This window comes from Enterobacter sp. HSTU-ASh6 (assembly GCF_026319105.1).
Lineage (GTDB): Bacteria > Pseudomonadota > Gammaproteobacteria > Enterobacterales > Enterobacteriaceae > Enterobacter > Enterobacter sichuanensis.
In genome coordinates this window covers 1-55,682 of record NZ_WSPD01000023.1, presented here as the reverse complement: position 1 = coordinate 55,682, position 55,682 = coordinate 1, and the positions used below count along the sequence as shown (strand labels likewise).

The following is a 55,682-nucleotide window of genomic DNA, read 5'->3' as shown; positions in this document are numbered from 1 at the left end:
TGCGATGGTGCGGGACAATAAAAAATGGGTGGCAGGTTAGTCGTCAGCCGTTGACTTTAAACACAGCTGCTCACCCCAACCCTCTCCCACGGGGAGAGGGCGCAGACACTAAAAACGGCAACGTGGTTGCCGTTTTGCTTTTATTTATGGCTCAAACGGCCGACGCTGGAACTGGTCGTGCCCGCATTTCGGACACAGCGGCAGCACATCCGGCGTATACACCGCAATATGGTGATGGCATTTCTCGCACACCAGATTTCCCAGCCCAACCACTTCACCACTCTGATACACACCGTGGTGGTTCAAATCCTGAAACACCTCGCGCCACTCCAGCTGCGTTTTATCAGTAATATCGGCCAGTTCCTGCCACAGACTCTCTTTAATCACCCGCATAAAGACGCTGTCGGCGATCTCGTCCTGGCTCTCCTCGTAGCTGCGCGCAAACTCTTCCAGGTCACGGCGCACGGCACGGGTCACCTCTTCCACTTCGGTTCGCGTTAACTCACCCGTTTGCGTCACCCGGGCACGGGCCTGCTCCACCAGCGCGTCAATATCGCGCTCGCCGTTACGCAGCCGTTCCGTCAGTGTCGCCACCAGTTCGCGGTAAAATTGAGCAACCTTGTTCATCATTTTGCCTCCCGGGTAAGTAACTATTTCTAATAATAGACCTTATTTCATCGCCGCTTTGTCAGGTGAAGCACAGACCCGGTAAATTCCTGCAAAGCGCATTTGTGCGAAAGGCTGTTTTGACGCGGGCGTTTGGGCTATGCTATGCGGATCTGAATTACCACATCCATTGGCTACATTTGTAGCTGTATTGAAAACAGGACCACTGGCTGCCATGCAAGAGCAATACCGCCCGGAAGAGATAGAATCAAAAGTCCAGCAACACTGGGACGAGAAGCGCACCTTTGAAGTAACCGAAGACGAGAGCAAAGAGAAGTATTACTGCCTGTCGATGCTTCCCTATCCTTCTGGTCGACTACACATGGGCCACGTGCGTAACTACACCATCGGTGATGTGATTGCACGCTATCAGCGCATGCTGGGCAAGAACGTTCTGCAGCCAATCGGCTGGGATGCGTTCGGCCTGCCTGCGGAAGGCGCAGCGGTAAAAAACAATACGGCGCCAGCCCCGTGGACGTACGACAATATCGCGTACATGAAAAACCAGCTCAAAATGCTGGGCTTTGGTTATGACTGGAGCCGCGAGCTGGCAACCTGTACCCCGGAATACTATCGCTGGGAACAGAAGTTCTTCACCGAGCTGTACAAAAAAGGCCTGGTGTACAAGAAGACGTCTGCCGTTAACTGGTGTCCGAATGACCAGACCGTTCTCGCTAACGAACAGGTTATCGACGGCTGCTGCTGGCGCTGTGACACCAAAGTTGAGCGTAAAGAGATCCCGCAGTGGTTTATCAAAATCACCGCTTACGCTGACGAACTGCTGAACGATCTGGATAATCTGGACCACTGGCCGGATACCGTTAAGACCATGCAGCGCAACTGGATCGGCCGTTCTGAAGGCGTGGAAATTACCTTCAACGTTGAGAACTACGACCAGACCCTGACCGTCTATACCACCCGTCCGGACACCTTCATGGGCGCGACCTACCTGGCCGTGGCCGCAGGTCACCCGCTAGCGCAGAAAGCGGCAGAAAATAATCCGGAACTGGCCACCTTCATCGACGAATGCCGCAACACCAAAGTGGCTGAAGCCGATATGGCAACGATGGAGAAAAAAGGCGTGGATACTGGCTTCAAAGCCATTCATCCACTGACCGGCGAAGCCATTCCTGTCTGGGCCGCCAACTTCGTGCTGATGGAGTACGGCACGGGTGCCGTAATGGCTGTTCCGGGTCACGACCAGCGCGACTACGAATTTGCCACCAAATACGGCCTGACCATCAAGCCTGTTATCCTGGCGGCTGACGGTTCTGAACCAGACCTGTCCGAACAAGCGCTGACCGAAAAAGGCACCCTGTTCAACTCAGGCGAGTTCAGCGGCCTGAGCTTCGAAGAGGGCTTTAACGCCATTGCCGACAAGCTGGCTTCTCTGGGCGTAGGTGAGCGTAAGGTGAACTACCGTCTGCGCGACTGGGGCGTCTCCCGTCAGCGTTACTGGGGTGCGCCAATTCCAATGGTGACCCTGGAAGATGGCACCGTGATGCCAACGCCTGACGATCAGCTCCCGGTGATCCTGCCGGAAGACGTGGTCATGGACGGTATCACCAGCCCGATCAAAGCCGATCCCGAGTGGGCAAAAACCACCGTCAACGGCCAGCCTGCGCTGCGTGAAACCGACACCTTCGACACCTTTATGGAATCATCCTGGTATTACGCGCGTTACACCTGCCCGCAGTATCAGGACGGCATGCTGGATTCCAACGCGGCAAACTACTGGCTGCCGGTTGATATTTACATCGGCGGTATTGAACACGCCATCATGCACCTGCTCTACTTCCGCTTCTTCCACAAACTGATGCGCGACGCGGGCATGGTGAACTCTGACGAGCCTGCTAAACAGCTGCTGTGCCAGGGCATGGTGCTGGCAGATGCGTTCTACTACGTGGGTGCAAACGGCGAGCGTAACTGGGTTTCTCCGGTCGATGCGATCGTTGAGCGCGACGAGAAAGGCCGTATCGTGAAGGCGAAAGACGCCGAAGGTCATGAGCTGGTCTATACCGGCATGAGCAAGATGTCCAAGTCTAAAAACAACGGCATCGACCCGCAGGTGATGGTTGAGCGTTACGGTGCGGATACCGTGCGTCTGTTCATGATGTTTGCCTCTCCGGCAGACATGACCCTGGAATGGCAGGAGTCAGGCGTTGAAGGGGCGAACCGCTTCCTGAAGCGCGTCTGGAAACTGGTTTACGAACACACCTCACTGGGCGATGCTCCGGCCCTGAACGCCGCCGCCCTGACGGAAGATCAGCAGGCGCTGCGCCGTGATGTTCATAAAACGATTGCGAAAGTGACCGATGATATTGGTCGTCGTCAGACCTTCAATACCGCAATTGCGGCTATTATGGAACTGATGAACAAACTGGCGAAGGCGCCGCAAGAGGGCGAGCAGGATCGTGCCTTAATGCGTGAAGCACTGCTGGCCGTCGTTCGCATGCTGAACCCGTTCACGCCTCACGTCAGCTTCACCCTGTGGCAGGAGCTGAAAGGCGAAGGCGATATCGACAACGCGCCGTGGCCAGAGGCTGACGAAGCCGCGATGGTGGAAAACACCACGCTGGTTGTGGTCCAGGTAAACGGTAAAGTCCGCGGTAAAATTACCGTGGCGGTCGACGCAACCGAAGAACAGGTTCGCGAGCGTGCGGGCCAGGAACCGCTGGTCGCAAAATATCTTGAGGGCGTTACCGTACGTAAAGTGATCTACGTACCAGGTAAATTGCTGAATCTGGTCGTTGGCTAAGCGCGGGAGGAAACGTGCGACAACTGGCAACAATACTCTTATCTCTGGCGGTGCTTGTCACCGCTGGCTGTGGCTGGCACCTGCGCAATACCACGGCGGTGCCTGCTGAGATGAAAACAATGATTTTCGACTCATCGGATCCTAACGGTCCACTCAGCCGCGCAATTCGTAATCAGTTGCGTCTGAACGGCGTTGAGCTGATCGAAAAAGGCACCCTGCGCCAGGATGTACCGTCTCTGCGTGTGCTGGGGATGACGCTCAGCAAAGATACGGCCTCTATCTTCCAGGACGGCCATACCGCAGAGTATCAAATGGTCATGGCGGTTAATGCGGCAGTTCTGATCCCGGGTAAAGACATCTACCCGATCAGCACGAAAGTGTACCGTTCGTTCTTCGATAACCCGCAGACGGCGCTGGCAAAAGATGCCGAACAGCAGATTATCATCAACGAAATGTACGACAAGGCAGCGGAACAGCTGATCCGTAAACTGCCAGCTATTGCAGCGTCAAAAAAACAAGGATCTGACATTGTTGAAAAACCGGATGCCGACGCGTCTCCTGTTTCTACCTCAATGGGTAACTGATGATCAGGCTGTATCCTGAACAACTCCGCGCGCAGCTCAATGAAGGGCTGCGCGCGGCGTATCTGCTCCTCGGTAACGATCCGCTATTACTACAGGAAAGCCTGGATGCCGTGCGACACGCGGCGGCCGCTCAGGGCTTCGATGAACACCACACCGTCCAGCTGGATAACAATACCGACTGGAATGCCCTCTTCTCACTTTGCCAGGCGATGAGCCTGTTTGCCTCGCGTCAGACGATCCAGATCCTGCTGCCAGAGAATGGTCCGAACGCGGCCATTAATGAACAACTGGCCACGCTGGTCAGTCTGTTACACAGCGATCTGCTGTTGATCGTGCGTGGCAATAAGCTGACGAAAGCGCAGGAAAACGCGGCGTGGTTTACCCAACTCGCGCCCCATGCGGTGCAGGTCACCTGTCAGACGCCTGAGCAGGCGCATCTGCCAAAATGGGTGGCCGCGCGCGCGAAGCAGAACAAGCTTCAGCTGGATGACGCGGCAAATCAACTGCTCTGCTACTGCTACGAAGGCAATCTGCTGGCCCTCGCGCAGGCGCTGGACCGGCTCGCCCTGCTCTGGCCGGATGGCAAGCTGACCCTGCCGCGCGTCGAGCAGGCCGTTAACGACGCGGCGCACTTCACGCCGTTCCACTGGGTTGATGCCTTGCTGTCGGCGAAGAGCAAACGCGCCCTGCATATTCTGCAGCAGCTGCGCCTTGAAGGCAGCGAGCCAGTCATTTTGCTGCGCACGCTCCAGCGCGAACTGCTGTTGCTGATCGCGCTCAAGCGCCAGTCTGCCCATACGCCCTTGCGCGCGCTGTTTGATAAACATCGGGTGTGGCAAAATCGCAGGGCGTTAACCACCGAGGCCGTCAACCGCCTGAGTCATGAACAGCTGCGTCAGGCAGTACAGCTTCTGATGCGCGCTGAGCTCACGTTAAAACAAGATTACGGTCAGTCGGTCTGGGCGGAGCTGGAAAGTCTTTCTCTGCTGCTCTGCCACAAGGCGCTGGCTGACGTTTTTATTGATGGATAGTATGCACTCTCTCCAGGCCCTGTATGGTGGCACCTTCGACCCGGTACATTACGGGCATCTGAAGCCGGTTGAAATTCTGGCGAATCTGATTGGTCTTCAGCGCGTTATCATTATGCCCAATAATGTCCCGCCTCATCGTCCGCAGCCCGAAGCAACCAGCGAGCAGCGAAAAGCGATGCTCGCCCTGGCCATCGCGGATAAACCGCTCTTCAGCCTTGATGAGCGCGAGTTGCGCCGCGACACGCCCTCCTGGACGTCGCAAACGCTGCAGGAGTGGCGCGCAGAACACGGACCAGACCAGCCGCTGGCCTTTATCATCGGTCAGGACTCTCTGCTGAATCTCCCCACCTGGCATCAGTATGAAACCATTCTGGAGAACAGCCATCTGCTCGTCTGCCGTCGTCCGGGCTATCCGCTGACCATGCGCGAAGCACAGTATCAGCAGTGGCTGGAAGATCATCTCACCGACAATATAGAAGATCTTCACACACAGCCGGCCGGGAAGATTTATCTGGCGGAGACGCCGTGGTTCGATATCTCTGCGACCCTCATTCGCGAGCGTTTACAGCACGGTTTAGCCTGTGACGATTTGCTACCGGCCCCGGTGCTGGCGTATATCCATACGCACGGTTTGTATCAGAAAAGCGCAGATGAATAGCCGAAGGGCATAATAAAGTGGCTTATTGTTTTTCCTGCCTTGACAGGGTAAGCCATACTGTTATCCTCCGCTGCCAGACTTTCCCGCCGATCATTGCTTTACAGAAATTGTTTTACAAAAATGGCGATGCAATCTCAGGCGGAGGGTGGGATGATACCCGCCTTCAAAAGCCGGGCAGGAGACATTTGTCCCGTTACAGGCCTGAGTTCAGGTATACTGTCTGGCTAAGAATTCAACGTTATACAATCTCATTCACCCCAGGGGGAAAACTTGCAGGGTAAAGCACTCCAGGATTTTGTTATTGACAAAATTGATGACCTGAAAGGTCAGGACATCATCGCTATCGACGTTAAGGGTAAATCCAGTATTACCGACTGCATGATCATCTGCACCGGTACCTCTACGCGTCATGTTGTTTCAATTGCCGATCACGTGGTGCAGGAATCGCGTGCTGCAGGGCTGTTGCCGCTCGGCGTTGAAGGTGAAGCGACCGCTGACTGGGTGGTTGTCGATCTCGGCGATGTGATTGTCCACGTCATGCAGGAAGAGAGCCGTCGCCTGTATGAGCTGGAAAAACTCTGGGGTTAATGCGTGAAGTTGCAGCTGGTCGCCGTCGGCACCAAAATGCCGGACTGGGTACAAACCGGTTTTACTGAATATCTGCGTCGTTTTCCAAAAGACATGCCGTTCGAACTGGTGGAGATCCCCGCCGGAAAACGCGGCAAGAACGCCGATATCAAACGTATTCTCGATAAAGAGGGTGAACTGATGCTGGCAGCCGCAGGCAAAAACCGCATCGTCACTCTCGATATTCCAGGGAAGCCCTGGGATACGCCGCAGCTGGCGCACGAACTGGAGCGCTGGAAGCAGGATGGTCGTGACGTCAGTCTGTTGATTGGCGGGCCTGAAGGGTTGTCCCCTGCCTGCAAAGCGGCAGCAGAACAAAGTTGGTCTCTCTCCGCGCTGACGCTTCCCCACCCGCTCGTTCGGGTACTGGTGGCAGAAAGCCTGTATCGCGCGTGGAGCATTACTACCAACCACCCCTATCACCGCGAGTAATGACTGACCAGGGTAGATTAAGCAGCGGATGAAACTACAGAATTCTTTTCGCGACTATACGGCTGAGTCCGCGCTGTTTGTGCGCCGGGCGCTGGTCGCCTTTACCGGGATTTTGCTGCTTACCGGCGTGCTGATCGCCAACCTTTATAATCTGCAAATTGTCCGCTTTACCGATTACCAGACGCGTTCAAACGAAAACCGGATCAAGCTGGTGCCCATCGCGCCCAGCCGCGGCATTATTTACGATCGTAACGGCACCCCGCTGGCGTTAAACCGCACCATCTATCAAATCGAGATGATGCCGGAAAAGGTCGATAACGTTCAGGACACGCTGGAAGCATTACGAAGCGTGGTCGATCTTAACGATGACGATATCGCGGCCTTCAAAAAAGAGCGCGCCCGTTCCCACCGTTTCACCTCCATTCCGGTTAAAACCAATCTGACGGAAGTCCAGGTGGCCCGCTTTGCGGTGAATCAGTACCGTTTCCCCGGCGTGGAAGTGAAAGGTTACAAGCGTCGCTACTACCCTTACGGCTCCGCGCTGACGCATGTCATTGGCTACGTCTCCAAGATTAACGATAAAGACGTCGAGCGCCTCGATAAAGACGGCAAGCTGGCTAACTACGCAGCAACGCACGATATCGGCAAGCTGGGCATTGAACGCTACTACGAAGATGTTCTGCATGGGCAGACCGGCTATGAAGAGGTTGAGGTGAACAACCGCGGCCGCGTCATTCGTCAGCTGAAAGAGGTGCCGCCTCAGGCGGGACATGACGTATATCTGACCCTCGACCTTAAACTGCAGCAGTATATTGAAACCTTACTGGCGGGCAGCCGTGCGGCCGTGGTGGTCACCGATCCTCGTACCGGTGGCATCCTGGCGATGGTGTCAATGCCAAGCTATGACCCGAACCTCTTTGTTGACGGCATCTCCAGTAAAGACTATTCCGGCCTGCTGAATGACCCGAACACGCCGCTGGTGAACCGCGCTACGCAAGGGGTTTACCCGCCAGCGTCAACGGTTAAACCTTACGTGGCGGTCTCTGCCCTGAGTGCTGGTGTCATCAACCGTAATACCAGCCTGTTTGACCCCGGCTGGTGGCAACTGCCGGGTTCTGAAAAACGCTATCGCGACTGGAAAAAATGGGGCCACGGCCATCTGAACGTGACGAAATCGCTGGAAGAGTCCGCGGATACCTTCTTCTACCAGGTGGCGTACGATATGGGTATCGACCGTCTGTCAGAGTGGATGAGTAAGTTTGGCTACGGACATTACACCGGTGTTGACCTTGCTGAGGAACGCTCTGGCAACATGCCAACCCGTGAGTGGAAGCTGAAGCGCTTTAAGAAACCGTGGTATCAGGGTGACACCATTCCGGTGGGTATCGGCCAGGGCTACTGGACGGCCACGCCGCTTCAGATGAACAAAGCCATGATGATTCTCATCAATGACGGCGTGGTGAAAGTCCCTCATCTGCTGCAAAGTACCGTTGAAGACGGCAAAAAAGTGCCCTGGAACCAGCCGCACGAAGCGCCTGTGGGTGACATCCATTCCGGCTTCTGGGAAATCGCTAAAGACGGGATGTACGGCGTGGCAAACCGTCCGAACGGTACCGCGCATAAGTATTTCGCCGGTACGCCTTATAAAGTGGCTGCGAAATCCGGTACGGCGCAGGTATTTGGTCTGAAAGCCAACGAAACCTATAACGCCCATCGCATTGCCGAACGTCTGCGTGACCATAAGCTGATGACGGCGTTTGCCCCTTATGATAACCCGCAGGTCGCGGTGGCGATGATTCTGGAAAACGGCGGTGCCGGCCCCGCGGTCGGGACCATCATGCGCCAGATCCTTGACCACATTATGCTGGGTGATAACAACACCGAACTGCCGGCTGAAAACCCGGCCGCCGCTGCGGCGGAGGACCAATAATCATGACGGATAATCCAAATAAAAAATCGCTGTGGGATAAAATCCACATCGACCCAGCCATGCTGCTGATCCTGCTGGCTCTGCTGGTTTACAGTGCCCTGGTTATCTGGAGCGCCAGCGGCCAGGACATCGGCATGATGGAGCGTAAAATTGGCCAGATCGCGATGGGTCTGGTCATTATGGTGGTGATGGCGCAGATCCCGCCGCGCGTCTATGAAGGCTGGGCGCCCTATCTTTACATCTTCTGTATTATTTTGCTGGTTGCGGTAGACGCGTTTGGCGCCATCTCAAAAGGGGCGCAGCGCTGGCTGGATCTGGGCGTTGTCCGCTTCCAACCCTCGGAAATCGCCAAAATCGCCGTCCCCCTGATGGTGGCACGCTTTATCAACCGCGACGTCTGTCCGCCGTCTCTTAAAAATACCGCCATCGCGTTGGTGCTGATTTTCCTGCCAACGCTGCTGGTCGCGGCGCAGCCTGACCTGGGAACCTCAATCCTCATCGCACTCTCCGGCCTGTTTGTTCTTTTCCTGTCGGGCCTGAGCTGGCGTCTGATTGGCATCGCGGTGGTGCTGGTTGCCGCGTTTATTCCGATTCTCTGGTTCTTCCTGATGCATGATTACCAGCGCCAGCGCGTCATGATGCTGCTCGATCCGGAAACCGATCCGCTGGGGGCGGGCTATCATATTATTCAGTCTAAAATTGCGATTGGCTCCGGTGGCCTGCGCGGTAAAGGCTGGCTGCACGGTACACAGTCGCAGCTGGAGTTTTTACCGGAACGCCACACCGACTTTATTTTCGCCGTACTGGCTGAAGAGCTGGGGCTGGTGGGCATCTTAATTTTGCTGGCGCTATACGTCCTGCTTATCATGCGCGGATTGTGGATTGCAGCACGCGCGCAAACCACCTTTGGTCGCGTTATGGCTGGCGGGTTGATGCTGATTTTATTCGTTTATGTCTTCGTAAATATTGGTATGGTGAGTGGTATTCTGCCGGTGGTTGGCGTACCGCTACCGCTGGTGAGTTACGGAGGCTCGGCACTGATTGTGTTGATGGCCGGGTTTGGTATCGTGATGTCGATCCATACCCACAGAAAAATGTTGTCAAAAAGCGTATAAAAATAAGGGGATCGGAATGCGTAAGCAGTGGCTGGGGATCTGCATTGCGGCAAGTTTACTTGCGGCCTGTACAAGTGATGATGGTCAGCAACAGGCAACCGTCGCGCCGCCGCAGCCTGCGGTGTGTAATGGCCCGATCGTTGAAATCAGCGGTGCCGATCCCGTTTATGAACCGCTGAATGCCAGTGCGAATCAGGATTACGAGCGCGACGGCAAAAGCTACAAAATTGTTCAGGATCCTTCCCGCTTCAGCCAGGCTGGCTTTGCCGCCATTTATGATGCCGAACCCGGCAGTAACCTGACGGCGTCCGGGGAGGCCTTCGACCCAATGCAGCTGACTGCAGCACACCCGACGCTGCCGATCCCGAGCTATGCCCGTATCACCAACCTGGCGAACGGCCGTATGATCGTTGTGCGCATCAACGACCGCGGCCCGTACGGCAATGACCGGGTGATCTCCCTGTCTCGCGCGTCCGCCGATCGCCTGAACACGTCGAATAACACCAAAGTCCGTATCGACCCGATTATCGTGGCGCAGGATGGTTCGCTCTCCGGACCGGGTACCGCGTGTACGACAGTGGCGAAACAGACCTATGCCCTTCCCGACCGTCCAAATCTTGACGGCGGAATGGGAAGCGTCTCTTCTCCGGCCGAACCGGCTCAGCCGGGGGGAGAAATCCGTCCAATCAGCAATGACACGCTGCAAAGTGATGATTCAACGGGCGCACCGGTAAAGAGTAGCGGCTTTCTTGGCGCACCAACGACCTTAGCCTCGGGCGTGCTTGAAGGCAGTGAGCCGACACCCGCCCCTGCACCCGTGAGTGCGCCAGCAGCTCAACCGGCGCCCGTAACGGCGCCAGCGGCCACGCAAAGTACGGCGGTGGCAGCTCCGGCAGCGGCCAGCGGCAGCTATGTGGTGCAGGTAGGCGCAGTGAGCGATCAGGCTCGGGCCCAGCAGTATCAACAGCGTCTGAGCCAGCAGTTTGGCGTCCCGGGACGCGTTGAGCAAAACGGTGCGGTCTGGCGTATTCAGATGGGGCCGTTTGCCAGTAAATCGCAGGCTGCGTCCCTGCAGCAGCGTTTGCAAAATGAAGCTCAGCTTCAGTCATTTATCGCTGTTGCAAAGTAATTAATCGGCGGTGTCCGAAATGTCAGTTTGTGTAAAACACATTCACAAACTCATGCTTAAAGTCGGATGCCTGCCTGAATAGCATTTGCTATAGTAAGGCACTTTTTTTAATTCCATCACGGATGTCGTAGTTCTGACCATGAAGACCACTTTTTCTGCTCGTTTTGTGCAGCGCATGGCGCTGACCACGGCCCTTTGCGCTGCTGCACTTTCTGCAGCTCACGCCGATGACCTGAATATCAAGACCATGATCCCTGGCGTTCCGCAAATCGATGCGGAATCCTACATCCTGATCGATTACAACTCTGGCAAAGTGCTGGCAGAACAGAATGCTGATGCACGCCGCGACCCGGCCAGCCTGACCAAAATGATGACCAGCTATGTTATCGGCCAGGCGATGAAAGCCGGGAAATTCAAGGAAACTGACCTGGTCACCATCGGTAACGATGCGTGGGCAACCGGAAACCCGGTGTTCAAAGGGTCGTCTCTGATGTTCCTGAAACCGGGTATGCAGGTTCCCGTTTCTCAGCTCATTCGCGGGATCAACCTGCAGTCAGGTAACGATGCCTGTGTGGCGATGGCCGATTTTGCTGCCGGTAGCCAGGACGCCTTCGTGGGCCTGATGAACAGCTACGTGAACGCGCTGGGTCTGAAAAACAGCCATTTCCAGACCGTACACGGTCTGGACGCCGACGGTCAGTACAGCTCCGCGCGTGATATGGCGCTCATTGGTCAGGCGCTGATCCGCGACGTACCTAACGAATACGCCATCTATAAAGAGAAAGAGTTCACCTTCAACGGTATTCGTCAGACCAACCGTAACGGCCTGCTATGGGATAACAGCCTGAACGTTGATGGCATCAAAACGGGCCATACTGACAAAGCGGGTTACAACCTGGTGGCCTCTGCCACTGAAGGTCAGATGCGCCTGATCTCTGCCGTGATGGGCGGCCGTACCTTTAAAGGTCGTGAAACAGAAAGCAAGAAACTGCTGACCTGGGGCTTCCGTTTCTTCGAAACCGTGAACCCGCTGAAAGCAGGTAAAGAGTTTGCTTCCGAACCCGTCTGGTTCGGCGACAACGACCGAGCCTCTCTTGGCGTGGATAAAGATCTGTACCTGACCATTCCACGCGGTCGTATGAAGGATCTCAAAGCCAGCTACGTCCTGAACAGCACCGAGCTGCATGCGCCACTGCAGAAAAACCAGGTTGTAGGTACCATCAACTTCCAGCTGGATGGCAAGACGATCGATCAGCGTCCGCTGGTTGTCCTGCAAGAAATTCCTGAAGGTAATTTCTTCGGCAAAATCATTGATTACATTAAATTGATGTTCCATCACTGGTTTGGTTAAAAATTGAACACTTGAAAGTGTGATTTTGATCCCCATATACTAAGTATCCTGATAACTCCCACCTGACGTGGGAGTTATTCTTTTTGACGTTACGCCGGAGCTGACATGAAAACCAAACTTAACGAACTGCTTGAATTCCCTACCCCATTTACCTACAAAGTAATGGGTCTGGCGAAGCCTGAGCTGGTTGATCAGGTGGTTGAAGTGGTACAGCGCCATGCGCCGGGTGACTACTCTCCGTCAGTAAAACCAAGCAGCAAGGGCAACTACCACTCGGTTTCTATTACCATCACCGCTACACACATTGAGCAGGTTGAGACGCTGTACGAAGAGCTCGGCAATATCGAAATTGTTCGTATGGTGCTGTAGTCCCTTTGCGGTTACCCGGTTTGCCGGGTAACCCCTCTCCCCGCTGTGATATACTCCCCCGCATCTTTTGTCCCTCGTCTTCGGAGACGCTGTTTTGTATCAGGATAAAATTCTGGTCCGACACCTCGGGCTGCAACCTTATGAGCCTGTCTCCCAGGCTATGCATGACTTCACCGATTCACGCGATGACAGCACCCCGGATGAGATCTGGCTGGTCGAACACCTGCCAGTCTTTACGCAGGGTCAGGCGGGAAAAGCGGAACATTTATTGATGACGGGAGACATCCCGGTGATTCAGAGCGATCGCGGCGGGCAGGTCACTTACCACGGCCCCGGACAGCAGGTAATGTACGTCCTGCTCAATCTGAAGCGCAGGAAACTGGGCGTGCGTGAACTGGTCACTCTACTGGAACAAACTGTCGTCAATACGCTGGCGGAATATGGTATCGATGCGCATCCACGCGCCGATGCACCAGGCGTTTACGTCGGGGAAATGAAGATCTGCTCTCTGGGGCTGCGAATTCGTAAAGGCTGCTCCTTCCACGGCCTGGCATTGAATATTAATATGGATCTCACCCCTTTCCAGCGCATAAACCCCTGCGGCTACGCCGGCATGGAGATGACGCAAATGCGCCAGTGGGTCGATACCGCTACGCCAGACACTATTCGTCCTGTGCTTTTGAAGAATGTGTTAGCACTACTTAACAATCCCCCGCACGAATATATCCCTGCTTAATATATCATACAACATGGCTCGCTAATTTGACGGGCCACTGTTTATTTACCGCTTTTGCGCTTTACAATAAACCACAGATTCTATATTTTCGAAGCGCCCGAATATTGCCGTTACATATTATTTAGCTTCCCTCAAACGTGACAAACAGGGTCTAAGTAACGTGAGTGATAATCACACAACTGTTTGATTTTTGATAAAGAAGTGAAACAAAACCAACACTTTACGAATCTCTACAAGCATAATAAATAAATTCAACTATCATTCATATTGTGAATGTATACGGAGTAAAAGCGTGGAGTATAATAATTTACCAGCCAAACGCCTGAATGACCCTGGTGGCGAAGACAAGCCGCAAATTTTTCGGACTTTACGTAATATTGATCTCAATTTACTGACTATTTTTGAGGCAGTATATGTCCATAAGGGTATCGTTAACGCTGCGAAAATTCTTAATCTCACGCCATCAGCAATAAGCCAGTCCATTCAAAAGCTGCGCGCTATATTTCCCGACCCGTTATTTATCCGTAAGGGCCAGGGGGTAACGCCGACGGCCTACGCCACGCACCTCCATGAGTTCATCAGCCAGGGGCTGGAATCCATTCTGGGCGCGCTGGATTTAACCGGCAGCTACGATAAGCAGCGCACCATTACCATCGGCTGTTCCCCTTCCGTGGGCGTTCTGGTGATGCCTGCAATTTATCAGGCCGTGAAAGAGCATGCCCCGCAGCTTCTGCTGCGCAATGTGCCTCTCAGTGAGCCTGATATTCAGCTTGCCCAGTTCCAGACGGACCTGATTATTGAAAGCGGCAGCTTCAGTGCCAGAGCACTGGGGCAAAATGTGCTCTATGCGGATAATCTGGTTCTGGTGTGTCGCCAGCAGCATCCTGCTCTCAGCGAACCACTGACCCTTGAAAATCTGCGCAACTATGACCACTCGTCTTTCATGACCGAAGGACAGGCGAATCATGCTCTGCGCCAGCGTATTGATGAAATTTTCCCGGAACGCCAGATCAGTTTCAGCAGTTACAATATGTTCACTACCGCATCTCTGATCGGCAGCAGCGATATGCTGTGCATTATGCCGGCACGTCTGTACAACCTGCTGCGCAAATGCTGGCCGCTTGAAAGTATCCCGCTCAGCCAGCTTAATGCGGAATCTGTCGAGATTTCACTGCATTACAACAAACTGAGTTTGCGCGATCCGGTCCTGGAAAACGTTATCCGCATTATCCGTCAGGCCTTCTGACCGCTTCAGACAGCACAAGTCCCTGCTGCAGGCAGGGCAAAAGGCACAAAACAACAACTATTTTACAAATTGGCGACCTGGCAGGCTGCTTTAACGCCCCTTTCAATGATATACTGCCTGTCGTTCGTTCAAAAATAGTTGATAAATACAACATTCCCTTGAATTGAAACGCTTTCCTTCGATATTCGCAACTGGAACACGCACGCTATGAGTAAACCCATTGTGATGGAACGCGGTGTAAAATACCGCGATGCCGATAAAATGGCCCTTATCCCGGTTAAAAACGTGGCTACAGAGCGCGAGGCGCTGTTAAGAAAACCGGAATGGATGAAAATCAAACTTCCGGCCGACTCTTCGCGTATCCAGGGGATCAAAGCGGCGATGCGCAAAAATGGCCTTCACTCCGTTTGTGAAGAAGCCTCTTGCCCGAACCTTGCTGAATGTTTCAATCACGGTACCGCGACGTTTATGATTCTGGGTGCTATCTGTACCCGCCGCTGCCCGTTCTGCGACGTAGCCCATGGCCGTCCAGTTGCACCTGATGCTAACGAACCCCAAAAACTGGCGCAGACCATCGCTGACATGGCGCTGCGTTATGTGGTCATCACTTCCGTAGACCGTGACGATCTGCGCGATGGTGGTGCACAGCACTTCGCTGATTGTATTACGGCCATTCGCGAGAAAAGCCCGAACATCAAAATTGAGACGCTGGTGCCTGACTTCCGCGGCCGTATGGACCGTGCGCTGGATATTCTGACCGCCACGCCGCCAGACGTGTTTAACCACAACCTGGAGAACGTGCCGCGTCTTTACCGCCAGGTTCGTCCGGGTGCGGATTATAACTGGTCCCTGAAGCTGCTGGAGCGTTTTAAAGAAGCACATCCGCACATTCCGACCAAATCAGGTCTGATGGTAGGGCTGGGTGAAACCAATGAGGAAATCATCGAGGTCATGCGCGATCTTCGCCGCCACGGTGTAACCATGCTCACCCTGGGCCAGTATCTGCAGCCAAGCCGTCACCACCTGCCGGTACAGCGCTACGTCAGCCCGGACGAGTTTGATGAGATGAAAGCCGAAGCGATGGCGATGGGCTTTACCCACGCGGCGTGCGGCCCGTTTGTTCGCTCTTCATACCATGCGGACATGCAGGCGAAAGGCGAAGAAGTAAAATAATGCTGTAATATTCATTTACAGTAATACAAAAAAACCGGCCTCATGAGCCGGTTTTTTTTCGCATGCCCTCAGGCATGGCTGTCACTCTTTGTGAGAAAGCTTGTCTGCCGGGATGTCGTCCTCGGCGCTTTTCTTCGCAGCCGCGTCATCGTCGTTCATCGCTTTCTTAAAGCCTTTGATGGCAGCCCCCAGGTCACCACCCAGCGTGCGTAACTTCTTGGTACCAAACAGCAGGACGACCAGTGCGGCAACCACCAGCAGTTTGGTAATACTAATCTCACCCATAGATACCTTCTTTACTTAAAACAGGCTGCATACAGCGCCAAAACCTGAATCTATTAACGGTCATTTAGCGCGTGCACACAATAGCAATCTGTAACAAGGTGAATCAAGCGTTGTTGAAAAAAACATCACAATAATTGCGGTGGCGCAAACCGACGATTGCGAAGAACAGGTAATTGCTGACGTGCAAGCGCGATTCTGTCTACGTTTATCTCCGCCACCAGCAACTCGGGGGTTTCAGCGGCGGCGGCGATCGTCACCCCAAGCGGATCCACCACCCTGCTTTGCCCGATATTTTTCGTGCCGCATTCGCCTGCTGCAACCACATAGCAGGTCGTATCCAGCGCGCGCGCCGCAAGCAGCGTCGTCCAGTGATGCTCCTTCAACGGTCCTTTGACCCACGCGGCAGGCAATACCAGAACGTCCGCGCCCTGTAACGCCAGATGGAGCGCCAGCTCCGGAAAACGCAGGTCGTAGCAGGTCATCAACCCAATTTTTACTCCGTCAATCTCCAGCAGCGGGGGAATACGGTCTCCCGGGTCAACCCGCCGGGACTCCTGAACGCTGAAGGCATCATAGAGATGCAGCTTGGCGTAATGTGCGACAATCTTCCCGTCACGAATCGCCACCAGCGTATTGACCGCACGATCCTGTGTTGAGGGAACATGCACGGTCAGAATGGTGGTCATCTCGTTACCAGCACTCTGCGCCAGTAAATGCTGTAAAAAACCGCCGTTCAGCGGCTGGGCCGACTTCACCGACAGATCCGGGTCATTATCATCACGGGCCAGCAAGGCCTCCGGGAGCACCAGCAGCGACGCGCCTTTTTGCTGTGCCTGCGCCATCAGATTGACGCAAGCGATCGCGTTCTCGTGCCAGCGAGGCGTGACCGCAAACTGTCCTACCGCAACATACATATTTGTCCCCTCATCATAAACGGCGTTAAACTCGCTTCTCTTACACATCAAATAGCAGGTATTAAGCGTGTTACAACTACTTTTAGCCGTTTTTATTGGTGGGGGAACGGGTAGCGTTGCGCGATGGTTTCTGAGTATGCGGTTTAACCCGCTGCATCAGGCGATTCCGATGGGGACGCTCGCCGCGAACCTGATTGGCGCCTTTATCATAGGCATGGGACTGGCCTGGTTTAACCGCATGACGCACATCGACCCAATGTGGAAGGTATTGATTACGACAGGTTTCTGCGGCGGCTTAACCACCTTCTCCACCTTCTCTGCAGAAGTGGTGTTTCTCTTTCAGGAAGGTCGTATCGGCTGGGCGCTGGTGAACATCGCCATTAACATGCTGGGCTCCTTTGCGATGACGGGGATCGCATTTTGGCTATTTTCCACCGCAAGTCAGCACTAACAGCCGGCGCGTTAATGTTGGCTTAATTTTTCTCTGTCACTCTGAGTGCAATACTGAACGAGGGTGACAGAATGAAACAGAGTCTGATGAGCGCAGGAATGGTGTTGTTGAGCGTGCTGATCGTGGCCAGCTTCCTGAAAATGTATCTGCTTGGCTGATTCAAAACGAAAAAAACCCGCTCAGTGAGCGGGTTTTGAAATTCTTGCTGACGCGTCTGAATTACAGAGCGATTACGTTAGCAGCAGAAGGGCCTTTGGCACCGTTAGTGATTTCGAACTCTACACGCTGACCTTCAGCCAGAGTTTTGAAACCATTAGACTGGATTGCAGAGAAGTGTACGAACACGTCTTTGCTGCCATCTTCAGGAGTAATGAAACCGAATCCTTTGGACTCATTAAACCACTTAACGTTACCTTTAATCTTAGACATCAAAATTACCTTTACATTAAAAAACGACACAAATGCTGTGTCGGTTACCAGTACATCAATTGTGGGACCTTTTGTCCAGCGGATCTTTGATAAAAAGTGACTAAAGTCGCGTTAATTTTCACTGGCAGATTTTTATCGTTTATGAATCAACGCCTGCGCGTTTTTTCACCAACATGTAAAGTTTTTTCAGTTAAAACTGAAAACGCATCCAGGCGAAGTAAACGTTACCGTTGTTGTACGTACCGGGAATGTAGGTCATCTGGAACGTTGCCGGCCCATAGCCAATAGAGGCCAGCGGCAGCAGCACCGGGATCGGAATGTAGTTCCAGTTGTCACGCGCAGTGACCCCGGCGGTATAGCCCAAACCGACGTGGAAGTTCTCGTCTGCTAACGGGCGCCAGGTTTTCTCCCAGCCATAACCGCCAATCGGTTCCCATTTATTAAACGAGTCCTTAAAGGCCATCAGATAGATGCCGTGCCAGTTGCCCTTTTCATCCCAGCGCGACTGACCAAACCCCGCCCCCCAGGGACGCTCGTTGTATTTATCGGTTTTCTCTTTGTCATAAGCAAAGCGCGCATGCCACGTTATTGCCGGAACATAGAGATCATAATGTTCTGGTGCCGACCATGTCTGGGAAACATTATCCGTAAAGGTTGAGAACCAGCCTTTATCCGTCGCGTTGTCCGCTGCCTGTGCAACAGAAGAAAACGTTAACTGCCCAAAAATAAACAACAAAATAGAGAAAAAAGTATTACGTACGATCACAATGCAATTACCATTCTTAGTATTCGAGGCAAAGTTTACCATAAAATAGTTGAACCAGAACTTAACGGCATCGCTGTTATTCCTAATTATCCGGCCTTTTTTCGGGAATATTCTTAATTAAACCTGTCGGGAACGTTCGAATAAGCCCATATTACGTAGGCTTTTTACCTCTTTAACTTTTTAATCAACAACATACTAAACTACACAGGTTATTAACATTTTGTTATCATTATAAAGACATCCTGCGCGATGTCTGACGGTCAAGCCTCTCATGACATAAATGTATGGGCCATGGCAAAAATGCGGTTGTTCCGTTCTCTAGTCGTCTGTTTATTGATTTTAATCAGCAAGAACGGGCCATTTATTCGGCACATTTTCATCCTTCTTATTTTATTGATTTTTTTGTGCTCCAGTGCAGCAAAGATACAGGGGAAATCATGCTTACGTTTATCGAACTCCTTATTGGGGTCGTCGTCATTGTCGGTGTCGCACGCTACATCATTAAAGGCTACTCGGCCACGGGCGTATTATTCGTTGGCGGTTTAACACTGCTGATTATCAGCGCCATAATGGGGCATCAGGTATTACCAGCCAGCGCAACCAGTACTGGTTACACCGCCACTGATATTGTTGAATACATTAAGATATTACTCATGAGCCGCGGCGGCGACCTGGGTATGATGATCATGATGCTGTGCGGTTTTGCCGCCTACATGACCCATATCGGTGCCAACGACATGGTCGTGAAGCTTGCCTCAAAACCTCTGCAGTACATCAACTCGCCCTATCTGCTGATGGTCGCCGCCTATTTCCTCGCCTGCCTGATGTCGCTGGCCGTGTCGTCGGCTACCGGACTTGGCGTACTGCTCATGGCCACACTGTTCCCGGTCATGGTCAACGTTGGTATCAGCCGTGGCGCGGCAGCGGCAATTTGCGCGTCACCGGCAGCGATAATTCTCTCCCCGACTTCAGGTGATGTAGTACTGGCAGCAAAGGCAGCGGAAATGTCACTCATCGACTTCGCCTTTAAAACCACATTGCCGATCTCTATTGTCGCCATTGTGGGAATGGGGATCGCGCATTTCTTCTGGCAGCGCTATCTGGATAAGAAAGAGAACATCAGCTACGAAATGATGGATGTGAGTGAAATCACCACCACCGCACCCGCGTTTTATGCCATTCTGCCCTTCACCCCAATTATCGGGGTACTGATTTTTGACGGCAAATGGGGTCCGCAACTGCACATCATCACCATTCTGGTGATCTGTATGCTGCTGGCCGCCATGCTGGAATTTGTGCGTGGTTTTAACACGCAAAACGTCTTCTCCGGTCTGGAAGTGGCGTATCGCGGTATGGCAGATGCTTTTGCCGGGGTGGTGATGCTGCTGGTTGCGGCAGGCGTCTTTGCCCAGGGCCTGAGCACAATTGGCTTTATCCAGAGCCTGATCTCCATTGCCACCTCGTTCGGCTCGGCCAGTATTATCCTGATGCTGGTTCTGGTGGTGCTCACCATGCTGGCGGCCATGACCACCGGCTCCGGTAACGCGCCCTTCTACGCTTTTGTGGAGATGATCCCCAAACTGGCTCACTCCTCCGGTATTAACCCGGCGTACCTCTCCATTCCCATGCTGCAGGCGTCAAACCTGGGCCGTACTATCTCCCCGGTGTCGGGCGTGGTCGTCGCCGTTGCCGGGATGGCAAAAATCTCGCCATTCGAAGTGGTCAAACGCACCTCAGTGCCGGTGATTGTTGGGCTGATTATCGTGATTATCGCCACCGAAGTGCTGGTTCCCGGCGCGGCCTAAGCTAAATTACGGCTATCCAGAAAGCGCCTGCGGGCGCTTTTTGTGCTTTAATAACTCCCAGAAATTTATTGTGCTCATTCGATCAGGAAATCATATGTTCAGGAAGGATATCGTTATCCCGTCTGGCGCATTCGCGCTTGCTCTTTGTGTTTTCTCCACACAGGCCGAACCGCTCAAGGCAACGCAGTATGGCGATTTCGATCGTTATGTGCTGGCGCTGTCCTGGCAAACCGGGTTTTGTCAGAGCATGGTCGAGCGCAACCGTAATGAACCAGACGAGTGTCGCCTGCAAAAAGAGACCGACAATAAAGTCGATTTTCTGACCGTTCACGGACTCTGGCCAGGCCTGCCGAAATCGATTGCCGCCCGCGGCGTGGATGAACGTCGATGGATGCGCTTTGGCTGCGCCACGCGCCCGATCCCGAACCTGCCGGAAGCGAAGGCCAGCCGCAAATGTGCCGCCGCCGAAACCGGACTGTCGCTGTCCGGGGCCGCAAAGCTAAACAGCGTGATGCCGGGCGCGGGCGGTAATTCCTGCCTGGAGCGTTACGAGTATGCCAAACATGGCGTCTGCTTTGGTTTTGATCCCGATGCCTATTTCGGCACGATGGTGCGGATGAATCAGGAAGTAAAAAGCAGCACTGTCGGTCAATTCCTCGCCGATAACTACGGGAAAACCTTCAACCGTAGCGACTTTGACCGCGCCGTTGCCAAAAGCTGGGGCAAGGAAAACGTCAAAGCGTTCAAGCTCACCTGCAATGGCAATCCGGCGTATCTGACCGAAATGCAGATTTCACTCAAGGCTGACACCATTAATAACCCGCTGTCTGCGACGTCATTTGCCCCGCAGCCACATCCGGGTAACTGCGGTAAACAATTCGTGGTAGATAAGGCCGGTTACTGACCCGCACCCGGGCGAACCATATCAAACCGGTTTTCATCACTGATCCCATAGTACGCCGTCGGCCCACCCGCACGCAGGATGGGCTGCGCTTTCGCCGTCTGGTAGATCCCCTCTTCCAGCAACGATTCGGCAATATGGATACCGACCACTTCCCCCAGCACCAGCCAGGTATCAACCGGCGTACCGTCGGCGCCGGTCAGCTGAATGCACTGCGACAGGCGGCACTCAAAATTCACCGGGCTCTCCGCCACGCGCGGCGCCTTAACAAGCAGGCTCGCCGCCGGCGTCAATCCGGAAAAGGTAAACTCATCCCGATCGTGCGGAAGCATCGCGGACGTTTGGTTCATCGCTTCAGCCAGATCGCGCGTGGCCAGGTTCCAGACAAACTCCCCCGTTTCGGTAATATTACGCACGCTGTCCTTCCAGCCGTTGCTGGAAAAACCAATGATAGGCGGACGATAGTTAAAGCAGTTAAAGAAGCTGTACGGTGCGAGGTTCAACTGACCGGCCTTATCAGATGAGGAGATCCAGCCAATAGGACGTGGGCCAATAATGGCATTCAGCGGGTCATGCGGCAGGCCGTGCCCCTGGGACGGTTGATAGAAGTACATAGTGCTCTCTCGTTGGCGGGCATGGCGCTTCGCACCAGACCCTGGTTCAGAACGCTCAGCGTAACGCAATCCAGCGGAAAGGAAGACTGAATAAATTTCAACGAAAATTCATATGGACCATGAATGTGACCTTCATCACTTCAAACTTACGCGCTCAGCCAGTATCATCGGGAGAGTTAAACCCTCGCTGCCAGACGGCGAGGGTTTTCTTTTGGATCAGTTTCTGCGTAACACGCAGCATTAACGACATGGAGTAAAAATGTCCAGACCAACCATTATCATTAACGAGCTCGACGCAGAACGTATCGACAGACTGCTGGAAAAAGCAGAATTTGCCTCACTGCCGGTGGCAGACGCTCTGAATGAGGAGCTCGACCGGGCACAAATGTGCACGCCTGAGTCGATGCCCCATGACGTGGTCACCATGAACAGCCAGGTAAAATTCCGCAACCTCACCACTGGTGAAGAGCTAACCCGCACGCTGGTTTACCCGGCGCAAATGACGGACAGCAGCACTCAGCTTTCTGTCCTCGCACCGGTAGGGGCCGCGCTGCTGGGGCTGCGCACGGGGGATACCATCCACTGGGAATTACCGGGCGGCGCCTCAACCCATCTGGAAGTCCTGGCGTTACTCTACCAGCCAGAAGCGGCGGGCGATTACCTGCGTTAACCCCCTTCTGAACAAGCGCGCCCCGCGTTGCACAGAGGATGCAGTCGCATCCTCTTTCCGCCAATTCACCCTAATTTCCTATATCGCGCAAAATGGCCTTAATCCACGCTTAATCTGTTTTGGTGCCGCGGGGACGGTCATGAGTGAGATAGGGGTTATCACGCTTATTTTTCTCATTTTTGTGGCGATTATCGTCACGGCGGTGCTTTATCTGGAGCGCCACTGGTAGATGAGTCACCTCACACCACCCCACCCGGAAAGGCATTTACCAGCCCTTTAACCTGCTGTTCCGCCGCCTCGGGCGTTTCGGCGCCAGGAACCAGGATCACCTTCCGGCACTCCTCCTCCCGTTTTTCGAAAATCTTATAGGCGCGTTCCGCATCCGCAAGGGGGAGATAATGGGTGACGATCTCTTCCGGCGTAAGCAGCCCTTTTTCGATCAGCGGTAACAGTTCGCCCAGCCAGGCGTGAACGTGCGTCTGGCCCATCTTAAACGTCAGCCCCTTATCGAAGGCATCGCCAAACAGGAAGCCATGAATAAACCCAGCGTACACGCCGGGTACGCTGACCACCCCGCCACGGCGAACGGCCGCAATACACTGACGCAACGCTTTCCCGCTGCTGCCTTCAATTTTAAGATTGCTGAGGATCGTTTCCGTGGTGCTGCCTTTCGCTTCGAATCCTACCGCATCAATCACGGCATCAACCCCACGCTGGCCGGCGGTCTGCTCGATGATTTTTTCCGCGGCGTCATTATCTTCATCAAAGTTGATGGGGATGGCACCGTAACGCGCCTCGGCAAATCGCAACCGATACGGGTGGTGATCGATAACAAAGATCTGCTCGGCCCCTAACAGCCGCGCGCAGGCAATGGTCAGTAGCCCCACCGGCCCTGCACCGTAAACCGCCACGCTTGAGCCTTTTTCAATCTGCGCATTTTTTGCCGCCTGCCAGGCCGTGGGCAAAATATCCGACAGGAACAGCGCCTTATCATCAGAAAGAAGTTGCGGGACTTTAAACGGCCCGACGTTACCTTTCGGCACGCGCACATATTCCGCCTGTCCCCCCGGCACGCCGCCGTAGAGATGGCTATAGCCAAACAGCGCTGCCGGCGCGGGGATTTGCTTTTTGTTCAGAGCCGCACCCTGTCCGGCATTGGTATTCTCACAGGCCGCGTACTGCTGCAAACGACAAAAGAAACAGTCTCCGCAGGCGATGACAAAAGGGATCACCACGCGATCGCCCTTTTGCAGCTGCTTCACCTCTGAGCCGCACTCAACAATTTCGCCCATGAATTCGTGACCAAAAATATCGCCGTGCTGCACCTTCGGGATCTTGCCACGATAGAGATGCAAATCGGAGCCGCAGATCGCCGTGGCCGTAACGCGCAGGATGATATCGTCGGGCTGTTCAATGATGGGGTCAGGGACATTCTCGACGCGAACATGGTGCGGACCGTGATACGTAAGTGCTTTCATGCGACCTCCGAAAGGTTCCAGGTAAGTGTATAAGGGTAGCTACCCCTGAAGGTCTGCCCGGGAATAGAGGCCTTTTGAGATTTTTCCTGGCGAGATAAGAAAACTGACGAGGCGCTTACAGAAACCATGACTATTTTGTGGTTGAATGAGTTCAGCGTTTATAAACAAGGAGAAACGGGTATGTATCAGAGAATCATTATGCCGGTTGATGTTTTTGAGATGGAGCTGAGCGACAAGGCCGTACGCCATGCCGAGTTCCTGGCACAGCAGGACGGTGTCATCCATCTGTTGCATGTGCTGCCAGGCTCCGCCAGCCTGAGCCTTCACCGCTTCGCCGCCGATGTGCGTCGCTTCGAGGAGCACTTGCAGCACGAGGCGGAAACGCGCCTGCAAACCATGGTGGGCCATTTCAGCATCGACCCTTCACGCATCAAAACGCACGTCAGGTTTGGCAGCGTGCGTGATGCGGTAAACGAACTGGCAAACGAACTGAAAGCTGACGTGGTGGTCATCGGTTCGCGTAACCCGTCCATCACCACGCATCTGCTCGGGTCGAACGCCTCCAGCGTGATCCGCCATACGCACATTCCGGTGATGGTCGTCAGATAAAAAAAGAGGCCACCTTCCGGTGGCCTCTTGCTATTGCAGGTGTCGTCTTACTTTTTTATGCGGTTTTGGTACGAATGAGATAGTCGAATGAACTCAGGGACGCCTTCGCACCTTCGCCCGTGGCGATGATGATCTGTTTGTAAGGCACGGTGGTACAGTCGCCGGCCGCAAATACGCCCTTCACGCTGGTCTCACACTTCGCATCAATAATGATTTCGCCCATACGGTTGCGCTCAATCGCCCCTTCCAGCCAGGTGGTGTTTGGCAGCAGGCCAATCTGCACGAAGATCCCCGAAAGCGCTACGCTGTGGACATCGCCACTCACGCGGTCGCGGTATTCCAGACCGGTCACCTTGCTGCCGTCACCCTTCACTTCCGTGGTCTGCGCGTTCAGGATGATGTCGACGTTTTTCAGGCTGCGTACTTTGTCCTGCAGAACCTGGTCGGCTTTCATCTCCGGGGCAAACTCCAGCAGGGTAACGTGTTCCACAATACCCGCCAGGTCGATAGCCGCTTCCACGCCGGAGTTACCGCCGCCGATCACCGCCACGCGTTTCCCTTTGAACAGCGGACCATCGCAGTGCGGGCAGTAGGTCACGCCCTTAGTGCGATACTGATCTTCGCCCGGGACGTTCATGTTGCGCCATTTCGCGCCGGTAGCAATGATAATGCTGCGCGCTTTCAGCACCGCGCCGGAGGCGGTTTCAATCTGATGCAAGCCACCTTCAACCGCGGCCGGAACCAGCTTGCTGGCGCTCTGGCTGTCGATCACATCCACTGCGTAATCACTGACGTGCGCTTTCAGTGCCCCGGCCAGTTTCTGACCTTCGGTTTTCGGTACTGAGATATAGTTTTCAATATCCACGGTATCCAGTACCTGACCACCAAAACGTTCGCCCATCAGGCCGGTACGGATCCCTTTACGTGCGGAGTACACCGCCGCCGCCGCGCCCGCCGGGCCAGAACCGACAATCAGGACATCATACGCATCACGCGTGTTCAGCTCTTCGGCAGCCCGTTTTTCGGCACCCGTATCCACTTTGGCGACAATTTCCGTCAGGGTCATACGCCCCTGGCCAAACTCCTGCCCGTTCAGGAACACTGCCGGAACACCCATCACGTTGCGATCGGTGATTTCGTTCTGGAAGGTACCCCCGTCTATAGCCGTGTGTTTGATGCGCGGGTTCAGAACCGACATCAGGTTCAGCGCCTGCACCACGTCCGGGCAGTTGTGGCAGGAGAGTGAGTAATAGGTCTCAAACTCAAAATCACCGTCGATATCGCGGATCTGCTCCAGCAGCGCCTGTGCTTCTTTCGACGGATGGCCGCCGGTCCACAGCAACGCGAGCACCAGCGAGGTAAATTCATGCCCCAGCGGGGAACCGGCAAAGCGCGGCCCTTGATCAGAGCCTGGGTTGGTTATCAGGAAAGAAGGCTTACGGACTGCCAGGGTATTGTCTTCTTTGAACGTCACCTTTGGCGACAGTTCAGCGATCTCTGCCAGCAGTTCCTTGATCTCTGCCGATTTCGCGCTGTCGTCCAGCGTGGCAATCAGCTCAACAGGTTTGGTCAGTTTCTCAAGGTAGGCCTTGAGCTGGGTTTTCATCGTAGTGTCGAGCATTATTCTTCCCTCTCTTAAAACGTCATCATGCAAGCAGCCTTTCTGCGGGCGGCCTGAATGCAACTTGCATCATGGTGCTGGAATGAAATGGGCGCGGATGCGCCCATTGATTGCCGGGTGGCACTTCGTTTACCCGGCCTACGATACTGCAGGCCTGTGCAAGCGCAGCGCCGCCAGGCTTTACAGACTTAGATCTTGCCGACCAGGTCCAGAGATGGCGCCAGGGTCGCTTCGCCTTCTTTCCATTTCGCCGGGCAGACTTCGCCTGGGTGAGAAGCAACATACTGAGCCGCTTTCACTTTACGCAGCAGGTCAGAAGCATCACGGCCGATACCTTCAGCGGTAACTTCGATAGCCTGGATAATGCCCTGCGGGTCAACAACGAAGGTCGCGCGGTCAGCCAGGCCTTCATCTTCACGCATGTTGTCGAAGTTACGGGTCAGGGCGCCAGTCGGGTCACCGATCATCGCGTATTTGATTTTGGCGATGGTTTCAGAGCTGCTGTGCCATGCTTTGTGGGTGAAGTGGGTGTCGGTAGACACTGAGTAAACGTCTACGCCCAGCTTCTGCAGTTCGTCGTAGTGATCTGCCACGTCACCCAGTTCAGTCGGGCAAACGAAGGTGAAGTCAGCAGGATAGAAGAAGAACACGCTCCAGCGGCCTTCGGTATCTTTTTCAGTGACTTCAATGAACTCACCGTTTTTGAACGCCTGGTTTTTGAAAGGTTTAATTTTGGTATTAATCAAAGACATCTGTACTTCCTCCGTGTTTTCGTTGAGATGTAAGGTAACCAACTTTATCCATCGGGGCTAATGCGTATGCTTTATCAAATCAATCAGCCAAACCTAACAACCCAATCAAGACAACGTTAAGAACTGAATAAACAAAAGCCCGAAAGTAAAAAGGCCGCCCTGGTGGGCGGCCCTGATACCTGAACTTTCCACAGGAACTTTCAGTGCCAGTAACACTGGCGTTGCGTTGCGCTCTACTTACCTTTTTATCAGGATCGTAACAGCCTCCTGATTACAGCACCCGTACTGACCCAGAGCAATGCGCGAAAGGGGTAATCGTATCTATGGCTGTGATAGGTTTTACCAAACGGTCTTTATCACGCACGCCCCTCTTATCCGGCGTGAAAAATAGAAATGAGTGATATTTACTTGTCGATATATAAACGACACTATTTTTATTCAATTTTATCTGCGTTTTTAAAGATAAAAATATCTTCATTATAATTGAAGTCCTATTTCATTAATCTACGTTCGTGATATATTAAGTTCGCATTGAATAACAATTAAGTTAGTTAACTATCACGGATGGTAAATAGTTAACTTAGTTCTATAGTTATCATTGATGTGATAACGCAACGCAGCTCACTCAGGATGAAACATGGCAAACCTTTACGACCTTAAAAAATTCGATCTCAACCTGCTGGTCATTTTCGAATGTATCTACCAGCACCTGAGCATCAGCAAGGCAGCAGAAACGCTGTACATCACTCCGTCAGCCGTCAGTCAATCGCTGCAGCGTCTGCGTAACCAACTCAACGATCCGCTGTTTATCCGTTCGGGGAAAGGAATTACGCCCACCACGGTGGGTGTCAATCTTCACCATCATCTTGAGCAAAACCTCAATCAGCTTGAGCAGACAATCAACATTATGAATGCGTCTGCACTTAAAAAGAATTTTATCGTTTACAGTCCGCAAATCCTGACGACGGAAAACCTGATTACCCCGCTTAAGCTCTTGATGAGACATCATAATTACGAGATAGAGCTTCACGATATGCTGCTGACTGCTGATTCCGCAGAAGACCTGCTGGCGTACCGTAAAGCGGATCTTATTTTTTCTATGGCGCCGGTTAACAACCGTTCCATGGTGTGTGTCCCTTATGCAAGCTATTCAATGGTTATGGTATGCAGTCAGGATCACCCGCGCATGAAAGACGTTGTGACGATGGAGGAACTTCAGGAAGAGAAATTTACGATTTTCCTCAGCGAGGAAGCTGGCGTGAAGAACTACCAGTCACAAGTGGCGAAGGTGCATGCCGAGAAAAACATTGGTTTCCGTTGCGATTCCGTATACACGATCCTCGCCATGATTAGCGCCTCGCATCTCATTGGTTATTTGCCCGAAGTATTATTTGAAAAATACAAAGACGTAATGCGGCTCAAAAGATTGCACGCCCCCATCACGCTTCCCCCTGTGGATGTGTTCATGATTTATAACCGCTCTGCCCTAAACAGCTCGATTTTCTCGACCTTTATTGGACAAGTTGCGGAAATTTAAACACCTCGGGCTGGGGTTCACACAGCCCTTTTCTTTAATAAACAGATAATCATCATTTATAGATAATAAAAACTTTTCTCTTTTTCATTTACCTGTTCCTGTTTTTCACTACTATTATCCTCACACCTTAATTGACACCCATCCGGTATTTATATCCAGGGAGAAGATTGGTTATGTCAATGTATAAGTATCCGCTCAATCAAAATGTCCTGGAGGCTGCGGAGGACCGCATAACATGGACGCTTGAGAATCTACCCAGAGTTTGTGTTTCATTTTCAGGTGGGAAAGATTCCACCATTATGCTGCATTTAACGGCCCGTCAGGCCCGCAAAATGGGGAGAAAAATTCATCTGCTTTTTATCGACTGGGAAGCGCAGTTTACCTATACCATTCAGCATGTAAATAATATGCTCGCGCAATACGCCGACGTGATTGAACAATACTGGTGGGTTGCGCTCCCCCTCACCACGCAAAATGCTCTGACACAATTCGAGCCAGAATGGCAATGCTGGGAGCCAGGGAAACAGTGGGTGCGCCAGCCGCCTGCAGGGGCGATTACCGATCCGGCTTACTTCGATTTCTACCAGCCAGGCATGACGTTTGAAGCCTTTGTCCGCGCCTTTTCCGACTGGTACGCCCAACGACGCCCGGCGGCAATGATGGTCGGTATTCGCGCCGATGAATCCTACAACCGTTTTTTGACCATCGCCAACGCGCGAAAGCAGCGTTTTGCCGATGACAAACCCTGGACCACCGTCGCCCCTGGCGGCCACGCCTGGTATATCTATCCGCTTTATGACTGGAAAACCGCTGATATCTGGACATGGTTTGCCAAAACGGGCGGATGCTATAACCCGCTTTACGACCTGATGTTCCAGGCGGGCGTCCCCCCGCGCTATATGCGCATTTGTGAACCCTTTGGCCCCGAGCAGCGCCAGGGGTTGTGGCTCTATCACGTCGTGGAGCCCGAGCGCTGGGCGGCGATGTGCGAGCGGGTGGCGGGCGTTCACTGCGGTGGCGTCTATGCCGGGCAGGACAATCATTTTTATGGCCACCGCAAAATTCTGAAACCCGACGCGCTCAACTGGCGGGAATACGCCCTGCTGCTGCTCGACAGCATGCCGCAAATGACGGCGGAACATTACCGCAATAAAATCGCGATTTATTTGCACTGGTATCAGAAGAGAGGCATGGCCGATATTCCCGACACGCAGGAAGGCGATATCGGGGCGAAAGATATTCCGTCCTGGCGACGCGTGTGTAAGGTATTACTCAATAATGACTACTGGTGTCGGGCGCTTTCATTCAGTCCTAATAAACCAAAGCATTATCAGCGTTACAGCGAACGGATAAAGTCAAAACGCAAGGAGTGGGGAATATTATGCAGCAACGATTGATTCAGGAAATTAAACGTTATCTTCAGTCTCTTCCCGAAGACCAACGCATTGAAGCCATCAACGCCTTTCGTCAGGCCATTCATGAAAATAGCCCTTTCCGTGAGCAGCCTGTCGACTGCGTGCTGTGGATTAAACAGGACGATATCACCGCGAACGATTACAACCCCAATAACGTCGCGCCGCCGGAAAAACGGCTGCTCTGCAAATCACTGGAGCTGGACGGTTTCACCCAGCCCATTGTGGTAACGGAAAGCGGTACTCAACATTATGAAATCGTCGACGGCTTTCACCGCCACGAAATGGGTTCGAACCGGGCGGTGTTAAAGCGCCAGCTTAAAGGCTACCTGCCCGTCACCTTTCTGCGTAAAGAACGGCAGAAAAAGTTCGACCGGATGGCGGCCACCATTCGCCATAATCGTGCCCGGGGTCGTCACCAGATTAGTGCGATGTCCGACATCGTCCGCGAGCTGGTCCAGCTTGGCTGGGATGACGAGAAAATCAGTCAGGAACTGGGGATGGACAACGACGAGATCCTGCGCCTCAGGCAAATCAACGGCCTGCTGGAACTCTTTGCAGACCGTCGATACTCCGAAGCCTGGACGGTAAAATAATCAGAGCGCGTTTAGACGTTCTGCCGCCGCCAGCAGCGTCGATTCCTGTTTCGCAAAGCAGAGACGGATCAGCTTATGCGGGAAGGGATCGGCGCAAAATACCGATAACGGGATCGCCGCCACGCCCACCTCTTTGGTCAGCCACTGGCAGAAGCTGACGTCATCCAGATCGGAAACCGCGCTGTAGTCAGCCAGCAGGAAGTAAGTCCCTTCCGAAGGCAAAATCTCCAGACGGCTTTTACTGAGCGCTGAGACAAACAGATCCCGACGTTCGAGGTAAAAATGCGGTAATTCGCGATAATGTCCGGACTCAGCGCGCAGCATATCGGCCAGCGCCAGCTGGGCTGGCGTATTCACGGCAAACGTCAGGTACTGGTGCACTTTGCGCAGCTCCGCGCTAATGGCGGCCGGCGCGATGCAGTAGCCCACTTTCCAGCCGGTCATATGATAGGTTTTACCGAATGACGACACGGCGATAGCCCGCTCGCGAAGCTGCGGATGGGCCAGCACGCTGGCGTGCCCTTCCTCTGCAAAGCAGATGTGCTCGTACACTTCATCGCTCAGAACATAAATCTCGCGTTCGGCGATAGCCTGCCACAGTGCGGCGAAATCGGCCTTCTGCCACACGGTCGCCGAGGGATTATGCGGCGTATTCAGGATCACCAGGCGGGTTTTGTCACTCAGCAGCGCAGCGAATGCCTGCCAGTCAGGACGGAAATGCGGTGGCTGTAACGGCACCCGTTTTACCACGCCGCCGGCGAGTTCAACCGCCGGCGCGTAGCTGTCGTAGCTCGGGTCAAAGCAGATCACCTCATCGCCGGTGCGGACCAGCGCCGTGATCGCCGCATACAGCGCTTCGGTAGCCCCTGCCGTCACCGTGATGTCAGTATTTGCATCAGGCTTATGGCCATATAGCTCAGCCGTTTTGTCCGCAATGGCCTCCCGCAGCGCCTGCACGCCGGTCATCGGCGCGTACTGATTCGCCCCCTGTGCGACGTGGTACGCCAGGCGCGCCTGCAAATATGACGGTCCGTCAAAATCCGGGAACCCCTGCGAAAGGTTAATCGCATTGTGCTGCTGCGCCAGGGCGCTCATCTGCGTAAAGATGGTTGTCCCCAGTTGAGGAAGCTTACTCTGCGGAATCAATGCGTTAGTGCTCATTGTGTTGTGCCTGCTTGTAATACTTATGTTGCCGCCACTATAACACGATGTTAGTCTTTGGCAATCAAGACGCTTAGACGTCTATATGCTATTCATATTCCTGTCCGGGAGGATACAAGGCAATGACAGACAACCCGCAACTCACCTCTCTGGTCGACGCCTGCCGCTGGATCGGGGCCAAAGGCTGGGCGCCTGCCACCGGCGGCAATATGTCGGTGCGTCAGGACGAACATCTGTGCTGGCTCAGTGAATCCGGAAAAGACAAAGGCAGCCTCACAACAGAGGATTTTTTGCAGGTGGAGATCGCCACCAACCGCGCGCCATCTGGCCGCAAGCCCTCGGCGGAGACCGGGCTGCACACCCTGATCTATCGTCTGTTCCCGGAAGCCAACGCCGTTCTGCACGTTCACACGGTTAACGCCACGGTGCTGTCGCGTCTGGTGAAAGAAGCTGAGCTCAACATCAGCGGCTTCGAGATGCAAAAATCCCTCACCGGGCAAACCAGCCATCTGGATACGGTGGCCATTCCGGTGTTTGACAACGACCAGGATATCGACGCCCTCGCCTCGCGAATCGCCCATTACGCACAGGAACGCCCGCTTAATTATGGTTTTCTTCTGCGCGGTCATGGCTTAACCTGCTGGGGACGCGATGTGGCCGAGGCCCGCCGTCATCTTGAAGGGTTAGAATTCTTATTTGAATGCGAAATGCGTTTACGACAACTGGAGAAGGTATGATTCGCGCAATTGTGACGGATATTGAAGGCACCACCAGCGATATCCGTTTTGTCCATGATGTTTTGTTCCCCTACGCGCGTGAGCGTCTGGCGACCTTCGTCACCGCTCAGCAGTACGCCGAGCCGGTCAAATCCATTCTGGACAACCTGCGCGAGGAAATTGACGCGCCGCACGCCAGCGTCAGCACGCTTATCGACACCCTGTTTACCTTTATGGATGAAGACCGCAAATCGACGGCGCTGAAGGCACTGCAGGGGATTATCTGGCACGACGGATACGTCAATGGCGACTTTACCGGCCATCTCTACCCGGACGTGCTCCCTGCGCTGGAAAAATGGAAAGCGCAAGGGATTGATCTCTATGTTTATTCCTCTGGCTCCGTCGCAGCGCAAAAACTGTTATTTGGCTACAGCGACGAAGGTGATATTACTCATCTGTTCAGCGGCTATTTTGATACCCATATCGGCGCCAAGCGTGAAGTGCAGTCTTATCAGAACATTGCGGCGCAAACGGGCGTCTCGCCATCGCAGATCCTGTTCCTGTCAGATATTCATCAGGAGCTGGACGCGGCTGAACAGGCAGGTTTTCGCACCCTGCAGCTGATTCGCGGTGATGATGACGGCGCAAGCCACCATCATCAGGTTCACCAGTTTGACGAGATTAACCCGGAGCAGATCCCTTCATGAGCGCATTAACGATTTACTCTGATAAAGACGCCAGTAAGCATCAGTGGCACAGCACCAACGCGGACGAAATTGCCCAACAGCTCAACGCCAAAGGCGTGCGCTTTGAACGCTGGGCGGCCGATCGGGATTTAGGACAGGACCCCACGCCTGAAGCCGTGATCGAAGCTTATCAGCATGCGATCGATAAGCTGGTGGCGGAGAAGGGTTACCAGAGCTGGGATGTGATCAGCCTGCGCGCCGACAACCCGCAGAAAGAGGCGCTGCGCGCGAAGTTCCTGAACGAGCACACCCACGGCGAAGATGAAGTGCGCTTCTTTGTAGAAGGCGCCGGGCTATTCTGCCTGCACATTGGTGATGAGGTGTATCAGGTGCTGTGCGAGAAAAACGACCTGATTTCCGTGCCGGCGGGCACGCCGCACTGGTTTGATATGGGTTCAGAGCCGAACTTTACCGCGATCCGTATTTTCGACAACCCGGAAGGCTGGGTGGCGCAGTTTACCGGTGATGCGATTGCGGATGCGTATCCGCGCCTCGCATAGGTGAAAGCAAAACGGCAGCTATAGCTGCCGTTTTTAGTGTTTGCTCCCTCTCCCTGTGGGTGTGTACAGTCCGGGGTGAGGGCACCAGCGCGCCCTACGCGTTAAGCCCCTTCACATACCCCACCAGTTGATCCAGCACAATCCCCCACCCTTCGTGGAAGCCCATCTGCTCATGCTGCTCGCGGATCGCCTTCGTTGGATGCCGCGCAATCGCCGTGTAGCGGGTCTTGCCTTCCCCGACATCTTCCAGCAACAGGATCGCCGTCATAAACGGCTTTTCGGCCGGTTTCCAGCCTTCGGTATAACCGTCGGTAAAGACCAGCTTTTTGCCAGGATCGATTTCCAGAAAGACGCCGCGGTTATCCATCCGCTGACCGTCCACCTCAAACACGGTGTTGAACCGCCCGCCCACGCGGAGATCGAGATCGCATTCGGTCACCTTATGGGGTGCAGGAATGAAGAAGTTTTTGATGTGCTCGGGCGTAGTCCAGCACAGCCATAGCAGGTCACGCGGTGCATCCACCACGCGCTCCAGTTTTAAATCTGTCTCAGGGTCGAGCGTCACGATGTTGTCCTCTCAGGGGAACCCCTTAAAGGATAGCCGGAGTCAGGCGAATTTCCCGTTTGCCACCGCTTCCGGCGTGACCACGCCCGTATCCAGTACCCAGCCGCTAATCAACGAGGCAGGCGTAACGTCAAAGGCCGGGTTATAGACCCGTGCATTTTCCGGCGCCCACTGCACCGCGCCAAAGCTTCCCGCCACGCCCGTCACTTCGCTGGCGGCACGCTGCTCGATGGGGATCGCGTCCCCGTTCGGGCAGGCCGGGTCGAGCGTGGTCTGCGGCGCGGCAACGTAGAACGGAATACCGTGGAATTTCGCCAGCACCGCCAGAGAGTAGGTGCCAATTTTATTCGCCACATCACCGTTGGCGGCAATGCGGTCGGCCCCTACCCACACGGCGTCGACCTGCCCTTTCGCCATCAGGCTGGCGGCCATGGAATCGGTGATAAGCTGATACGGCACACCCAGCTCGCCAAGCTCCCATGCGGTCAGCCTGCCCCCCTGCAGCAGCGGCCGGGTTTCATCCACCCAGACGTTAGTAACGTTGCCTTCCTGATGCGCACGGGCAATAACGCCGAGCGCGGTCCCCACGCCCGCGGTTGCGAGACCGCCAGTGTTGCAGTGGGTCAGCAGACGGCTACCGGGCTTCACCAGCGCACTGCCCGCACGCGCGATGGCGTCGCAGAGCTGCTTATCCTCATCAATCAGACGCAACGCTTCCGCCGTCAGCGCTGGCACAAAATCTTCCTGCCAGAGCGCCAGCTTCATGCGGTCGAGGTTGTTCATCAGGTTAACCGCCGTCGGCCGGGAGGCGCGCAGCGTTTCCAGCGCCAGCACCAGTTCATCACGGCTTTTGCCGTTTTCGGCCAACAGCGCCAGCAGCAGGCTTGCAGAGAGACCAATCAGCGGCGCACCGCGCACGCGAAGGGCATGAATATGCCCCACCAGCGCCTCTACCGTTGTCGCGTCCAGCCAGCGTTTCTCCTGCGGAAGCGCCTGCTGGTCGAGAATAAAGAGCTGATTATCCGTCACCCGCAGGCTGGTCGTCTGTATTGTCTGCATGTCGTTAATTCCCTGTTGCGTTGTTGTAGCACATTGTGTCAGGATGAAATCCAGATGTATAGACGTCTACATGTCTTTATTCGCAAAATCAGTGAGGAGCAGGCAATGTCGCAATACCGTACCTTTACCGCCCAGGACGCCGTGGAGTATGCCAGGCAGTTTGGCGGCCTTGATAATCCCTCATCGCTGGTAGAGGCGCAGGAAGTGGGCGACGGTAACCTTAATCTGGTTTTCAAAATTTACGATGCCCAGGGCGTGAGCCGTATCATCGTCAAGCAGGCACTCCCTTATGTGCGCTGCGTCGGCGAGTCATGGCCGCTGACGCTGGACCGTGCGCGCCTGGAGGCGCAAACGCTGGTCGAACACTACCGGCACAGCCCGCAGCACACGGTGAAAATCCACCATTACGACCCGGAGCTGGCGGTGATGGTGATGGAAGATCTCTCCAGCCATCGCATCTGGCGCGGCGAGCTGATTAAAAATCATCACTACCCGCAGGCCGCACGTCAGTTGGGGGAATACCTGGCGCACACGCTGTTCCACACCAGCGATTTCTACCTGCACCCGCACGATAAAAAAGCGCAGGTGGCGAAGTTCATTAACCCTGAGATGTGCGAGATCACGGAAGATCTGTTTTTCAACGATCCCTACCAGATCCACGCGCGCAACAGCTACCCGGCCGAGCTGGAAAGCGACGTCGCCGCCCTGCGCGACGACGCCCAGCTGAAAATTGCCGTGGCCTCACTCAAGCATCGCTTCTTCTCGCATGCCGAAGCGCTGCTGCACGGCGATATTCACAGCGGATCGATATTCGTGGCGGAAGACAGCCTGAAGGCCATCGACGCTGAGTTCGGCTACGTAGGCCCGATTGGCTTTGACGTGGGCACCGCTATCGGCAACCTGCTGCTCAATTTCTGCGGCCTGCCGGGGCATCTGGGCATTCGCGATGCCGCCGCCGCGCGCGAACAGCGCCTGACCGATATTCAGGAACTCTGGAACACCTTCGCGGAACGCTTCCAGGCGCTGGCACATGAGAAAACGCGCGATGCCGCGCTGAGCGTACCGGGCTATGCCTCCGCGTTTCTGAAAAAAGTCTGGCACGATGCCATCGGCTTCAGTGGCACCGAGCTGATCCGCCGCAGCGTAGGGCTTTCACACGTGGCGGATATCGACACCATCGCGGATGATGCCATGCGCCACGAATGTCTGCGCCACGCGATTACGCTCGGCAAGGCGCTGATTGTGATTGCCGATCGCATCGACAGCGTGGAAGAGCTGGTGGCACGGGTGCGTCAGTACAGCTGAGACCGTTTGCCCGGTGACGCTGCGCTTACCGGGCAAACTCTCACCCCAGATACTCAATCACCGACAGCCCGCCGTTATAATCCGTGCTGTAGATAATCCCCTGCGCATCCACAAACACATCGCATGACTGGATCACCTGCGGGCGATTCGGCCGCGTGTCCATCATCCTCTCAGGCGCAGCAGGTACCAGCGCACCGGTTTCCACCGGACGATACGGATTGGAAATGTCATACGCGCGTATGCCAGCATTCTGGTAAGTGGCAAAAATCAGCGTTGAGCTGACAAAGCTCCCCGGCCGGTTTTCATGCAGATTATGCGGTCCGAAATGTGCCCCTTTCGTCACGTAGTCTCTCTCATCCGGCTGCGGGAACGTCGAGATACTGACCGGGTTTGCCGGCTCGCGGATATCAAACAGCCAGATCAGCTTCTCGCCGTCTTCCTGATTGTCGAGCACCGCTTCGTCGAGCACCACCAGCAGATCGCGGTCGGGCAGCGGCAGCGCGGTGTGCGTCCCACCGCCAAACGGCGGGCTCCAGTTGCGATGGCTAATTAATGTCGGCTGGGTGCGGTCTTTCACGTCCAGCAGCGTCAGACCGCCGTCGCGCCAGCTGCCGTAGGCGGTATCGCCTGCGACGATCGCATGATGCAGCGCATAGCGTTTGCCTTCCGGCCAGTCAGGCTTTTCCCCTGCCGCCTGATTCATCCCCGGCAGCCACCAGCGCCCTGCCACTTCGGGCTTACGCGGATCGGCCAGATCGATGGTCAGGAAGATGTAGTCGGTAAAACCGTCGATCAGCGCGGACACATAGGCCCAGCGCCCGCCGACGTACCAGATGCGGTGAATGCCGATGCCGCTCAGTGACAGAAAGCCGATCTCACGCGGCTTGTCCGGCGTGGAGATATCAAACACGCGCAGCCCGGCGCTCCAGCCTTTGTCCTGCACGTCGCTGACGGTCTCCCCCACCTGACGGGTGTAGTAAACCTTCTCGTCGGCAAAACGGGCATCGGCAAACAGATCCCGGGCGTTGATCACCAGCAGCAGATCGTCATGCGCCTGGAGGTGCACATTCCAGGTGCCGGGCGGCGCGGGAACATAGCCCGCGGGTTTGGGGTTTTTCGGGTCGCGCACGTCCACTATCGAAAAGCCCTGCGACACCATATGGCCGATCCAGGCGAAACCGCGGTGCACCATCAGCTGCACGCCGTCAGGGCGACCGCCCTGGTCGCTATGGCCAATCAGCCGCATATTGCGGCTGTATTCGGGGGTGGGTAATGATGACATAGTGGATTCCTTTCGCCCGGTGGCGCTGCGCTTACCGGGCCTACGGGTGCAAAATGTAGGCCGGGTAAGGCGCAGCCGCCACCCGGCTTGTTTTATTTATTTTTCGCTTCCAGCGTCGCAAACCACGGGGCGATAAAATCTTCCGTCTGGCCCCAGCCCGGAATGATTTTCCCCAGCGACGCTACGTTCACCGCGCCCGGCTGGGCGGTCAGCAGGGCCTGCGGGATGGCCGCGGCTTTAAAATCGTAGGTGGCCGGTGTCGGTTCACCGGCAATTTTATTGGCCACCAGACGCACGTTGGTGGCCCCAATCAGCTTCGGATCCACCGCCACGCTCACCTTCCACGGGCTGCCCGGCTCGCGCATCAGCTGCAGATCCTGGTTGGAGATGTCGATGCTGTAGAGCTTGATCTCGGTGCGGCCGTTCTCTTTCAGCGCCTTATAGGCGCCCTGGCTGAAGGCGTCCCAGGTGCCCCAGATGGCGTCGATTTTACCTTTCGGGTATTTCGCCAGGATCGCGCCCACCTTGTTGGCGGTGTCACCCTGCACGTCAGACGAGACCGCGCCGATAGACTCCAGCTCTTTGATCTCCGGATACTGCTTTTGCAGCGCTTTATAGGCCGCCTGACGACGCTCCATCGGCGGGAAACCCGCCACCCACAGCTTGACGATATTGGCTTTGCCGTTGAAATCTTTCGCCAGCTGGCCGAAGGAGAGATTGGTCAGGGAGGCATCGTCCTGCTGGGTAACGGTCACGCCCGGGATCTCGCCGTTCACCGCAGTATCAAATACCGCGACTTTGATCCCGGCATCCACCGCTTTCTTCACCAGCGCAGTCGCATACGGATCGCGCCCCTGGGAGAGAATAATCCCGTCATATTTCTGGCTGATGGCCTGGTTAACGAAGTCCTGGAATTTGGCATCGTCCCCGTTGCTTAAAAAGGTGCTGACCTTAAAGCCGAGCTTCTTACCTTCCTGAATCGCCCCGGCAATAAACTGCGTGGTGTTGTCGTCTGAACCGAGGTTACGGATCACCGCGATGCGGATCGGGCCGTCGTGGTTAGCAATGGCTGGTGGAAGCGGTGCCGGCGTGGCCGCAAAGCCAGGCAGAGCAGCGAATAACCCTAATGCCACCAAAGAGCGTGCAATCTTTTTCATTTTTTATCCCGTTGTGTTGTCAGCGTTTTTGTATGTAGGTAATCGCCAGCGCTACCGCGAGCACCAGCCCTTTTATAATGTCCATGGCGTAATACGGCACCGAGAGCATCACCAGCCCGTTTGACAGCACGCCAAGAATGATCGCCCCGACCAGGGTTCCCAGCGCGTTCGGCTTGCCGGAGCCGGCCAGCGAGAAGCCGATCCACGCCGCCGCCACCGCATCCATCAGGTAGCCGCCGCCCGCATTGACCTGCGACGAACCGATGCGCGAGGCCAGCAAAATCCCCCCCAGGCCCGCCAGCAGAGAGGCAATCACGTAGGCCGCGACCTTGTAACGGGTAGTGCGGATGCCGGAAAGGCGAGCCGCTTCCGGGTTACCGCCGATGGCGTACATCCGACGACCGTGGGTGGTCAATGACAGGCCCAGCTGCGCCAGAATGGTCACCGCCAGCATGATGATCACGATGGTTGGCACCTGCCCCAACAGGCTGAACGCCGCCGGAATGGTCCCTTCCGCCATGTCACCGCTCGGCAGCACCATGTTCTCGGTAATCGACCCGCCGTAGCTGTAAGTCATCGCCACGCCCTGGATCACAAACAGGCTGGCAAGCGTCGCGAGCATATCCGGAATACGCAGGATGACGATCAGAAAGGCGTTAAACAGCCCCACCAGCGTGCAGAGCGCGAGGGTAATCAGAATCGACTCGGTGGTGCCGAAGCCGTGCCAGACGAAGAGTGAAATCACCAGCGCGTTCGCCAGCGACGCGGTAGATCCCACGGAGAGATCGAACCCGCCAATGGTCAGCGAAATCGACACGCCAATGGCAATCACCGTCACGATGGCAATCGAACGCAGAATATTGATGATGTTATTCGGGTCGAGGAAGCTGTCCGACGCCAGGCCAAAAACGGCCACCAGCGCGACGACGGTCAGCAACATGCCCCACTTATAGAGAAAATCGAAAATCTGCTGACGGCCAGACGCCGCCGCGTTCACTGAAAGGGCCTTACTCACGACGCCGTTCCTCCGGTTGAATAATAAAGCAGGGTTTCTTCACGGGCCTCGGCCCCGGCGACTTCCGCCACGATACGTCCGTCCCACAGCACACAGATGCGGTCGCACAGCCCCACCAGCTCGGCAAACTCGCCGGAGGCGTAAATGACCCCTTTGCCCTCGCGCGCCAGGCCGTCAATCAGCTGGAACAGGTCGGTTTTGGCCTTCACATCCACGCCTTTGGTCGGCTCGTCGAATATCAGTACGCTGGCGTCATTGCGCAGCCATTTGCCGATGGCAACCTTTTGCTGGTTACCGCCGGACAGACGGCGCAGCACCTGCCCCGGCCCGCGCGCTCGCACGCCGACGCGGGCGATAACCTCTTCCGCCCAGCGCCACGCCTGACGATGGCCGAACAGGCTCCAGCGCGAGAAGCTGTTATCCGCCGTCACCGCCAGATTCATGCTCACCGGCTCGTCGATAAAAATGCCTTCTTTGCGCCGCTCCTCCGGCACCAGCGCCAGGCCGCGCAGCACCGAATCCGCCGGGTCGCGCGGTTTCCAGGGCTGATGATTCAGTTCACCGCGCGCCACGCGGCTTTTGCTGGCACCAAACAACGCTTTGCAGAGTTCGGTTTTACCTGCGCCCGCCAGCCCGGCTATGCCGAGAATTTCGCCTTTGCGCAGGTGCAGGGAGATATCTTTCAGCAGCGCGTCGTCGTGCAGCCCCTCCACGCGTAGCAGCGTTTCGTCGCCGTGCGCAGGGCGAGCGGGCGGGTAGATATCGCTCAGCACGTGGCCAAGCATCTTCTCGACAATCGCCTCGCCGCTGAGATCCGCCATTGGACCGGACTCAATCAGCTTGCCGTCGCGCAGCACCGTCAGGGTGTCGCAAATGGCTTTCAGCTCGTGAATGCGGTGCGAGATAAACACCACGCCGATGCCCTGCTGCTGTAAACGTCTGACCACAGCAAACAGGCGCTCGCTTTCGTGGGCGTCCAGCGGCGCGGTGGGCTCATCGAGAATTAAAAAACGGCAGTGATGGGACAACGCCCGCGCCAGCAAAATCTGCTGTTTTTCGGCAAGCGAACAGCTGTCGATAACGCGGCGTACGTCAAGAGAGACGTCCAGCTGCGCCAGGGCCTGTCTCGCCTGCTGGCGCAGCGTACGCCAGCTGAAGCGATGTCCCGGCTGCGCCAGCGTATCGAGCATGATGTTCTCGGCAATGGTTAATCCCGGGATCAACGCCACATCCACTTCCTGCTGTACCAGATGGATCCCCAGCCGTTTGGCGTCCAGCGGCTCGCGGATCGTCACCGGCTGGTTATTAATGCAGATCTCACCTTCATAACGTTCGTGCGTTCCGCACAGCACCGCCATCAGCGTTGATTTCCCCGCGCCATTGGCGCCGGTCAGGGCATGCACCGATCCGCCGGTTAGGGTGAAATTCACGCGCGACAGGGCCTGAAAGCCGGAAAAGGCCAGGCTGATACCGCGCATCTCAAGGCGACTGGAAACCATCCGCGTAAATCCTTCATTACTCTTCTGATTTAGCGAATTTTTCACAGCTCCGGTTGACTGACAACGACGGAAAAGGCATAAGTTAAAGCGAAATATTATTAGCCATCCGGATGTCCAGACATAACATCGGGTTAGCGCTTGCTAAAAAAGGACACCTTCATGAGCACCACCGATATCCGCGTCGTACCTGGCCCGGCGAACTACTTTTCCCATTCCGGAAGCCTTGCGCGTCTGAATGACTTCTTTACCCCGGAACAGCTTTCCCGCGCGGTGTGGATTTACGGCGAGCGCGCCATCGAAGGCGCGCGCCCTTTCCTGCCGGAGAGTTTTAACGCGCCGGGGGCGAAACACCTGCTGTTTAAAGGCCACTGCAGCGAGCGTGACGTCACCCACCTGGTGCATGAAGCCGGCAGCGAGGCGAGCGTGGTGATTGGCGTTGGCGGCGGTGCGCTGCTCGATACCGCCAAAGCGGTGGCTCGCCGTCTGGGTATCCCGGTAGTGGCAATTCCGACCATCGCCGCCACCTGTGCGGCATGGACGCCACTTTCCGTCTGGTACAACGACGCCGGTCAGGCGCTGCAGTTTGAGATTTTCGACGACGCCAACTTCCTGGTGCTGGTCGAGCCGCAAATCATTCTCAACGCCCCGGCGGAGTACCTGCTGGCGGGAATTGGCGATACGCTGGCGAAGTGGTATGAAGCGGTGGTGCTGGCGCCTCAGCCTGAAAACCTGCCGCTGACCGTGCGTCTGGGTATTAACGGCGCGCTGGCGATCCGCGACGTGCTGCTGGCGCACAGCGAGGAAGCGCTGGCTGACCAGCAGCGCGGCGAACAAACCCAGGCATTCAGGGACGTGGTAGATGCCGTTATTGCCGGTGGCGGGATGGTCGGCGGCCTGGGCGAGCGCTATACCCGCGTGGCGGCGGCGCATGCAGTGCATAATGGCTTAACCGTACTGCCGCAAACGGAAAAATACCTGCACGGTACCAAGGTGGCCTACGGCATCCTGGTGCAAAGCGCTCTGCTCGGCCAGGAGGACGTGCTGGCACAGCTTATCTCGGCGTATCAGCGTTTCAACCTGCCGACCACGCTTCGCGCGCTGGAGGTCGATATCCATAACTACGAGGAACTGGATAAGGTCATTGCTCATACCCTGCGCCCGGTAGAGTCAATTCATTATCTGCCGGTGACGTTAACGCCTGAGGTTCTGCGCGCGGCGTTTGAGAAGGTGGAATACTTCAGCCGTTAATTGCCCCGAGGGACTATACCTAATGATGATTCTCACCATTCTCGCAACGAGGTCATCATGCAGATCGATTTAACAGGTAAGAAGGCGCTGGTTACCGGCGCCAGCCGTGGGTTGGGTCGCGCTATCGCGCTGTCGCTGGCGCGCGCCGGTGCCGACGTGGTTATTACGTATGAAAAATCTGCCGATAAAGCCCAGGCGGTTGCCGATGAAATTAAGGCGCTTGGGCGGCACGGTGAAGCGGTGCAGGCCGACAGCGCCAGTGCGCAGGCCATTCAGGATGCCGTCACCCATGCGGCGCGCGCCCTCGGCGGGCTGGACATTCTGGTCAACAACGCCGGGATTGCGCGCGGCGGCCCGCTGGAGTCCATGACGCTGGCGGACATTGACGCCCTGATCAACGTCAATATTCGTGGAGTGGTCATCGCCATTCAGGAGGCTCTGGTGCATATGTCTGACGGTGGGCGCATCATTAACATCGGCAGCTGTCTGGCTAACCGCGTGGCCATGCCGGGCATTGCCGTTTACTCAATGACGAAGTCAGCCCTCAACTCTCTTACCCGCGGTCTGGCGCGCGATTTAGGCCCGCGCGGCATCACCGTTAACCTGGTCCATCCTGGCCCTACCAACAGTGACATGAACCCGGAGGACGGAGAGCAGGCGGAAGCGCAGCGCCAGATGATTGCCGTCGGTCACTACGGCCAGCCGGAGGACATCGCCGCAGCGGTCACCTTCCTTGCCAGCCCGGCCGCCGGGCAGATCTCCGGCACAGGGCTGGACGTGGACGGCGGTCTGAACGCCTGATCGCACATTCTCTGCAAGCCTCTGTCGCCAGGCAGAGGCGTTTTGAAGCCGCCTCGAGGGAATGTGTTTTGCCTCTTACCGGCGTTTATTCTCCGCTCTACAGTACCCCATAAGAAATTCGGAATTTATCTAATAGTCTTATTATTTCCTTATATTTTGTGTGGGCGTACAGTGGAGGTACGGATGAAGATTGTCTGGTCAAAAACGGCAGAGAAGCAATTTTCTAAAATCGATAATCGGTATCAGAACCGTATTAAATCCAGGCTGGAGAAAATGGATGATAAAACATCCCCTGTCTCGGATATCAAAAAATTATCCTCTCCTGAAAACCACTACAGGCTGCGTTTAGGTGATTACAGAGTCATCTACACCTTTGGGGAGCCGCCAGGCGATACCTGCTACGTAGTGGCGGTTAAACGCCGAACTACCACCACCTACCTTCATGAGGAGCATGCCGAATATGACTATTCAGTACATCAAGGATGAAGAAGGAAAAAACCAGTATGTCGTCATTCCTTACAGTGACTACTTTCGTATGCGCCTGGCCCTGCTGGAGTACGACGACGAGGATGAGAACGATTGGGAAGACATTCCCTATGAATCAGATATCTACGATAACGTAGGCTTACCTGGCGAAGTATGCGACGTGATGCATAAAGAAAACGTCAGCCTGCAGGCCGCATGGCGCATCCTGCGCGGCATGTCCCAGCAGGAGGTGGCAGAGAAACTGGGTATCAGCCAGTCCGCCGTGTCACAGCTGGAAGCGCTGGACTCGCGCCCGCAAAAGCGTACCCGCGAAAAACTCGCGGCACTTTATGGCTGTCAGCAGGAACAGATCAGCCTCTATTTACCGAAAGAGGGTTAACAGCACTTCGCCCCGCCCTTGCCGCCGTAGCGGGCGTCCTGGCGATCGCGGAAAAATGCTTCGTAGGTCATTGGCGTCTGGTCCGGATGGTTGACCCGCATATGCTCGACGTAGTTGTCGTAATCCGGTACGCCGATCATCATTTTGGCGGCCTGGCCCAGGTACTTACCTGCTTTGGAAAGGGTGTCGAACATAATTCTCATCTCACAGGAAAAGTAGGCCGGGTAAGGCGAAGCCGCCACCCGGCACAAAGGTTAATGCGCCCCTTTCGCCTGGGTGACAATCGTTTCCAGGTTTTCAGGCATTGGCTCATACGGTGTCTCTTTCGCCGTCGGCTTGTCTTCTTTCAGCGCCGCCAGCGCGGTCTTCAGAGAATACAACGCCAGCACCACGACCACCACCATAAAGAAGATGGTCAGCCCGGCATCCAGACGGTTGTTAAACACCAGCTGCGACAGCTGTGATTCCGTGTACTGCGCCGGGATCTTACCGCTGTCGATCATCGCCTGGAACTTGTTGGCAATCGCCAGGAAGCCCACTTTATTGTCCGGACTGAAGGCTTTCTGCCAGCCTGCCGTCAGGGTACAAATCAGCAGCCAGGCCGTTGGTACCAGCGCCACCCATGCATAACGCTGACGTTTCATCTTAAACAGCACCACTGCACACAGCATCAGCGCCATGCCTGCCAGCATCTGGTTGGCAATCCCGAACAGCGGCCACAGGGTGTTAATCCCACCCAGCGGGTCGACCACGCCCTGATGCAGGAAGTAGCCCCACGCCAGCACGCACAGGGCCGTCGCCAGCAGGTTCGCCGGTAGCGACTCAGTACGCTTCAGGTTCGGGGAGATCACCCCCAGCAGATCCTGCAGCATAAAGCGCGCCGCACGGGTTCCCGCATCCACCGCCGTCAGGATAAACAGTGCTTCAAACAGAATGGCGAAGTGATACCAGAATGACACGTCCATCAGCCCACCCAGCGCGCCGTGGAGGATATACGCCATACCGACCGCAAGCGTAGGCGCCCCGCCCGCTCGCGAGATAATCGACTGCTCGCCCACTTCACTGGCGATAGTCGTCAACGTATCAGGGGTAATCGCAAAGCCCCAGCCGCTCACCACCTGCGCGGCAGACGCCACGACGTCAGCGGTGCCCGCCGGCGCCAGAACCGCCATCGGGCTGTTCATCGCAAAGTAGACGCCCGGGTCGATAACGCAGGCGGAGACCAGCGCCATAATCGCCACGAAAGATTCCATCAGCATGCCGCCGTAGCCAATCAGGCAGGCCTGATTTTCATTCGCCAGCATCTTCGGCGTGGTGCCGGAAGCAATCAGCGCGTGGAAGCCCGACACCGCACCGCAGGCGATGGTGATAAACAGGAACGGGAACAGGTTGCCGGTCCAGACCGGGCCGGTGCCGTCGATGAATTTGGTCAGCGCAGGCATGGTCAGGGTCGGGCGCATAATCAGAATGCCAATCGCCAGCCCGACGATGGTACCGATTTTCAGGAAGGTGGAGAGGTAATCGCGCGGGGCCAGCAGGAGCCACACCGGCAGCACCGCCGCCACAAAGCCGTAGCCCACCAGCATCCAGGTGAGCTGTACGCCGGTAAAGTCAAAGAACGGTGCCCAGGTCGGGCTTTCCGCGACCCAGCCGCCAGAGATAATGGCGAACACCAGCAGCACCAGACCAATGACCGACACCTCACCAATGCGTCCCGGACGCAGGTAACGAATGTAGATCCCCATAAAAATGGCCAGTGGAATGGTGAACGCGACGGTGTAGGTCCCCCACGGGCTGTGGGTCAGCGCTTTCACCACGATCATCGCCAGCACCGCAAGGATGATCACCATGATCATAAAGGTCGCCACCAGTGCAATCACCCCGGCGGTGGCCCCCATCTCCTCTTTCACCAGCTCGCCCAGTGAACGGCCGTCGCGACGGGTGGAGACGAACAGCACCATAAAGTCCTGCACTGCCCCCGCCAGCACCACGCCGGCGAGGATCCAGATCATCCCCGGCAAATAGCCCATCTGCGCCGCCAGCACCGGCCCCACCAGCGGGCCCGCTCCGGCAATCGCCGCAAAATGGTGACCGAACAGCACTTTCTTGTCCGTCGGAACGTAGTCCAGCCCGTCGTTATGGCGAACGGCGGGGGTCATGCGCGTGGCGTCAACCGCTAAAACGTTCTTCGCGATATAGCGACCATAAAAACGGTACGCGATCAGGTAAATGCAGACGGAGGCAACGACGATCCACAGCGCGTTGATCTGTTCCCCCCGGTTGAGGGCGATATAACCCAGGGCAAAGGCTCCCACAACGGAGAGCCCTGCCCATAAAAGGTGTTTCCCTGAGTTGTTCATAATGGTGATCCGTTGTTGTGAAACAGTGAGATGTTACATTTTGTTTCTAGAACAACAGCGAAAATTTAACAACTTTGAAACGCAATAATGCGTGGTCAAACCAGACATTTACACCACATTGTTAAGCCGATCACTTTCGTACCGTCACCGGTCACACTTTTGCCTTTTTCGTCCCGCCCCGGCCTTACGGGATGATTTGTATCATTTTTTTTGCCCGAAACCCCGCCAGAATGACCCTGCGCAATGGCGTGCATACAAGGAAAAGGATATGAACAGTTCAGTACCTCAGGATAGTAAGGTCGGGCCCGGCGCGTACTTCGCCCTGGCGTTTGCAGCCGTCTTCTTCTCTGGCCTGTTGGGCGGAAAAGAGTGGTACGGCGTGTTTGATTTCACCACCCTGAACGGTGCGTTTGGCAAAGTGGTCAGTAAAGCCAGCCTGGAGGATGGCACTCTGACGACGGCCAGCAGCGCCTTTCGCGGCACAGGCGGCAGCGGTGCGATGGACGGCTTTCTCTTCGCGCTCGGTCTCATTCCGGCCGTGATGTTTGCGCTTGGGATGATCAACGTGCTGGAGCACTACGGCGCCCTGCGTGCCGCCCGCAAGCTCTTAACCCCGCTGCTGCGCCCCCTGCTGGGCATTCCCGGCACCACCGGGCTGGCGCTGATAGGCAGCCTGCAAAGCACCGACGTGGGCGCGTCCCTCACCCGAAACCTGTCTGATGAAGGGCAAATCAGCGAAAAAGAGAAAGATGTCTTCGCCATGTTCCAGTTTTCCGCCGGGGCGATGATCACCAACTTTTTCTCCTCCGGCGCCATCCTCTTTACGCTGGTGGCCGTCGACGGCACGGCTGCCGTTCCCACCTCCATCGGCGCCTGCATCGCTGTGATGTTCATCATGAAAATCGTGGGGGCAAATCTGCTGCGTTTGCTCCTCTCTTTCACCGCTAAAGGAGACGCCGCATGAGTGCTCCACAATCCAACCCGGTTATCACTGATGTCTTCGTCGAGGGGGCACGCAAAGGCTGGAGCATTGCCACCAGCAGCACCCTGCCCAACGTGGTAATGGCGTTTATCATCATCAAAGCGCTGGAGATCACCGGGGCGCTAAAAGGACTGGGGATGCTCTTCGCCCCGCTGATGGGGCTGTTTGGCCTGCCGGGCGAAGCCGCCGCCGTGCTGATTGGCGGCTGGATGTCGATGGGCGGTGGGATAGGCGTCGCCATTGGCCTGTTTGATAAGGGCATTCTCACCGGCGAGCACCTGGCGATTCTGGCGCCTGCCATCTACCTGATGGGCTCGCAGGTGCAGTACCTGGGCCGCATTCTGGGGGTGATCGGCACCCGCGCCAGACGCATTCCGCTGATGATCGCCATCTCGGTAGTCAACGCATTCTTAGCCATGCTGCTGATGCGCATTATTCTCTGAACAGGACGTGAACATGAATCTTGACCATTACATCGAAGAACTGAAAAGCCTGGTGAACGTAGACTGTGGAACCCAGACGATTGCAGGCGTCGCGACCGTGGCAGCCATTATGCAGCAGCTCTGGCAGCGCGAGGGCTGGCATACCGAACAGGTGAACCTGGGCGACAAGGTGGGTCCCGGCGTTTTCGTCAGCAACAAGCCGCAGGCACAACAGTTTGACGTGCTGCTGGTGGGCCATCTGGACACCGTATTTCCCGCTGGCACCGTGGCCGGGCGCCCGCTGAGCGAGGACGATACTCGCCTGTACGGCCCCGGCGTCTCGGATATGAAGAGCGGACTGCTGAATATTTTATGGGCAATGCGCGAACTGGACACCGCTGACAAAGAACGTCTGGCGATAGCCGTGGCGATGAACCCGGACGAAGAGACGGGTTCCGTCTATTCCCACGAATGGATTGGCGCGCTGGCAAAACGCTCCCGCTGCGTGCTCGTCTGCGAAGCCGCCCGCGCCGACGGCTCGCTGGTGAAAGCGCGGAAAGGCATGGCGGGCTATCACCTCACCTTTAGCGGCGTGGCGGCGCATGCGGGTAACGACCCGGAAAAGGGCCGCTCGGCAATCACCGCCCTGGCGAACAGCGTTATCGCCATTAATGCCCTGACGGACTGGGATCGCGGCACCACGCTGAACGTTGGGGTGATACAGGGCGGCAGCGCGGCGAACGTGGTCGCGGACAGCGCTGTAGCCGAACTGGACGTTCGCTTCTGGGAAAACGATGAGTATGACCGGGTAAATCAGGCGCTGGAGACGTTATGTGAAAAAGGCTTTTTAGACGGTGTGACCACCACGCTGACGCGGGTTAACCACAAACCGGCGATGGCAGCAAGCGTTGCCACGCAGGCGCTGATGCATCAGGTTGAAGCGGCGGGGAAAGCGGAAGGTATCGCCATTACCTGGCAGGCAGTTGGCGGCGGCAGCGATGCCAACCACACCGCGGCGCTCGGCATCCCGACGCTTGACGGCTTCGGGCCCGTTGGCGCCGGGTTCCACAGCCCCGCGGAGTGGCTGGATAAAGCGTCCATAGCGCCGAGAATTCGGTTACTTAAGCGCGTCGTTTCAATGCTCTAATTTTGCACGACACTGTCCCCTCTCCCTGTGGGCTGAGGGATCCCCACAAAATAATGCCTGCACAGACAACCCCCTCTCCCTGGAGGGAGAGGGCTGGGGTGAGGGCAACAGGCCGCACAACACTAACCCAGCACCATCGTACTCAACCGGCAGCTACAGCACCGCCGTCCCTGCTCGTCGAAGACCACAATTTCCCAGCTCTGGCTGGAACGCCCCAGATGCAGCGGCTGACACACCCCGCGCACCTTACCGTGCGACACCGCGCGATGATGGGTGGCGTTCAGTTCCGTTCCCACCACGCTCTGCCCGTCCCGGGTCATCAGAAACCCGGCCATCGAGCCGAGCGTTTCCGCCAGCGCCGCCGAGGCTCCGCCGTGCAGCAGACCAAATGGCTGGTGGGTTCTTGCGTCCACCGGCATCTCCGCTTCCAGCGTGTCGTCACCGAGGCGGGTATAGACGATGCCAAGATGCGCCACCAGGGTGTTCATGCTGGTCGCGTTCAGTTCATCGAGGGATAAATGACGTTTCCAGATCATTACGCCCCCAGCGTGGAGCCACCGTCCACCACAATATCCTGCAGGGTGATATGGCTGGCGGCATCAGAGGCGAGGAACAGCACCGTACTCGCAATCTCCTGCGGACGGGCGATTTTGCCGAGCGGAATGCCGAGCTTAAACTGCTCGCCAAAGCCGCGAATGCGCTGCTGCTCTGCATCGTCGCTTTTCCACAGCGTGCGCTGCATATCGGTGTCCGTTGAACCCGGCGACACCAGGTTGCAGCGCACGCCGCTGGCCGCCAGCTCCAGCCCGACGGTCAATGCCAGGCTTTTCAGCGCCGCTTTCGAGGCGCCGTAGGCGCTCATGCCAATGCGCGGGGTATGCGCCGCATCCGAAGCCACCGTCACAATCGCCCCGCCCTGCTGACGGCGAAACTGGCCCATCGTCTGCTGGAACAGGTTAAACGCGCCGCCAACGTTGACTGCGAAGGTCTGCTGCCAGTCCGCCTGCGAGAGCTGGTCGGTTGCCCCCATCCGCAGAATACCGGCTGCGTTAACCAGTACGTCCAGACGTTCAACGGTAGTGAGCAAACGACCGCACACCTCGCTGACCTGCGCATAATTCGCCACGTCCAGCGCTTCGGTCGCAAAAGGATAATCGCCCAGCGGAAATGCCAGGTCGAACCCGGTTACCTGTGCGCCCGCCTCAGCGAACGCCAGCGCCGTCGCATAGCCAATGCCTTTACCCGCCCCCGTCACCCAGACGGTTTTACCGGTGAAGTCAAATCCCATTACTGCACCTCGCGGGAGAGCAGCGCCCACCAGGCGTCGAGAGTAGGATTTTTGGCCAGCATCACGAAATCAATGTCGCCGTGCACTTTACGCCAGCGGGCGGCCAGCGCCATCATGCGCACTGAATCCAGACCGTAGTCGATCAGGTTTTCGTCATCCATCGGCTCGTCGGACTCGTCCAGCAGCGGCAGGATCAGCTCACGCAGCGCGGCTTTTGAGGCCGGAACCGACGGCAGCAGCTCGTCGGTCATTACCACGCGGCCAGAGCGCCCGGCCACGTAGTTCAGCGACATCAGATGCTCATCGCGGGTGAAATCCGCCAGCGCGTCGGCAATAAAGAACGGTTTGATGTCGCGCATAAAGGCATCGGTGGCGGTGGTCATGCAGCCGATGTGGGCGTACACACCGGTAATCAGCAACTGGTTGCGGCCCGTCTCTTTCAGCATCTGCTCCAGCGGCGAGCGGTGAAACGCGCTGTAGCGCCACTTCACCAGCACGGTGTCCGCTTCGTCCGGCGCTAGCTGAGAGACGATACGCTGCTGCTCCGGCGAGCGGGTCAGGCCCGGCCCCCACATGTCGTTGAGCAGCGCGCGGTCTTCATCGCTCTGCTCTTTCGGCTGGGCGGTGTAGTACACCGGAATATGATGCGCTTTGCAGTACGCGCGAAGTTTAGCGATGTTCGCCACCACCTGCTGCATCATCGCGCTGTTTTCGCCCCAGAAGTTAAGGAAGTATTCCTGCATATCGTGGATCAACAGCGCTGCACGCTCAGGCTCAAAGGCCCAGTTCACTTTACTGGTTGGCAGCTCTGCGGCAGTTGGCAGCGCGTAAGCGGTTAATTTTGGGATAGTCATACTCTGTTCCTCAGCCCCGGGCGCGTTCAGCCAGCCACAGGCGCAACTGTTTCTTATCGACTTTGCCGACCGGCGTCAGCGGGAGCGCCTCCACGCTCTCCACGCGGTCCGGCAGCTTGAATTCGGCAACGCCCTGCTCGCGCAGGAAGCGACGCACCTCGACCGCGCGCAGGGGCTGTTTCACCACCAGATACGCACAGCTCTTCTCGCCAAGCAGGCTGTCCTCCATGCTCACCAGCGCGGCGTGGATCACCGCCTCGTGGCGCAGCAACAGGTTCTCGATCTCTTCGGCGGCGATCTTCTCGCCGCCGCGGTTGATCTGATCTTTCTCACGCCCATGCACGGTGATGTAGCCCTGCTCGTCGATGGCGATCAGATCGCCCGAGCAGTAAAAACCCTCAGCGTCGAAGGCGCTGGCGTTGTGTTCCGGGCTGTTAAAATAGCCGCGGAAGGTATAGGGCCCGCGCGTCATCAGACGACCGACTTCCCCGCGCGGAAGCGGGTTGCCGTGCTCGTCCGCTACCCACACTTCATCATCCGGGCACATCGGGCGGCCCTGCGTGTTGATGATGCGCTCCGGCGCGTCGTCGAGGGCGGTGTAGTTCACCAGCCCTTCCGCCATGCCGAACACCTGCTGCAGCTGGCAGCCCATCTCCGCCGGAATACGCGCCGCGAGCGTGGCGGAAAGACGCGCACCGCCCACCTGCAGCAATTTGAGAGACGTCAACTGCGCGTTGCCCACCCCGTCGGCGATGGCCTGTAGCCACAGGCTGACCGCCGGAGGAACCAGCGAGGTGACGGTAATCTGATGCTGTTCAATCAGCGGGAAGCAGAGCGTGGCGCTCGGATCGCTCGCCAGCACCACGCAGCCGCCCGCGGTAAAGACCCCTAACGATCCTGGCGAGCTCATGGCGTAGTTATGCGCCGCAGGCAGCGCGTTGAGGTAGCGAGTGTCGGCGGTAATGCCGCAAATTTCGTTGCTGCGGCGGATGCTGTAGTCGTAATCGTTGTGCGTGCGCGGGATGAGCTTGGGCGTGCCGGTGCTGCCGCCGGAAAGCTGGAAGAAGGCCACTTCATCGGCGGGCGTAGGATTGGCAATAAAATTATCCGCCGGGCGGGAGATCGCCGCCTCCAGCGCATGCTCGCCCCTGTCACCGCGCAGCAGGACGACGCGTACCGAACGGTGCTCATCCACGAAAGCATTGAGGAAATCATCGCCTGCGAACAGCGCATGGTCGCGGTCGGCAATCAGCACGGCGGGTTTGATTTGCACGGCGTAGGCATTCAGCTCGCTGCGCTGGTGGCTAAAGAGCGCGTTAACCGGCGCGACGCCAATTTGCAGCAGCGCGAAGAAAGTAATATAGAACTCGGCCACGTTGCCAAGCTGCACCAGCGCCGTCTCGCCGCGCTGCAACCCGCGCGTCTGAAGCGCTGAGGCCAGGTTGTTCACGGCCTGATTAAACGCGCGGTAGGTCACGCGACGATCGCCGTCGATAATCGCCACCGCATCGCTGTCCGCGCGATCGGTCAGGATGTGGGTTATCGGCAGATCCTGCCAGTAGCCTTTTTCTCGGTAGCGCCGGGCGAACGCCTCAGGCCAGCGGGTAAAGGGAATGGTCATCAGTCTTCCTTAGTGCAAACCAAAAACGTTGAGCATGGTGGAGAGCTTCACACCGGTTTCACGCCACTCGCCCACCGGGGAGGAGGCAGGCACAATGCCCGCACCGGCAAACAGGCGAACGCGATTTTTATGCAGCCGCGCGCAGCGGATGGTCACCACCCACTCGCCGTTGCCTTCACTGTCGCACCAGCCAACGATGCCGCCGAACAGCTCGCGGTCGAACGGCTCCAGCTCGGCAATCAGCGCTTTTGCCGCCTGATGCGGGAAACCGCTCAGGGCTGGCGTCGGGTGCAGCAGGCAGGCCAGGGTCAGGGCGTTCTCGTTTTCGCGCGCCTCGCCTTCCACGGGCGTCGCCAGGTGCCACAGCGTCGGCGTGGTGATCAGCTGCGGAGAGTCAGGCATGCTGAGGTGATGGCTCCGGGGCGCGAGAATGGCTTTCATCGCCTGGGTCACGAGGTCGTGCTCGTGGCGGTCTTTTTCGGAGGCCAGCAGCTTATTGCCCGCTTCACGATCCAGCACATCGTCCGGCTGACGGCGCGCCGAGCCTGCCAGCGGCAGCGAACTAAAGTGCGCGCCCTCTTTGCGCAGCAGCAGCTCCGGGCTTGCCCCGAGCAGCACCCCGCCGTCTTCCAGCGGTACATGGAAGTTAAAGCTCGCCGGGTTCTGGGCGATAAGACGCTCCATCAGGGCGCCGCTGTCCATCGGCTTGTCGGTCGCGATATCAATCAGGCGCGACAGCACCACTTTGTTCACCTGCGGCGTGGCGGTGAGCGACGCGGCGCGGGCGACCATCTCTTCAAACACGGGCTGCGGCGGGATCTCGGTGCGTTGTTCCACCTTCAGCGTCTGCGAGCCGGAAAAATAGCGCGCGGACTGCTGACGAGCAGGACGGGAAAAGGTCTGCCAGTGCTGCGGAATAAACAGCGATGAGGGCTTGCGGGTATCGAACGGGATCGCCCCAACCATCACCGGGTGAGCGATACCGCTGGCTTTGGCATTCCGGAAGGCCTGGGTTAATTTTTGCTGGAAATGACCCGTCGGATCGTCGCCGCCGACGGCGGGCTCATTGAAGCGGGAAAAGCAGCCTGACGTGGTAAAGCTGCGGTAAGGCGACATAAAGAAAAAGCGGTCTGATTGCAGCGTGCTTGCGGTGTGCTGAACTTCCTCAGCCAGGGACGTATCCATATCATCCTCCTCAAAATGATAAAAGAAGCAATAATGATTATCATTTATATTTTCGTCGGCTAACCTAATCCCACATCGCTTCGCTGTCAACCGTTCGGCAAATAACGTGTGCGACAAAAGCTTGCATCCCTGCGCGGCAGCCTTGAAAATGAGAAGCATTATCTTCAACAAAAACAGGATACCAAGCTGTGAAATACCCTGCCGTTTGCCGTACTCCCCTGCTTTTATTGGGACTTTTTGTTTTAGGACTTACCTCAGCCATCGCCGCCGACTGGCCCCGCCAGGTGACCGACAGCCGCGGCGTGCATACCCTGGAGAGCAAGCCGACGCGCATTGTCTCCACCAGCGTGACCTTAACCGGCTCCCTGCTGGCGATTGACGCCCCGGTTGTCGCGAGCGGCGCAACCGCACCGAACAACCGCGTGGCGGACGCGCAGGGTTTCCTGCGCCAGTGGGGTGATATTGCGAAACAGCGTAAGGTCGCGCGGTTGTATATCGGTGAGCCGAGCGCCGAAGCGGTGGCAGCCCAGATGCCGGACCTGATTTTGATCAGCGCCACCGGCGGGGATTCCGCCCTGGCGCTGTACGACCAGCTCTCCGCCATCGCCCCGACGCTTGTCATCAACTACGACGACAAAAGCTGGCAGGAACTGCTGACGCAGCTCGGTACTATTACGGGTCAGGAAAAGCAGGCCGCTGGGCGCATTGCCGCATTTGATAAACAACTTGCGCAGGTGAAGCAGCAGATGACACTGCCGCCGCAGCCGGTGAACGCCATCGTCTACACCGCCGCCGCGCACAGCGCCAATTTGTGGACCGCGGAATCGGCCCAGGGCAAGCTTTTGCACCAGCTGGGCTTTACGCTGGCAGACCTGCCTGCCGGGCTGCATACCTCAAAAAGCCAGGGCAAACGCCACGACATTATTCAGTTAGGGGGTGAAAGCCTGGCGACGGGCCTCAACGGCGAAGGGCTGTTTGTGTTTGCCGGCGACGAGAAAGACGTGGAGGCGATTTACGCCAACCCGCTGCTGGCGCATCTGCCAGCGGTGAAGAACAAGCGCGTCTGGGCGCTGGGAACGGAGACGTTCCGTCTGGATTATTACAGCGCGATGCTGGTGTTAGACAGATTGAATACATTGTTTAAGTAGGTATTTTCCCTCCCTCTCCCTGTGGGAGAGGGCCGGGGTGAGCAGCTGTGTTTAAAGTCAACGGCTGACGACTAACCTGCCACCCATTTTTTATTGTCCCGCACCATCGCA

General features: G+C 56.2%; 58 protein-coding genes. 35 read left to right on the top strand and 23 right to left on the bottom strand.

All coding sequences use genetic code 11. The annotated features are described in order from the left end of the window. Positions 1–144 precede the first annotated feature (144 nt). Positions 145–627 carry a zinc ribbon-containing protein gene (locus GM298_RS20745; RefSeq protein WP_025756340.1) on the bottom strand — a complete coding sequence of 161 codons (483 nt, stop codon included), beginning with the start codon at positions 625–627 and terminating at the stop codon, positions 145–147. Between the two features lie 214 nt (positions 628–841). Between GM298_RS20745 and leuS the strand changes: the two genes are divergently transcribed. The 14 genes from leuS (at position 842) to lipA (ending at position 15,805) form a co-directional block, all read left to right on the top strand. Beyond that, positions 842–3,424 carry a leucine--tRNA ligase gene (gene leuS / locus GM298_RS20740; protein ID WP_148110461.1) on the top strand — a complete coding sequence of 861 codons (2,583 nt, stop codon included), beginning with the start codon at positions 842–844 and terminating at the stop codon, positions 3,422–3,424. 14 nt (positions 3,425–3,438) lie between these two features. Beyond that, entirely contained in the window at positions 3,439–4,008 is a 570-nt protein-coding gene (lptE, locus tag GM298_RS20735) for an LPS assembly lipoprotein LptE (protein WP_025756339.1), read from the top strand. Beyond that, positions 4,008–5,039 carry a DNA polymerase III subunit delta gene (gene holA / locus GM298_RS20730; RefSeq protein WP_266155190.1) on the top strand — a complete coding sequence of 344 codons (1,032 nt, stop codon included), beginning with the start codon at positions 4,008–4,010 and terminating at the stop codon, positions 5,037–5,039. Before lptE ends, holA begins: the two co-directional genes overlap by 1 nt. After that, a complete protein-coding gene (nadD, locus tag GM298_RS20725; protein WP_025756337.1) occupies positions 5,032–5,697 on the top strand; it encodes a nicotinate-nucleotide adenylyltransferase in 666 nt (221 codons plus the stop codon). Before holA ends, nadD begins: the two co-directional genes overlap by 8 nt. A 270-nt stretch (positions 5,698–5,967) precedes the next feature. After that, positions 5,968–6,285, top strand: coding sequence for a ribosome silencing factor (rsfS, locus tag GM298_RS20720; RefSeq protein WP_003858696.1), 318 nt, complete (start codon positions 5,968–5,970; stop codon positions 6,283–6,285). Between the two features lie 3 nt (positions 6,286–6,288). Continuing rightward, positions 6,289–6,756, top strand: a complete 468-nt coding sequence (gene rlmH, locus GM298_RS20715; protein ID WP_003858701.1) for a 23S rRNA (pseudouridine(1915)-N(3))-methyltransferase RlmH — start codon at positions 6,289–6,291, stop codon at positions 6,754–6,756. Between the two features lie 28 nt (positions 6,757–6,784). Further along, positions 6,785–8,686: a peptidoglycan DD-transpeptidase MrdA gene (gene mrdA / locus GM298_RS20710; RefSeq protein ID WP_025756336.1), complete on the top strand. Its 1,902-nt coding sequence runs from the start codon at positions 6,785–6,787 to the stop codon at positions 8,684–8,686. A gap of 2 nt (positions 8,687–8,688) precedes the next feature. Beyond that, positions 8,689–9,801, top strand: coding sequence for a peptidoglycan glycosyltransferase MrdB (gene mrdB, locus GM298_RS20705; protein WP_013097590.1), 1,113 nt, complete (start codon positions 8,689–8,691; stop codon positions 9,799–9,801). Positions 9,802–9,817: 16 nt separating this feature from the next. Continuing rightward, a complete protein-coding gene (gene rlpA / locus GM298_RS20700; RefSeq protein ID WP_095441819.1) occupies positions 9,818–10,930 on the top strand; it encodes an endolytic peptidoglycan transglycosylase RlpA in 1,113 nt (370 codons plus the stop codon). Between the two features lie 139 nt (positions 10,931–11,069). Continuing rightward, a complete protein-coding gene (dacA, locus tag GM298_RS20695; RefSeq protein ID WP_025756334.1) occupies positions 11,070–12,281 on the top strand; it encodes a D-alanyl-D-alanine carboxypeptidase DacA in 1,212 nt (403 codons plus the stop codon). Positions 12,282–12,386: 105 nt separating this feature from the next. Then, on the top strand, positions 12,387–12,650 hold the full coding sequence (gene ybeD, locus GM298_RS20690; protein ID WP_003858718.1) for a DUF493 family protein YbeD: 264 nt from the start codon (positions 12,387–12,389) through the stop codon (positions 12,648–12,650). 94 nt (positions 12,651–12,744) lie between these two features. After that, on the top strand, positions 12,745–13,386 hold the full coding sequence (gene lipB / locus GM298_RS20685) for a lipoyl(octanoyl) transferase LipB (RefSeq protein WP_025756333.1): 642 nt from the start codon (positions 12,745–12,747) through the stop codon (positions 13,384–13,386). 292 nt (positions 13,387–13,678) lie between these two features. Beyond that, the gene (locus GM298_RS20680; RefSeq protein WP_045286197.1) at positions 13,679–14,632 is read left to right on the top strand and encodes a YbeF family transcriptional regulator; all 954 of its coding nucleotides are present in this window, start codon (positions 13,679–13,681) and stop codon (positions 14,630–14,632) included. A gap of 207 nt (positions 14,633–14,839) precedes the next feature. Continuing rightward, positions 14,840–15,805, top strand: coding sequence for a lipoyl synthase (lipA, locus tag GM298_RS20675; RefSeq protein WP_024907012.1), 966 nt, complete (start codon positions 14,840–14,842; stop codon positions 15,803–15,805). Positions 15,806–15,886: 81 nt separating this feature from the next. Here the strand turns inward: lipA and tatE are convergent, their stop codons facing one another. Continuing rightward, entirely contained in the window at positions 15,887–16,090 is a 204-nt protein-coding gene (tatE, locus tag GM298_RS20670) for a twin-arginine translocase subunit TatE (RefSeq protein WP_025756331.1), read from the bottom strand. Between the two features lie 125 nt (positions 16,091–16,215). After that, on the bottom strand, positions 16,216–17,004 hold the full coding sequence (locus GM298_RS20665; RefSeq protein ID WP_266155185.1) for a deaminated glutathione amidase: 789 nt from the start codon (positions 17,002–17,004) through the stop codon (positions 16,216–16,218). 67 nt (positions 17,005–17,071) lie between these two features. Between GM298_RS20665 and crcB the strand changes: the two genes are divergently transcribed. Continuing rightward, positions 17,072–17,455: a fluoride efflux transporter CrcB gene (gene crcB / locus GM298_RS20660; RefSeq protein WP_025756329.1), complete on the top strand. Its 384-nt coding sequence runs from the start codon at positions 17,072–17,074 to the stop codon at positions 17,453–17,455. 219 nt (positions 17,456–17,674) lie between these two features. Here the strand turns inward: crcB and cspE are convergent, their stop codons facing one another. Together cspE and pagP are read right to left on the bottom strand one after the other, a co-directional pair. Next, positions 17,675–17,884, bottom strand: a complete 210-nt coding sequence (gene cspE / locus GM298_RS20655; RefSeq protein WP_002439184.1) for a transcription antiterminator/RNA stability regulator CspE — start codon at positions 17,882–17,884, stop codon at positions 17,675–17,677. A gap of 190 nt (positions 17,885–18,074) precedes the next feature. Then, positions 18,075–18,692, bottom strand: coding sequence for a lipid IV(A) palmitoyltransferase PagP (gene pagP, locus GM298_RS20650; protein ID WP_047958016.1), 618 nt, complete (start codon positions 18,690–18,692; stop codon positions 18,075–18,077). Between the two features lie 395 nt (positions 18,693–19,087). Here pagP and dcuC point away from each other — a divergent pair, with 395 nt between their 5' ends. Beyond that, complete coding sequence (dcuC, locus tag GM298_RS20645; RefSeq protein ID WP_266155184.1) at positions 19,088–20,455, top strand: anaerobic C4-dicarboxylate transporter DcuC; 1,368 nt, start codon at positions 19,088–19,090, stop codon at positions 20,453–20,455. Positions 20,456–20,549: 94 nt separating this feature from the next. Beyond that, the gene (rna, locus tag GM298_RS20640) at positions 20,550–21,359 is read left to right on the top strand and encodes a ribonuclease I (protein ID WP_266155182.1); all 810 of its coding nucleotides are present in this window, start codon (positions 20,550–20,552) and stop codon (positions 21,357–21,359) included. On the opposite strand, the gene GM298_RS20635 is transcribed toward rna, so the two are convergent. Continuing rightward, positions 21,353–21,970 carry a flavin reductase family protein gene (locus tag GM298_RS20635; RefSeq protein WP_095450051.1) on the bottom strand — a complete coding sequence of 206 codons (618 nt, stop codon included), beginning with the start codon at positions 21,968–21,970 and terminating at the stop codon, positions 21,353–21,355. The two genes, rna and GM298_RS20635, sit on opposite strands and share 7 nt — an antisense overlap. 259 nt (positions 21,971–22,229) lie before the next feature. Between GM298_RS20635 and rnk the strand changes: the two genes are divergently transcribed. Further along, the gene (gene rnk / locus GM298_RS20630; RefSeq protein ID WP_025756324.1) at positions 22,230–22,640 is read left to right on the top strand and encodes a nucleoside diphosphate kinase regulator; all 411 of its coding nucleotides are present in this window, start codon (positions 22,230–22,232) and stop codon (positions 22,638–22,640) included. Positions 22,641–22,779: 139 nt separating this feature from the next. Next, a complete protein-coding gene (gene yldA, locus GM298_RS23295) occupies positions 22,780–22,869 on the top strand; it encodes a small membrane protein YldA (protein ID WP_008501020.1) in 90 nt (29 codons plus the stop codon). A gap of 10 nt (positions 22,870–22,879) precedes the next feature. Here yldA and GM298_RS20625 read toward each other — a convergent pair whose 3' ends face one another. Then, positions 22,880–24,118: a zinc-dependent alcohol dehydrogenase gene (locus tag GM298_RS20625; RefSeq protein WP_025756323.1), complete on the bottom strand. Its 1,239-nt coding sequence runs from the start codon at positions 24,116–24,118 to the stop codon at positions 22,880–22,882. A gap of 180 nt (positions 24,119–24,298) precedes the next feature. Between GM298_RS20625 and uspG the strand changes: the two genes are divergently transcribed. Beyond that, positions 24,299–24,727: a universal stress protein UspG gene (gene uspG, locus GM298_RS20620; RefSeq protein ID WP_025756322.1), complete on the top strand. Its 429-nt coding sequence runs from the start codon at positions 24,299–24,301 to the stop codon at positions 24,725–24,727. A gap of 55 nt (positions 24,728–24,782) precedes the next feature. On the opposite strand, the gene ahpF is transcribed toward uspG, so the two are convergent. Then, entirely contained in the window at positions 24,783–26,348 is a 1,566-nt protein-coding gene (ahpF, locus tag GM298_RS20615; protein WP_025756321.1) for an alkyl hydroperoxide reductase subunit F, read from the bottom strand. 188 nt (positions 26,349–26,536) lie between these two features. Then, the gene (gene ahpC, locus GM298_RS20610) at positions 26,537–27,100 is read right to left on the bottom strand and encodes an alkyl hydroperoxide reductase subunit C (RefSeq protein ID WP_008501015.1); all 564 of its coding nucleotides are present in this window, start codon (positions 27,098–27,100) and stop codon (positions 26,537–26,539) included. A 637-nt stretch (positions 27,101–27,737) separates the two neighbouring features. On the opposite strand from ahpC, the gene citR reads away from it, so the two are divergent. The 3 genes from citR (at position 27,738) to GM298_RS20595 (ending at position 30,645) form a co-directional block, all read left to right on the top strand. After that, positions 27,738–28,637: a DNA-binding transcriptional repressor CitR gene (citR, locus tag GM298_RS20605; protein ID WP_025756320.1), complete on the top strand. Its 900-nt coding sequence runs from the start codon at positions 27,738–27,740 to the stop codon at positions 28,635–28,637. 173 nt (positions 28,638–28,810) lie between these two features. Continuing rightward, positions 28,811–30,034, top strand: a complete 1,224-nt coding sequence (locus tag GM298_RS20600; protein ID WP_266155180.1) for a phosphoadenosine phosphosulfate reductase — start codon at positions 28,811–28,813, stop codon at positions 30,032–30,034. Further along, positions 30,019–30,645 (top strand): IbrB-like domain-containing protein, encoded by a 627-nt coding sequence (locus GM298_RS20595; RefSeq protein ID WP_266155179.1) that lies wholly within the window; start codon positions 30,019–30,021, stop codon positions 30,643–30,645. Before GM298_RS20600 ends, GM298_RS20595 begins: the two co-directional genes overlap by 16 nt. Here the strand turns inward: GM298_RS20595 and GM298_RS20590 are convergent, their stop codons facing one another. Next, positions 30,646–31,806: a pyridoxal phosphate-dependent aminotransferase gene (locus GM298_RS20590; protein ID WP_266155177.1), complete on the bottom strand. Its 1,161-nt coding sequence runs from the start codon at positions 31,804–31,806 to the stop codon at positions 30,646–30,648. A gap of 122 nt (positions 31,807–31,928) precedes the next feature. Between GM298_RS20590 and GM298_RS20585 the strand changes: the two genes are divergently transcribed. From GM298_RS20585 to GM298_RS20575, 3 genes are read left to right on the top strand one after another with little or no spacing between them, the layout of a single operon-like run. Beyond that, positions 31,929–32,543, top strand: coding sequence for a methylthioribulose 1-phosphate dehydratase (locus GM298_RS20585; protein ID WP_025756316.1), 615 nt, complete (start codon positions 31,929–31,931; stop codon positions 32,541–32,543). Beyond that, positions 32,540–33,229 (top strand): acireductone synthase, encoded by a 690-nt coding sequence (gene mtnC / locus GM298_RS20580; protein WP_266155175.1) that lies wholly within the window; start codon positions 32,540–32,542, stop codon positions 33,227–33,229. Before GM298_RS20585 ends, mtnC begins: the two co-directional genes overlap by 4 nt. Continuing rightward, positions 33,226–33,768 (top strand): 1,2-dihydroxy-3-keto-5-methylthiopentene dioxygenase, encoded by a 543-nt coding sequence (locus GM298_RS20575; protein ID WP_025756314.1) that lies wholly within the window; start codon positions 33,226–33,228, stop codon positions 33,766–33,768. The genes mtnC and GM298_RS20575 overlap by 4 nt, the downstream gene beginning before the upstream one ends. Before the next feature lie 94 nt (positions 33,769–33,862). Here the strand turns inward: GM298_RS20575 and GM298_RS20570 are convergent, their stop codons facing one another. Both GM298_RS20570 and mtnA read right to left on the bottom strand, forming a co-directional pair. Next, a complete protein-coding gene (locus tag GM298_RS20570; RefSeq protein ID WP_045286208.1) occupies positions 33,863–34,333 on the bottom strand; it encodes an SRPBCC family protein in 471 nt (156 codons plus the stop codon). A gap of 42 nt (positions 34,334–34,375) precedes the next feature. Beyond that, on the bottom strand, positions 34,376–35,392 hold the full coding sequence (gene mtnA / locus GM298_RS20565) for an S-methyl-5-thioribose-1-phosphate isomerase (RefSeq protein WP_266155173.1): 1,017 nt from the start codon (positions 35,390–35,392) through the stop codon (positions 34,376–34,378). 105 nt (positions 35,393–35,497) lie between these two features. Here mtnA and mtnK point away from each other — a divergent pair, with 105 nt between their 5' ends. Then, entirely contained in the window at positions 35,498–36,697 is a 1,200-nt protein-coding gene (gene mtnK, locus GM298_RS20560; RefSeq protein WP_047958005.1) for an S-methyl-5-thioribose kinase, read from the top strand. 40 nt (positions 36,698–36,737) lie between these two features. Here mtnK and GM298_RS20555 read toward each other — a convergent pair whose 3' ends face one another. The 4 genes from GM298_RS20555 to GM298_RS20540 form a co-directional block, all read right to left on the bottom strand. Then, positions 36,738–37,979 (bottom strand): LVIVD repeat-containing protein, encoded by a 1,242-nt coding sequence (locus GM298_RS20555; protein ID WP_266155172.1) that lies wholly within the window; start codon positions 37,977–37,979, stop codon positions 36,738–36,740. 92 nt (positions 37,980–38,071) lie between these two features. Next, positions 38,072–39,136 carry a sugar ABC transporter substrate-binding protein gene (locus GM298_RS20550; protein WP_047958003.1) on the bottom strand — a complete coding sequence of 355 codons (1,065 nt, stop codon included), beginning with the start codon at positions 39,134–39,136 and terminating at the stop codon, positions 38,072–38,074. A 19-nt stretch (positions 39,137–39,155) separates the two neighbouring features. Next, positions 39,156–40,151 carry an ABC transporter permease gene (locus GM298_RS20545; protein WP_045286213.1) on the bottom strand — a complete coding sequence of 332 codons (996 nt, stop codon included), beginning with the start codon at positions 40,149–40,151 and terminating at the stop codon, positions 39,156–39,158. Continuing rightward, on the bottom strand, positions 40,148–41,650 hold the full coding sequence (locus GM298_RS20540) for a sugar ABC transporter ATP-binding protein (protein WP_266155171.1): 1,503 nt from the start codon (positions 41,648–41,650) through the stop codon (positions 40,148–40,150). The genes GM298_RS20545 and GM298_RS20540 overlap by 4 nt, the downstream gene beginning before the upstream one ends. 159 nt (positions 41,651–41,809) lie before the next feature. Here GM298_RS20540 and GM298_RS20535 point away from each other — a divergent pair, with 159 nt between their 5' ends. The 4 genes from GM298_RS20535 (at position 41,810) to GM298_RS20520 (ending at position 44,564) form a co-directional block, all read left to right on the top strand. Further along, the gene (locus tag GM298_RS20535; protein ID WP_266155170.1) at positions 41,810–42,898 is read left to right on the top strand and encodes an oxidoreductase; all 1,089 of its coding nucleotides are present in this window, start codon (positions 41,810–41,812) and stop codon (positions 42,896–42,898) included. 57 nt (positions 42,899–42,955) lie between these two features. After that, positions 42,956–43,699, top strand: coding sequence for an SDR family NAD(P)-dependent oxidoreductase (locus tag GM298_RS20530; protein WP_045286216.1), 744 nt, complete (start codon positions 42,956–42,958; stop codon positions 43,697–43,699). A gap of 183 nt (positions 43,700–43,882) precedes the next feature. After that, a complete protein-coding gene (locus GM298_RS20525; protein WP_095449380.1) occupies positions 43,883–44,185 on the top strand; it encodes a type II toxin-antitoxin system RelE family toxin in 303 nt (100 codons plus the stop codon). Then, positions 44,160–44,564 (top strand): helix-turn-helix domain-containing protein, encoded by a 405-nt coding sequence (locus GM298_RS20520; protein WP_095449379.1) that lies wholly within the window; start codon positions 44,160–44,162, stop codon positions 44,562–44,564. Before GM298_RS20525 ends, GM298_RS20520 begins: the two co-directional genes overlap by 26 nt. Here the strand turns inward: GM298_RS20520 and GM298_RS20515 are convergent. Both GM298_RS20515 and cstA read right to left on the bottom strand, forming a co-directional pair. After that, positions 44,561–44,758, bottom strand: a complete 198-nt coding sequence (locus GM298_RS20515) for a YbdD/YjiX family protein (RefSeq protein ID WP_014169079.1) — start codon at positions 44,756–44,758, stop codon at positions 44,561–44,563. The genes GM298_RS20520 and GM298_RS20515 overlap by 4 nt on opposite strands. A 60-nt stretch (positions 44,759–44,818) precedes the next feature. Beyond that, a complete protein-coding gene (cstA, locus tag GM298_RS20510) occupies positions 44,819–46,924 on the bottom strand; it encodes a pyruvate/proton symporter CstA (RefSeq protein WP_088244125.1) in 2,106 nt (701 codons plus the stop codon). 268 nt (positions 46,925–47,192) lie between these two features. Here cstA and GM298_RS20505 point away from each other — a divergent pair, with 268 nt between their 5' ends. The 3 genes from GM298_RS20505 to GM298_RS20495 are packed head-to-tail and all read left to right on the top strand — an operon-like array spanning position 47,193 to position 49,475. Beyond that, positions 47,193–47,888 carry a nucleoside recognition domain-containing protein gene (locus GM298_RS20505; RefSeq protein WP_095449377.1) on the top strand — a complete coding sequence of 232 codons (696 nt, stop codon included), beginning with the start codon at positions 47,193–47,195 and terminating at the stop codon, positions 47,886–47,888. Then, a complete protein-coding gene (locus GM298_RS20500; protein ID WP_045286221.1) occupies positions 47,885–48,349 on the top strand; it encodes a YjiG family protein in 465 nt (154 codons plus the stop codon). Before GM298_RS20505 ends, GM298_RS20500 begins: the two co-directional genes overlap by 4 nt. 13 nt (positions 48,350–48,362) lie before the next feature. Then, positions 48,363–49,475 (top strand): M20 family metallopeptidase, encoded by a 1,113-nt coding sequence (locus GM298_RS20495; protein WP_266155169.1) that lies wholly within the window; start codon positions 48,363–48,365, stop codon positions 49,473–49,475. 122 nt (positions 49,476–49,597) lie between these two features. Here the strand turns inward: GM298_RS20495 and entH are convergent, their stop codons facing one another. The 5 genes from entH to entC are packed head-to-tail and all read right to left on the bottom strand — an operon-like array spanning position 49,598 to position 54,423. Then, positions 49,598–50,011, bottom strand: a complete 414-nt coding sequence (gene entH, locus GM298_RS20490; protein WP_025759981.1) for a proofreading thioesterase EntH — start codon at positions 50,009–50,011, stop codon at positions 49,598–49,600. Continuing rightward, entirely contained in the window at positions 50,011–50,763 is a 753-nt protein-coding gene (gene entA / locus GM298_RS20485) for a 2,3-dihydro-2,3-dihydroxybenzoate dehydrogenase EntA (protein WP_266155168.1), read from the bottom strand. The genes entH and entA overlap by 1 nt, the downstream gene beginning before the upstream one ends. Then, positions 50,763–51,617, bottom strand: a complete 855-nt coding sequence (locus GM298_RS20480; RefSeq protein ID WP_095449374.1) for an isochorismatase — start codon at positions 51,615–51,617, stop codon at positions 50,763–50,765. Before GM298_RS20480 ends, entA begins: the two co-directional genes overlap by 1 nt. A 10-nt stretch (positions 51,618–51,627) precedes the next feature. Next, positions 51,628–53,238 (bottom strand): (2,3-dihydroxybenzoyl)adenylate synthase EntE, encoded by a 1,611-nt coding sequence (gene entE / locus GM298_RS20475; protein ID WP_266155167.1) that lies wholly within the window; start codon positions 53,236–53,238, stop codon positions 51,628–51,630. Positions 53,239–53,247: 9 nt separating this feature from the next. Then, on the bottom strand, positions 53,248–54,423 hold the full coding sequence (entC, locus tag GM298_RS20470; RefSeq protein ID WP_095449372.1) for an isochorismate synthase EntC: 1,176 nt from the start codon (positions 54,421–54,423) through the stop codon (positions 53,248–53,250). 188 nt (positions 54,424–54,611) lie between these two features. Here entC and fepB point away from each other — a divergent pair, with 188 nt between their 5' ends. Continuing rightward, positions 54,612–55,571, top strand: a complete 960-nt coding sequence (gene fepB / locus GM298_RS20465) for a Fe2+-enterobactin ABC transporter substrate-binding protein (RefSeq protein WP_266155166.1) — start codon at positions 54,612–54,614, stop codon at positions 55,569–55,571. Positions 55,572–55,682: the final 111 nt, after the last annotated feature.

Bases quoted from the DNA above. Each gene is read 5' to 3' on its own strand.
- GM298_RS20745 (WP_025756340.1), bottom strand. From the start codon at position 627: ATGAACAAGGTTGCTCAATTTTACCGCGAACTGGTGGCGACACTGACG.
- leuS (WP_148110461.1), top strand. From the start codon at position 842: ATGCAAGAGCAATACCGCCCGGAAGAGATAGAATCAAAAGTCCAGCAA.
- holA (WP_266155190.1), top strand. From the start codon at position 4,008: ATGATCAGGCTGTATCCTGAACAACTCCGCGCGCAGCTCAATGAAGGG.
- nadD (WP_025756337.1), top strand. From the start codon at position 5,032: ATGGATAGTATGCACTCTCTCCAGGCCCTGTATGGTGGCACCTTCGAC.
- mrdA (WP_025756336.1), top strand. From the start codon at position 6,785: ATGAAACTACAGAATTCTTTTCGCGACTATACGGCTGAGTCCGCGCTG.
- mrdB (WP_013097590.1), top strand. From the start codon at position 8,689: ATGACGGATAATCCAAATAAAAAATCGCTGTGGGATAAAATCCACATC.
- rlpA (WP_095441819.1), top strand. From the start codon at position 9,818: ATGCGTAAGCAGTGGCTGGGGATCTGCATTGCGGCAAGTTTACTTGCG.
- dacA (WP_025756334.1), top strand. From the start codon at position 11,070: ATGAAGACCACTTTTTCTGCTCGTTTTGTGCAGCGCATGGCGCTGACC.
- ybeD (WP_003858718.1), top strand. From the start codon at position 12,387: ATGAAAACCAAACTTAACGAACTGCTTGAATTCCCTACCCCATTTACC.
- lipA (WP_024907012.1), top strand. From the start codon at position 14,840: ATGAGTAAACCCATTGTGATGGAACGCGGTGTAAAATACCGCGATGCC.
- tatE (WP_025756331.1), bottom strand. From the start codon at position 16,090: ATGGGTGAGATTAGTATTACCAAACTGCTGGTGGTTGCCGCACTGGTC.
- GM298_RS20665 (WP_266155185.1), bottom strand. From the start codon at position 17,004: ATGTATGTTGCGGTAGGACAGTTTGCGGTCACGCCTCGCTGGCACGAG.
- cspE (WP_002439184.1), bottom strand. From the start codon at position 17,884: ATGTCTAAGATTAAAGGTAACGTTAAGTGGTTTAATGAGTCCAAAGGA.
- pagP (WP_047958016.1), bottom strand. From the start codon at position 18,692: ATGGTAAACTTTGCCTCGAATACTAAGAATGGTAATTGCATTGTGATC.
- dcuC (WP_266155184.1), top strand. From the start codon at position 19,088: ATGCTTACGTTTATCGAACTCCTTATTGGGGTCGTCGTCATTGTCGGT.
- rna (WP_266155182.1), top strand. From the start codon at position 20,550: ATGTTCAGGAAGGATATCGTTATCCCGTCTGGCGCATTCGCGCTTGCT.
- GM298_RS20635 (WP_095450051.1), bottom strand. From the start codon at position 21,970: ATGTACTTCTATCAACCGTCCCAGGGGCACGGCCTGCCGCATGACCCG.
- rnk (WP_025756324.1), top strand. From the start codon at position 22,230: ATGTCCAGACCAACCATTATCATTAACGAGCTCGACGCAGAACGTATC.
- yldA (WP_008501020.1), top strand. From the start codon at position 22,780: ATGAGTGAGATAGGGGTTATCACGCTTATTTTTCTCATTTTTGTGGCG.
- GM298_RS20625 (WP_025756323.1), bottom strand. From the start codon at position 24,118: ATGAAAGCACTTACGTATCACGGTCCGCACCATGTTCGCGTCGAGAAT.
- uspG (WP_025756322.1), top strand. From the start codon at position 24,299: ATGTATCAGAGAATCATTATGCCGGTTGATGTTTTTGAGATGGAGCTG.
- ahpF (WP_025756321.1), bottom strand. From the start codon at position 26,348: ATGCTCGACACTACGATGAAAACCCAGCTCAAGGCCTACCTTGAGAAA.
- ahpC (WP_008501015.1), bottom strand. From the start codon at position 27,100: ATGTCTTTGATTAATACCAAAATTAAACCTTTCAAAAACCAGGCGTTC.
- citR (WP_025756320.1), top strand. From the start codon at position 27,738: ATGGCAAACCTTTACGACCTTAAAAAATTCGATCTCAACCTGCTGGTC.
- GM298_RS20600 (WP_266155180.1), top strand. From the start codon at position 28,811: ATGTCAATGTATAAGTATCCGCTCAATCAAAATGTCCTGGAGGCTGCG.
- GM298_RS20595 (WP_266155179.1), top strand. From the start codon at position 30,019: ATGCAGCAACGATTGATTCAGGAAATTAAACGTTATCTTCAGTCTCTT.
- GM298_RS20590 (WP_266155177.1), bottom strand. From the start codon at position 31,806: ATGAGCACTAACGCATTGATTCCGCAGAGTAAGCTTCCTCAACTGGGG.
- GM298_RS20585 (WP_025756316.1), top strand. From the start codon at position 31,929: ATGACAGACAACCCGCAACTCACCTCTCTGGTCGACGCCTGCCGCTGG.
- mtnC (WP_266155175.1), top strand. From the start codon at position 32,540: ATGATTCGCGCAATTGTGACGGATATTGAAGGCACCACCAGCGATATC.
- GM298_RS20575 (WP_025756314.1), top strand. From the start codon at position 33,226: ATGAGCGCATTAACGATTTACTCTGATAAAGACGCCAGTAAGCATCAG.
- mtnA (WP_266155173.1), bottom strand. From the start codon at position 35,392: ATGCAGACAATACAGACGACCAGCCTGCGGGTGACGGATAATCAGCTC.
- mtnK (WP_047958005.1), top strand. From the start codon at position 35,498: ATGTCGCAATACCGTACCTTTACCGCCCAGGACGCCGTGGAGTATGCC.
- GM298_RS20555 (WP_266155172.1), bottom strand. From the start codon at position 37,979: ATGTCATCATTACCCACCCCCGAATACAGCCGCAATATGCGGCTGATT.
- GM298_RS20550 (WP_047958003.1), bottom strand. From the start codon at position 39,136: ATGAAAAAGATTGCACGCTCTTTGGTGGCATTAGGGTTATTCGCTGCT.
- GM298_RS20540 (WP_266155171.1), bottom strand. From the start codon at position 41,650: ATGGTTTCCAGTCGCCTTGAGATGCGCGGTATCAGCCTGGCCTTTTCC.
- GM298_RS20535 (WP_266155170.1), top strand. From the start codon at position 41,810: ATGAGCACCACCGATATCCGCGTCGTACCTGGCCCGGCGAACTACTTT.
- GM298_RS20530 (WP_045286216.1), top strand. From the start codon at position 42,956: ATGCAGATCGATTTAACAGGTAAGAAGGCGCTGGTTACCGGCGCCAGC.
- GM298_RS20525 (WP_095449380.1), top strand. From the start codon at position 43,883: ATGAAGATTGTCTGGTCAAAAACGGCAGAGAAGCAATTTTCTAAAATC.
- GM298_RS20520 (WP_095449379.1), top strand. From the start codon at position 44,160: ATGACTATTCAGTACATCAAGGATGAAGAAGGAAAAAACCAGTATGTC.
- GM298_RS20515 (WP_014169079.1), bottom strand. From the start codon at position 44,758: ATGTTCGACACCCTTTCCAAAGCAGGTAAGTACCTGGGCCAGGCCGCC.
- cstA (WP_088244125.1), bottom strand. From the start codon at position 46,924: ATGAACAACTCAGGGAAACACCTTTTATGGGCAGGGCTCTCCGTTGTG.
- GM298_RS20505 (WP_095449377.1), top strand. From the start codon at position 47,193: ATGAACAGTTCAGTACCTCAGGATAGTAAGGTCGGGCCCGGCGCGTAC.
- GM298_RS20500 (WP_045286221.1), top strand. From the start codon at position 47,885: ATGAGTGCTCCACAATCCAACCCGGTTATCACTGATGTCTTCGTCGAG.
- GM298_RS20495 (WP_266155169.1), top strand. From the start codon at position 48,363: ATGAATCTTGACCATTACATCGAAGAACTGAAAAGCCTGGTGAACGTA.
- entH (WP_025759981.1), bottom strand. From the start codon at position 50,011: ATGATCTGGAAACGTCATTTATCCCTCGATGAACTGAACGCGACCAGC.
- entA (WP_266155168.1), bottom strand. From the start codon at position 50,763: ATGGGATTTGACTTCACCGGTAAAACCGTCTGGGTGACGGGGGCGGGT.
- GM298_RS20480 (WP_095449374.1), bottom strand. From the start codon at position 51,617: ATGACTATCCCAAAATTAACCGCTTACGCGCTGCCAACTGCCGCAGAG.
- entE (WP_266155167.1), bottom strand. From the start codon at position 53,238: ATGACCATTCCCTTTACCCGCTGGCCTGAGGCGTTCGCCCGGCGCTAC.
- entC (WP_095449372.1), bottom strand. From the start codon at position 54,423: ATGGATACGTCCCTGGCTGAGGAAGTTCAGCACACCGCAAGCACGCTG.